Genomic DNA, 42,945 nt, shown 5'->3' with positions numbered 1-42,945 from the left:
ACTTGGTATTGAAGGTTATCAATGAAAATAATTCCATTCCGGTTATCGTAATGGATTCTGAAAACCATGCTCAGACTTTTCGTAATGTTGATGTGGAAGGGAAAGATTATGCAGATTCCCTTGCTTATGCTTCTGCCATCGGTCAGCGGCTCTTGAAACAAGGCAAGAATATTAAAATTGAACTAGATGATTCAACGCATGACTATATTCAGGTTTGCTATGATGAATCCCTCATGATACGACGTCTGTCAGCTTATCCTTATATTCAGTTGGGGGTAGTTATGCTCTTTGTGGTTATTGCCATCTTTGCTTTGCTTACTTCTAAAAGAGCGGAACAGAATAAGGTGTGGGTGGGGTTGTCTAAAGAAACTGCTCATCAGTTGGGTACTCCAATTTCCAGTCTGATGGCTTGGATTGAAATTCTGAAGATGAATTATCCGGATGACGAACTCATTCCTGAAATGAACAAGGATATCCAGCGTTTGCAACTGATAGCAGACCGTTTCTCAAAGATAGGTGCCCTGCCAGAACCTGTTCCTGCAAGTTTGAACGAAGTGATGAATCATGTTATAGACTACATGGATCGTCGAACATCGAAGAAAGTTAAAATGGTGAAGGAAATACCTGAACAGGATGTTATCGTTAAGATGAATGCTTCTCTCTTTGAATGGGTGGTAGAAAATCTGTCGAAGAATGCTGTTGATGCTATGGGAGCAAATGGTGGACAGATTACGCTCCATGTGGAAGAAACAGATGATAAAGCTATTATAGAAGTTTCAGATACAGGAAATGGTATAAGAAAAAAGGATTTGAAGAATGTATTCCGTCCCGGTTTTACTACCAAAAAGCGAGGCTGGGGCTTAGGTTTATCACTAGCTAAACGAATCGTAGAAGAATACCATCATGGTAAAATATGGGTAAAAAGTACAGAAATTGGGCATGGAACCACCTTCAGAATCGAGTTAAAGAAAGAATAATCAATTAATAATGAGTGATTTTAGTGATTTTTACATAAAAAATTATTTTATCTCAAAAATTATTTGTAACTTTGCAGCCCGAAATAATATAGTATATATTGAATATGTGTAACATAGATTCTTTTAAGATTGATTTGAAAGCTTTACCTCAAGGGATAACCGAAAAGGAATTTAAGCTTACCAATGAATATTTTGAGGCAATCGATGCTCCTGATGTTCAGAGAGGCGAGTTGTCAAGTAGTCTGTCTATCAATAGGACGGACGACTTCTTCGAACTCAATTTTCATACAGAGGGAGTGGTTCACATACCATGCGACATCTGTCTGGACGATATGGACCAAACCATTGAGACTGATGACAGACTTGTCGTAAAATTCGGAGAAGAGTACTCAGAGGATGATGAACTGGTGACTGTGGCCGAGAACGAAGGAATGCTCGATGTCGCTTGGTTTATCTATGAATTTATAGATCTCAATATTCCCATCAAGCATGTGCATGCACCTGGAAAATGCAACCCTGCTATGATTGAAAAGCTCAATGAGCATTCTGCCGCCCGAAGCGGTGAGGAAGAAGAGGAAACTGTAGATCCACGCTGGGAAGCTCTATTGAAATTGAAAAAATAAAAATTAAAATTTTAAACATTTAAAAAATTATGGCACATCCTAAAAGAAGACAGTCAAAGACACGTACACTTAAGAGAAGAACTCATGATAAGGCAGTAGCTCCTACATTGGCAGTTTGCCCTAACTGTGGTGCATACTATGTATACCACACTGTTTGCCCTACTTGCGGTTACTATCGTGGTAAGGTTGCAATCGTTAAGGAAGCAGCTGAATAATGGGTAAGATTAATGCTGTAATTACAGGTGTCGGTGGCTACGTGCCAGACTATATCCTCAACAATGAGGAGTTATCTCGCATGGTAGATACTACAGATGAGTGGATTACCACCCGTGTGGGTATCAAAGAGCGCCGCATCCTTACAGAGGAAGGTCTTGGAACCAGCTATCTGGCACGTAAAGCTGCCAAGCAGTTGATTCAGAAGACTGGCGTGGATCCAGATACAATCGATGCATTGATTGTAACAACCACGACACCTGACTATAAGTTCCCTTCTACAGCATCTATCGTCCTCGGCAAGCTGGGTTTGAAGAATGCTTTTGCATTTGACTTCTCTGCTGCTTGCTGTGGATTCTTGTATACCCTTGATGTTGCTGCAAGCATGATTCAGAGTGGTAGATACAAGAAGATTATTGTGATTGGTGCTGACAAGATGTCTTCACTGGTAGATTACACTGACCGTGCTACTTGCGTTCTCTTCGGAGATGGTGCAGGTGCGGTTTTGGTGGAGGCAACTGAAGAGGAGAACGTTGGAGTTCAGAACTCATACCTTCGTACAGATGGACAAGGTTTGCCTTTCCTTCACATGAAGGCTGGTGGTTCTGTTTGCCCTCCTTCACATTTTACAGTTGATCATCGCCTGCACTATCTTTATCAGGAAGGTCGTACTGTATTCCGTTACGCAGTAACAGATATGAGCAACGACGTGATGAAGATCATGGAAATGAACAATCTGAAGGCTGATGATGTGAACTGGGTAATTCCTCACGAGGCTAATCTCCGTATTATCGAGGCAGTAACCAAGCGTGCTGGAATTCCACTTGATAAGGTGGTTGTAAACATCGATCATTATGGAAATACTAGTGCAGCAACAATTCCATTGGCACTCTGGGATGCTGAAAGCCAATTGAAGAAGGGCGATAACGTCATCTTCACAGCATTTGGTGCAGGATTTGTACATGGCGCTTCTTTCTATAAGTGGGCGTATGATGGCGCTGCTTACGGAAAGTAATCTATAAAAATAGGATAGAATAATAATCTATATAAGGAAACGCATCTTTCTTATTTCTCTATAAATAAGTAAGGATGCGTTTCTTTAGCTTAAAAACAATAGAGGCTTAACTTCTTGATAGTAAAATTTTGCTAAATTCAATTTTTTATGCATAAAGCTGGTTTCGTTAATATAGTAGGTAACCCTAATGTGGGAAAAAGTACCTTGATGAATCAATTGGTGGGTGAACGTATTAGTATTGCAACTTTTAAGGCTCAGACAACCCGTCATCGTATCATGGGTATTGTGAATACTGATGATATGCAGATTGTATTTTCTGATACTCCTGGTGTTTTGAAACCTAATTACAAGATGCAGGAGATGATGCTTGCCTTCTCTGAGAGTGCATTGGCGGATGCTGATGTGCTGCTTTATGTGACTGATGTGATAGAAAACCCTGAAAAGAACATGGAATTCTTGGAAAAGGTTAAGAAAATGCAGATTCCTGTACTCTTGCTCATCAACAAGATTGATCAGAGTGATCCGAAGAAGTTGGGTGATATTGTTGAAAAATGGCACTCTTTGTTGCCTAATGCAGAGATTCTTCCTATCTCAGCGAAGAATAAATTCGGAACGGATATGCTCTTGAAGCGCATTAAGGAACTCTTGCCGGAATCTCCTGCTTTCTTTGATAAGGATCAGCTGACAGACAAGCCTGCCCGTTTCTTCGTTTCAGAGATTATCCGAGAAAAGATTTTGCTCTATTATGATAAGGAAATACCTTATTCTGTAGAGGTAAGAGTGGAGCGATTTAAGGAAGATGAAAAACGTATCCACATTAATGCGGTGATTTATGTTGAACGTGATTCCCAAAAGGGTATCATCATCGGGCACCAGGGTATCGCATTGAAAAAGGTGAATACCGAGAGTCGTAAGGCTTTGGAAAAGTTCTTCGACAAGAAAATCTTCTTGGAGACTTTCGTAAAAGTTGATAAGGATTGGCGCAGCTCTCAGCGAGAACTTGATGCCTTTGGATATAATCCGGAATAATTGATAGTTAAGAGCTAATAGTTTAAAGACGCCCTTAATAACTATAAACTATCAACTGTAAACTATCAACTAAAATAACTCCTCCCTGAATGTAATCGAGGGAGTGACTCTCGCCAAAAGAGCGAGGGCCGGAGCAAGGTCAGCTTCGGCAAATTATTAACTTGGATGCAGAGACCACATCCTTGAATACCTCCTAAAAGGAAGGAGGATAATGACTGTTTATGGCAAATTTAGTAGCTATTGTAGGACGCCCTAATGTGGGTAAGTCTACTTTATTTAATCGTTTGACTCAATCACGTCGCGCTATCGTTAGTGATACTGCCGGTACGACTCGTGACCGTCAGTATGGTAAGTGCAGTTGGAATGGTAGGGAATTTTCTGTTGTTGATACCGGTGGTTGGGTTGTAAAATCTGATGATATTTTTGAAGATGCTATCCGCAAGCAGGTGCTTGTTGCTACAGAAGAGGCTGACCTGGTTCTCTTTCTGGTAGACGTTAACACGGGCCTTACTGATTGGGATGAGGACGTGGCGCTTATTTTGCGTCGTGCCAAATTGCCTGTTATCCTTGTTGCTAACAAGGTTGATAACAGCGCAGAGTATTATCAGGCTGCTGAGTTCTACAAGTTAGGCTTGGGGGATCCCCAGTGTATCAGTGCAGCTACAGGTGGTGGTACTGGTGATTTGCTTGATATGATTCTGGACAAACTTCAGGACAATCCTGAGGAGGTAATCGAAGAAGATATTCCTCGTTTTGCGGTAGTTGGTCGTCCGAATGCTGGTAAGAGTAGCATTATCAATGCTTTTATTGGTGAGGATCGTAATATCGTGACAGAAATTGCTGGTACTACACGTGATAGTATCTATACCAGATACGATAAGTTTGGTTTCGATTTTTACCTGGTTGATACAGCCGGTATCCGTCGTAAGAACAAGGTAAGCGAAGACTTGGAATTCTATTCTGTGATGCGTTCTATCCGTGCCATCGAGAATAGTGATGTCTGCATCCTGATGCTTGATGCTACCCGTGGTATCGAAACCCAGGATATGAACATCTTCCAGTTGATTCAGAAGAACAACAAGAGTCTGGTGGTTGTAGTAAACAAATGGGATTTGGTTGAGGAGAAGAATCAGAAGGTAATTGATACTTTTGAAAATGCAATCCGTAAGCGTATGGCTCCATTCGTAGACTTTCCTATCATCTTTGCTTCAGCCTTGACTAAGCAGCGTATTTTCCGAGTATTGGAAACAGCCAAGGAAGTTTACCAGAACCGTAAGGCTCATATTGGAACTTCTAAGTTGAATGAGGTGATGTTGCCTATTATCGAGGCATATCCTCCACAGAGCATAAAGGGTAAGTATATCAAAATTAAGTATTGCACCCAGTTGCCTAATACAACGATTCCTTCGTTTGTGTTCTATGCAAACTTGCCTCAGTATGTCAAGGAGAACTATCGCCGTTTCCTGGAGAATAAGATTCGTGAGAACTGGTCATTACATGGCTGTCCTATCAACGTCTTCATTCGTCAGAAGTAAATAAATGAAGCGAAGAATGCAGAATCAAAGTGTATAAAAATGAAGAAACTTTTGATTTTTATGATATTCGTGATGGGATTGTTTTTTTCTTCCTGTAGGGAGGAAAAATCTGATCCTGGCTATCTTGCAGGTATTGCAGCCAAGGGATATTATGATTTGCTTTTAGAGGGCAAGTATAAGGAGTTTGTAGATGGTTACAATCAACCTTATCGGTTGCCAAATGGCTATCAGGATCAATTGCTGATGAATGCCAAAATGTTTGTTGAGCAGCAGCAAGATGAACATAAAGGTATGGTTAAGGTGAATGTTCTGAATGCAAAAGCTGATACAGCGCATCATGTTGCTGATGTTTTTTTGCAAGTGGTGTATGGTGACAGTACTAAAGAACAGATTGTGGTACCTATGGTAGAGGTAAAGGATGCCTGGAAAATGAGATAGTATTTATTTTGTAATAAAAAAGCCATCAGCCAGTTTCTGGGCTGATGGCTTTTTTTGAACGATACTGTTTTATTTGTTTTTAGCTTCTTCCAGCTCCACCTCCTTTACTTTGCGGAAGAGATCGGAAGCAAAGACTAAATCGTTGAGTTTCTCGTTTGTTGAGGTCATCACTTCATCTTTGTTGCCTTGCCATTCTTTATGACCTTGGTAGATAAAGCAGATGTTTTCACCAATGCCCATCACCGAATTCATGTCATGGGTGTTGATGATGGTAGTCATATTATAGTCTTTGGTGATGCCTGAAAGCAGTTCATCTATCACAAGTGAGGTCTTTGGATCCAAACCTGAGTTTGGCTCATCGCAGAACAAGTATTTTGGATTCATTACGATGGCACGTGCAATAGCTACTCGTTTCTGCATACCACCCGAGATTTCTCCAGGATATTTCTGCTGAGCCTCTATCAGATTGACGCGGTCAAGGCATTCCTGGGCCCGTTTTACGCGTTCCCTGTAATTCATAGTAGAGAACATATCAAGTGGGAACATGACATTCTCAAGTACATTCAAAGAGTCGAACAGGGCTGCGCTTTGGAAAATCATTCCCATCTCGCGGCGCATCAGAACTTTTTCTTTTTTCGACATCTGGGTGAAGTCACGGTCATCGTAGAGAACTTTGCCACTTGTAGGCTGAAGTAATCCTACGAGATTCTTCATGAGTACGGTCTTTCCGGAACCGCTCTGTCCGATTATCAAATTAGTCTTTCCTGTTTCAAAGGTGACGTTTATATTGTCTAATACAACCTTGTCGCCAAACGACTTGGTGAGATTTCTTACTTCTATCATAGTTTACGAGAGAATTTGAGTGAGGAAAACATCTGAAAACAGAATCAAAACACTAGAACAGACAACAGCATCGGTTGACGATTTTCCAACCTCAACAGATCCACCTTCTACGGTATAACCGAAATAAGAAGATACGCTGGAAATGATGAATGCAAAGAAAAGACTCTTGATAATGCTCATCCATACAAACCATTGGTTAAATGAATGTTGCAAGCCAAGTGTCAGATCATCTGGTGGTAGGATATGCCCAATATACGCTGTTCCGTAGGCGCCGATAATACCCATGCCAGAACTGAAGATAACCAGGAATGGCATGATGGTAACCAAACCGAGAATTTTAGGCAGAATGAGGTAACATGCAGAGTTCACTCCCATGATATCAAGGGCATCAATCTGTTGGGTGACACGCATTGTTCCCAACTCCGAAGCGATATTAGAACCCACTTTACCTGCGAGAATCAGACACATGATACTTGATGAGAACTCCAAAAGCATGATTTCTCGAGTGGTGTAACCTGAAACCCATCGTGGCATCCATGGACTCTGAATGTTCAATTTCATCTGGATGCAGATAACTGCTCCAATGAAGAAGGATATCAGTAAAACGATACCAATAGAGTCAATACCCAATTGCGACATCTCCTTGATGTATTGTTTCAAGAACATGCGCATGCGCTCAGGACGGGAAAAAGAACGTCCCATCAATATGAGATATTTACCGAAGGTGGTAAGCCATTTTTCTATTAACATGCTATTATAAAACTGAATTTTGCTGCAAAATTAACCAAAATCCTCTAAAAAACTGCAATATTATGAATAGTTTTTGATTTTATAAGCGATATTTCCTTTATTTTTAGTATTTTTGCAGCCAAATTAGCTAATTATGGACGAAATTAACAATAACGAACAGCAAAATCAGAATTCTCTGGTTTTGCGAACAGAGGGATTGGTGAAGCGCTATGGTAAACGAACGGTTGCCAATGGAGTTTCTATCAATGTGAAGCAAGGAGAAATTGTGGGATTACTGGGACCTAATGGTGCTGGTAAGACAACTTCTTTCTATATGACAACTGGACTTGTTGTGCCTAATGAGGGACATGTCTTTCTGGGAGATCAGGAAATTACTGATTTTCCTGTATACAAACGTGCCCGTGCGGGAATCGGATACCTGCCTCAGGAGGCCAGTGTTTTCCGCAAGATGAGTGTTGAGGACAATATACTTTCAGTTTTGGAAATGACAGGAAAACCACGTAGTTATCAGTTGCAGAAATTAGAGAGTCTTATTAGCGAGTTTCGTCTCAATAAGGTTCGTAAGAATAAGGGTGACCAGCTTTCTGGAGGTGAGCGCCGCCGTACAGAGATTGCCCGTTGCCTGGCTATAGACCCTAAGTTTATCATGCTCGATGAGCCATTTGCTGGTGTTGACCCTATTGCGGTAGAAGATATTCAGCATATTGTATGGCAGTTGAAGTATCGCAATATCGGTATTTTGATTACCGACCATAATGTACAGGAGACTCTGACCATTACAGACAGAGCCTATCTGCTGTTCGAAGGTAAGATTCTTTTTCAAGGCAAACCGGAGGAATTGGCAGAGAATAAGATTGTGCGCGAAAAGTATCTGAGTAACAGTTTTGTGCTCAGAAAGAAGGACTTTCAGCTCATAGATGAGCAAAAAAGAGCCAAAGAAGCAGCGACTGATGGTTAAAAAATCATTTTTTTCTCTTATATATTAGGTATATCCATTAAAAATGTGTAATTTTGCAAGCCAATTGCGGTTATACACGAAAACTGTAGAATTAAAGAAAATATTAACAATAATAAAATAACAAATATCAAGATGAAAATTTCATTTGAAAATCCTGACAAGATTAATGGTCTTTTGACCCTCGTTGTCGAAGAGGAAGATTACAAGAATGATGTCGAGAAGACATTGAAAGATTATCGTAAGAAGGCTAATGTTCCAGGTTTCCGTCCTGGTCAGGCTCCTATGGGTATGATTAAGCGTCAGTTCGGTCCATCTGTAAAAATGGAAGCTATCAACAAGCTCGTTGGTCAGCAGATTTACAAGTATGTACAGGACAACAATATCCAGATGCTCGGTGAGCCTCTCCCATCAGAGAAGCAGGAGCCAGCTGACTTGGAGAATGGTACTTCTTTCACATTTATGTTTGATATCGCTGTTGCTCCAGAGTTCAAGGTAACTCTCAATGGTCGCGACAAGGTTGATTATTATAACATCACAGTTGATGATAAGATTCTCGATCAGCAGATTGATATGTACGCTCAGCGTGCAGGTAGCTATGAGAAGGCTGAGAAGTACGAGGAGAATGACCTTTTGAAGGGTGACTTGCGTGAGCTTGATGAAAATGGCAATACCAAGGAAGGTGGTATCACTGTAGAGGGTGCTATCCTGATGCCTAGCTACATCAAGGTTGACGAGCAGAAGAATCTCTTCAACGATGCTAAGCTCGGTGATGTAATCACATTCAACCCTAAGAAGGCTTATCCAGAGAACGATACAGAGGTTTCTTCACTCCTGAAGATTGAGCGTGAAGCTGTTAAGAACTTGGAGTCAGAGTTCAGCTTCCAGATTACAGAAATCCAGCGTTTCAAGAAGCATGAAATCAACGAAGAGCTCTTTAAGCAGGTTCTCGGTGAGGATACTGACGTGAAGGACGAGGCTGCTTTCCGTGCTAAGATTGCAGAGGGCTTGAAGGCACAGCTCGTTAACGACTCAGATTATAAGTTCATTCTCGACGTTCGCGAGCATTGCGAGAAGAAGGTAGGTGAATTGCAGTTCCCAGATGCACTCTTGAAACGTATCATGTTGGCTAACAACAAGGATAAGGGCGAGGAGTTCGTAGAGAAGAACTATGCTGAGAGCATCAAGGAGTTGACATGGCATCTTATCAAGGAGCAGCTTATCAAGGCTCAGAATATCAAGGTTGATGACAATGACCTGATGGAGACAGCTAAGGAGGCAGCTCGTGCTCAGTTCGCTCAGTATGGTATGAACAACATTCCTGAGGAGTACATTGAGAACTATGCTAAGGAAATCCTCAAGAAGGGTGACGCTACAGATGCACTTGTAGATCGCTCTATCGATCGTAAGTTGGCTGCAGCTCTGAAAACAGCTGTAAAACTCAACGAAAAGGAGATTTCTGTAGAAGATTTCAACAAGATGATGCAGGAATAACATTTTTTTGAAAAAAAACTTCAAATAAATACGAGGTTATCGACTTTTTTTATTATCTTTGTTCCACCGAACGAGAAATAAGGGTCGATAACCTCTTTTTTCGTATGGTTTAAGACGTAAAATACTATATAGATATGAACGATTTTAGAAAATATGCAACCAAGCATCTTGGTATGAATGGTATGGTGCTTGATGATGTTATTAAGGCACAGGCTCAGTATATGAACCCTTACATCTTGGAGGAGCGTCAGCTGAACGTTACTCAGATGGATGTATTCTCTCGCTTAATGATGGACCGTATCATCTTCCTGGGTACACAGATTGATGACTACACCGCAAATACATTGCAGGCGCAATTGCTGTATCTGGATTCTGTAGATAGTGGCAAAGATATTTCTATCTATTTGAATAGTCCTGGTGGTAGCGTTACTGCCGGTTTGGGTATTTATGATACCATGCAGTTTATCTCTAGCGATGTAGCTACTATCTGTACAGGTATGGCTGCTTCTATGGCTGCCGTGCTGCTTGTTTCTGGTCAGGAGGGTAAGCGTTCTGCTTTGCCTCATAGCCGTGTCATGATTCACCAGCCATTAGGTGGCGTTCAGGGTCAGGCTTCTGATATTGAGATTGAGGCTCGCGAAATCTTGAAGATGAAGAAGGAATTGTATACTATCATTTCTGACCATTCTCATACTCCTTATGATAAGGTTTATGCTGATAGCGACCGTAATTATTGGATGACAGCTGAAGAAGCCAAGGAATATGGAATGATAGATAATGTGTTGGTTCGTAAATAACGAATTGTTTTAAGTAAATATGCGTATATATAATAAGGTGCGCAAGAAGAGATAATAATTATAATATGCCAAAGAAAGTATGTAGCTTCTGTGGAAGATCAGAAAATGAAGTCAGATTACTCATCACGGGTATCAATGGCTTCATTTGCGAAGATTGTGCTAAGCAGGCTTATGAAATTATACAGTCTACAGGGGTCTTAGCTCCTAAAGCTGGGGAGGGTAAGTTTGTTCTCAAAGAGGTGCCAAAGCCTGTAGAGATCAAAAAATACCTGGATGAATATATCATCGGTCAGGATCAGGCTAAGCGCAATTTGGCTGTCGCTGTATATAACCACTACAAGCGTTTGCAGCAGCCAAAGGATGAAGATGGTGTAGAAATCGAAAAGAGTAATATCATCATGGTTGGTAGTACCGGTACAGGTAAAACCTTGTTGGCGCGTACAATAGCTAAGATGTTGGATGTTCCTTTCACCATTGTTGATGCCACTGTATTTACTGAAGCAGGTTATGTGGGTGAAGACGTTGAAAGCATCTTGTCGCGTCTGTTGCAGGTTGCTGATTATGATGTGGCTGCAGCAGAAAGGGGCATTGTGTTCATTGATGAGATTGATAAGATAGCCCGCAAGAGCGATAATCCTTCTATCACGCGTGATGTGAGTGGCGAAGGTGTACAGCAGGGATTGTTGAAACTCTTGGAAGGTACCATGGTTAATGTTCCGCCTAAGGGTGGACGCAAGCATCCTGATCAGGATTATATCCATGTAGATACCAAGAATATCCTGTTTATCTGTGGTGGTGCTTTTGATGGTATTGAGCGTAAAATAGCTCAGCGTATGAATACGCACGTAGTAGGCTATAATTCGGTTCAGAATGTAGCTAAGATAGATAAGAAGGATTTGATGCAGTATATCCTTCCACAGGATTTGAAGTCTTTTGGCTTGATACCTGAAATTATCGGCCGTTTGCCTGTGCTTACTTATCTCAATCCGTTGGATAGGGAGGCTTTGCGCAAAATCTTGGTTGAACCTAAGAATTCAATTGTCAAGCAGTATCAGAAATTGTTTGAGATGGATGGCATCAAGTTGGAGTTTGATGAGGAAGCACTCGATTATATCGTAGATAAGGCGGTAGAGTATAAATTGGGTGCTCGCGGACTTCGTTCAATTGTTGAAGCTGTGATGATGGATGCTATGTTTGAGATTCCATCAGAGAAGGTTAAATCATTCACTGTTACGCTGGAGTATACCAAGCAACAGTTGGATAAATCTCATCTCGGACAGTTGGAAACAGCATAAATCAGTTGGGCTTTTCGCCCAATTGAATGCTATTTAATCGTATATATAGACATATATAATATAATAATAGGTGGATATGACAGAACAGGTTAATCTTACAGGACAGTTGAAGCATTATTTCGGCTTCGATTCGTTTAAGGGTGATCAAGAGGCAATCATCAGAAATTTGATGAGTGGCAATGATACTTTTGTGTTGATGCCTACAGGTGGCGGTAAGAGTTTGTGTTACCAGTTGCCTTCGCTCATTATGGAGGGCACAGCTATTGTGATTTCTCCTCTGATTGCTTTGATGAAGAACCAGGTAGATGTTATTAATGGTTTGAGTGAAAGTGATGGCGTGGCTCATTATCTCAATTCATCATTGAATAAGTCGGCTATTGAGAAGGTGAAGAATGATATTCTCAATGGTACGACCAAACTCCTGTATGTTGCACCTGAATCTTTGACGAAAGAAGATAATGTTGAGTTCCTTAAAACAGTAAAGATTTCGTTCTATGCCATTGATGAGGCTCACTGTATCTCTGAGTGGGGACACGATTTCAGACCAGAGTATCGTCGTATTCGCCCTATTATTAACGAAATAGGTGTTGCACCTGTGATAGCGCTTACAGCTACTGCAACAGATAAGGTACGTACTGATATCAAGAAAAACTTAGGCATCATGGATGCCAAAGAATTCAAGAGTTCTTTTAACCGCCCTAACTTGTATTATGAGGTGCGCCCGAAGAACAAGGATATCGATCGTCAGATCATCATGTTTATTCGTCAACACAAAGGAAAGAGTGGTATTATCTATTGTCTCTCCCGTAAGAAAGTAGAGGAATTGGCAGAGGTATTGAAAGCCAATGAAATCAAAGCAGCTCCTTATCATGCCGGTCTTGATTCGGCTACCCGTTCTCAAACCCAGGATGATTTTCTGATGGAGCGTATTGATGTCATTGTTGCTACTATCGCCTTCGGAATGGGTATCGATAAACCTGATGTCCGTTTTGTTATTCATTATGATATACCCAAGAGCTTGGAAGGTTATTATCAGGAAACGGGTAGAGCTGGCCGTGATGGCGGTGAGGGCATCTGTATCGCCTTCTATGCCCGTAAAGACCTCAGAAAACTGGAGAAGTTTATGGAGAACAAACCTGTAGCAGAACAGGATATCGGCAGACAGTTGTTGCAGGAAACGGCTGCCTATGCAGAATCGTCTGTCTGTCGCAGAAAAATGTTGCTTCATTATTTTGGTGAGGAATATCATGAAGAAAACTGCCATAACTGCGACAACTGCCTGCATCCTACAGAAAAATTCGAGGCTAAGGATGCGCTGCTCGTTGTTTTGGAGTCTGTTGCTGCGGTGAAGGAGAATTTCCGCCAGGAATATATCATCGATTTTGTTAAGGGACGTGCTACTGATGATATCGTTTCTCACAAGCATGATGAACTGGAGGAGTTTGGAGCAGGAGAAGATATGGATGCTAAAGTTTGGAATCCTGTTATCCGTCAGGCGTTGATAGCCGGTTATCTCAAGAAAGATGTAGAGAACTATGGCCTTTTGAAGTTGACAGCTGCGGGTAAGCGTTTCATTAAGAATCCTGAATCATTCATGATCGTTGCCGATAAGGAATTCTCTGATGATTTTGATGGAGCGCCTCTGAGCGAGCATAATACAGGTGCTTTGGATCAGACACTTTTCTCCATGTTGAAAGACTTGCGTAAGACAGTAGCAAAGAAGCATAAATTGCCGCCTTATGTTATTTTCCAGGATATTTCTCTGGAACAGATGGCAACGATGTATCCTGTAGATATGCAGGAATTGCAGAACATACAGGGAGTTGGAGCCGGTAAGGCAAAGAGGTATGGTAAGGAGTTCTGTAAATTGATCAATCAGTATTGTGAAGAGAATCTGATAGAGCGTCCTGAGGAATTACGTGTCAGGACAGTTGCCAAGAAATCAGTCTTGAAGGTAAGCATCATTCAGAGCATAGACCGCCAGATAGATCTTGATGATTTGGCAGAAGCAAAAGGTTTGGATTTCTCAGAATTGCTTGACGAAATAGAGGCAATCGTTTACAGCGGTACCAAGCTGAATATCGATTATTTCATAGAGAAAGTTGTGGATGATGACCATGTAGATGACATCTACGATTACTTCATGGAGAGCGATACTGATGATTTGAATGCGGCTCAAGATGAATTGGGTGAAGACTACAATGAAGACGAAATTCGACTCGTCAGAATCAAGTTTTTGTCCGAACAAGCCAACTAATCACGTTAAATAGCATTAATAAGGTAAGATTTTCGTGAAAAGCGAACTCTATCTGAGAAATTATTGCTAAATTTGCACGCAATAAATTTTTAAAGGTTACAATATGTCATCATTTGTTGCAGATAAAATTGTAATGGACGGTCTCACTTACGACGACGTCCTTCTTATCCCTGCGTATTCAGAGGTACTACCAAAACAGGTAGAGTTGAAAACCAAGTTCTCTCGTAACATCGAGTTGAACGTTCCATTCGTTACAGCAGCGATGGACACCGTTACCGAGGCTTCAATGGCGATAGCTATCGCTCGTGAAGGTGGTATCGGTGTAATTCACAAGAACATGACCATTGAGGAGCAAGCTCGTCAGGTTGCTATTGTGAAGCGTGCTGAGAATGGTATGATTTATGACCCTGTCACCATCCGTCGTGGCAGTACAGTGAAGGATGCTCTTGATATGATGCATGATTATCATATCGGTGGTATTCCTGTGGTAGATGATGAAAATCATCTTGTAGGTATTGTTACCAACCGTGATCTTCGTTTTGAGCGCCACATGGACAAGAAGATTGATGAGGTAATGACTAGCAAGAATTTGGTTACCACTCACATCCAGACCGACTTGGTTGCTGCTGCTGCCATCCTGCAGGAGAATAAGATTGAGAAACTCCCTGTAGTTGACAACGAGAATCACCTGGTAGGTTTGATTACTTACAAGGACATCACAAAGGCTAAGGACAAACCTATGGCTTGCAAGGATGCCAAGGGACGTCTTCGTGTGGCTGCCGGTGTGGGTGTTACTGTAGATACATTGGATCGTGCCAAGGCTTTGGTTGAGGCTGGTGCTGATGCTATCGTTATCGATACTGCTCATGGTCACTCTAAGGGTGTAGTTGAGAAACTCAAGCAAGTTAAGGCTGCCTTCCCACAGGTAGATGTTGTGGTAGGTAATGTGGCTACTGGTGAGGCTGCCAAGTATTTGGTAGAGAATGGTGCTGATGGTGTTAAGGTAGGTATCGGTCCTGGTTCTATCTGTACTACTCGTGTGGTTGCCGGTGTTGGCGTTCCACAGTTGAGTGCTGTTTATGATGTATATTCTGCTCTTAAGGGTACTGGTGTGCCTTTGATAGCTGATGGCGGTCTTCGTTACTCAGGTGATGTAGTGAAGGCTTTGGCTGCCGGTGGTAGCTGCGTCATGATCGGTTCTTTGGTTGCAGGTACTGAGGAGAGTCCTGGTGATACCATTATCTTCAATGGCCGTAAGTTTAAGAGCTATCGTGGTATGGGTTCTTTGGAGGCTATGGAACAGAAGAATGGTTCTAAGGACCGTTACTTCCAGGGTGATACCAAGGATGTCAAGAAATTGGTTCCAGAGGGTATTGCTGGTCGTGTGCCTTACAAGGGAACTGTCCAGGAGGTCATCTACCAGCTGATTGGTGGTTTGCGTTCTGGTATGGGATATTGCGGTGCTGCTACCATCGAGAACTTGCACAATGCCAAGTTCGCTCGTATCACAAATGCAGGTGTGTTGGAGAGTCATCCACATGATATCACTATCACTAGTGAGGCTCCTAACTATAGCCGTCCTGAATAATATAATTAGGAAATATGAAGTTTTATGCACTTATAGCGGCAATGCTCCTTTCGGGGAGCATTGCTTTTGCTCATACCGACCCAATTGTTATGATTATTGATGGTCAATCTGTCAAGAAGTCGGAATTTGAGTACTTTTATCAGAAAAATCATTTGGGAAATACGGTTGATTCTAAAAGTGTCAAGGTGTTTACCGATGGCTTTGTTGATTATAAGCTGAAAGTGCAAGCTGCTAAGGAGGCTCATCTCGATACTTTGCCTAATATCAGGCGTGTGTTGAAACGATATGATGATGTCGAGTCATGCGAGTTGATGCCCGATAAAGGCAGTGTTCATGTTGCACATATCCTCTTGAGATTGGGACAGAAAGCATCTTACCAGGAACAGGAGGTGGTGGAAAGAAGAATCGATTCTATTTATCAGGCTCTTTGTAAAGGTGCAGATTTTGCAGACCTGGCAAAAAAGTGTTCTGATGATAACGGGTCTGCGGTCAATGGGGGGACTTTGGCATGGTTTACAAAAGGTCAGACTGTGCAGGCTTTTGAAAAAGTAGCTTTCTCTCTGCGAAAGGGTGAGATTAGTAGACCGTTTATGTCTGAGTTTGGTTATCATATCGTCAAGTTGCTGGATAAACATGATGATGGTAATCAGAAAAAATATTTTGCTGATGCTAAGGTAGAAAATTGGCGGGGAACCTACCAGCAGCAGGAGGAAGTAGAAAACCTTTTGCTGAATGAAATCTGCCAGCGTAATATTTGGGATAAGGCTGCTGCTGATAAAAAAGGTCTGGCTGCCTTCTATGCCAAGAATAAGAAAAAATACAAATGGGAAATGAAGCGCCTGAAGAAGATGAAGGTTAATCTGCCCCGGAATGGCGAATACCCGGATGTGGTACTTGCTGACTATCAAGACTCGTTAGAGAAACAATGGGTCGCACAATTGAAGAAGAAATATAAGGTGGTGGTTTTCCATAGCATGTTGACCACTCTCAATATACATTAATATATTATAGAAACAATACATGAATACTGGATATAAAATGACAATGGCATTTATAGCCCTGCTGATGATAGTAGGAATAAGTGCTAGTGCAACAAGAGCAAGCCGTAGTGCTTTGGCTCATGAGGCTGATTCTGCAAATATCAAGCAACAAGCTGCTGCCGATTCTCAGAAAATCAATGAGGGTAGTGTGGTTGATGAGGTAATTTGGGTTGTCGGCGATGAGGCTATCCTGAAGTCAGACGTCGAGGTAACCCGTTTGCAGGCTGAGGCTGAAGGTATTAAATATACTGGTGACCCAGACTGTTCTATTCCTGAGCAGATTGCCGTTCAGAAACTGTTTCTCCATCAGGCAGCTATCGATAGTATCGAAGTATCTGAGTCAGAAGTCATGAATGGTATCGACGAACAGATCAACAGTTGGGTTTCCATGATTGGTTCTCGTGAAAAACTGGAGGAGTATCGCAAGCAAAGTATCACCCAGATGCGCCAGCAGATGCATGATGATTTCAAAAACCAACAGCTGATTCAGAAGATGAAGCAGGAACTGGTGAAGGATATCAAGGTGTCTCCAGCTCAGGTACGTAAATACTTTAAGGATTTACCTGCCGACAGTATCCCTTTTGTTCCTACAGAGGTAGAGGTTGAGATTCTTACCATGCAGCCACGTATTCCTCTTGAGGAGATTAACCGTGTGAAAAATCAGTTGCGTGAGTTTACTGACCGTGTGAATAAGGGTGAGACTTCTTTTGCTACTTTGGCTCGTCTTTATTCTGAGGATCCGGGTTCAGCCCGTATGGGTGGCGAGATGGATTATATCGGTAGAGGTATGTTGGATCCTGCGTTTGCAAATGTAGCATTCAATCTTACCGATCCTAAGAAAATCTCAAAGATTGTTGAGTCTGAGTTTGGTTATCATATCATCCAGTTGATTGATAAGCGTGGTGATAAGATTAAGTGTCGCCATATCCTGCTCAAGCCTCAGGTTTCTCAAGATGCTATTGATAAGTCTATTGGCCGTCTGGATTCTATCGGTAATGATATCCGTGCCGCTAAGTTTACCTTTGAGCAGGCTGTTGAAGCATTGTCTGATGATAAGGATACCCGCAACAACAAGGGTTTGATGGCCAATGTTACTCCTGACCAGTCAAGAACTTCCCGCTTCCAGATGAAGGATCTGCCTACCGAGGTTGCCCGTACGGTAGATACAATGAAGGTAGGTGAGGTTTCTGCACCTTTCACGATGGTGAATTCCAAGGGTAAAACCACTTGTGCTCTGGTAAAACTGGTAAGTCGTGTTGACGGACATAGAGCTACTATTACCGAAGATTTTCAGGTGATGAAGGATGTAGTGTTGGCTAAGGAGCGTGCCCAGACCTTGCACGATTGGGTAGTCAATAAAATCAAGCACACTTATGTTCGTATGAACGATCGCTATAAGGATTGTAAGTTTGAATATCAAGGTTGGATTAAATGATAAATAAAAGATTAAATAATCATATCAGAGGGCATAGAATCATATCGGTTATGGTTCTATGCCTGTTTGGGTTTTGTCTGATGCAAGCCATGCAGGCTCCAAAGAAGCATGCCAGAAAACGCCCTCATGGTGACCGCGTATATCTTTTGCATGCAGATGAATTGTACTATGATATGTTCGGTAATAATCCTGATGCCCAAATATTGAAAGGTAAGGTCTCTTTCTTGCATCAGGGCAGTCATCTTACCTGTGACAGCGCGTATTTCTATCAGGCTTCTAATTCCGTGAAAGCTTTCGGACATGTTCATTACCGGCAGGGAGACACCTTGTCACTCACTTGTGATAGAGCAGAGTATGATGGGCAGATGCAGATGATGAGAGCACGCAAGAATGTGGTCTTGCATCATCGTCGGCAGACTTTGCGTACTGATAGCTTGGATTTCGACCGCTTGTATAATATGGCAAACTTCTTTGACGGCGGAACGCTGATTGATGGTAAGGATAAGCTGGTTGCCGATTGGGGTGAGTATCATACCGAAACGCGTGAGGCTAAGTTTGTCTATAATGTCAAGTTGCGCAGCGGCAAGGATGTTGTTACCACCGATACTTTGTATTACGATGTCCGTAAGTCAAAGGCTCACATGGTAGGACCTTCTAAGATTGTTTCCGGTGCAAGTGTTGTCAAGACAGAAGACGGATATTATGATACCAAGACCGATAGAGCACAGCTTTACGGCCGTTCTACGGTTATGGATAAAGACAAGACGCTTACGGGTGATACGCTCTATTATGTAAAGGATGGGGAGAGTACCGGATATGGCAATGTGGTTTATGTAGACAAGAAAAATAAAAATTCCCTTACTTGCAATTATCTGCGTTACAACGAGAAAACCGGTAATGGCTTTGCCACCCGCAATCCTGTAGCAATCGACTATTCGCAGAAAGATACCCTTTGGGTTCATTCTGATACCATGCGTATCAATACCTTCCATATCAATACCGATTCGGTGTACCGTAAGGTGCATGCTTATCCTAAGGTCCGTGCCTATCGTCTGGATATGCAGGCCATCTGCGATTCCTTGGTTTTCAATTCTCAGGATTCTTGCATGACCATGTATAAGGATCCTATCGTCTGGAATGGAAACCGTCAGTTGCTGGGCGAGAAGATTCTGGTCTTCATGAACGACTCTACCGTTCGTTTTGCCCATGTCATCGGACAGGCACTGTCTGTAGAGCAGATGCCGGATAGTGTTCATTTCAATCAGATCAGCTCTTCTGAGATGAAATCTTACTTTGAAAAAGGTGAGATTAAACAAGGAGAGTCTATCGGTAATGTGCAGACCATCTATTATATGACGGATGATAAGGACAGTTCGCTCATTGGCTTGAATTATCTGGAGACCGATACCATGCGCATGTATATGGGACCGGGCAGGAAGATGGAGAAAATCTGGACCAATAAGTTTACGTCTACCATGTATCCTATGACGCAGATTCCGCCGGCAAAATATAAACTTAACAATTTTGCCTGGTTCGAGGACTTGCGTCCTAAAGATAAGAATGATATCTTTGTATGGCGTGGTAAATCCAAGGGCTCCGAACTCAAGAAAATTAAGCGTCATGAAGCTCCACTTCAGAAACTGACTGACTGATTATAATGAAGCATCATTTTCTTATATGATTAATATTTAGAGATGAGTGATATTATTCAACTTTTACCCGATTCTGTTGCCAATCAGATAGCAGCAGGTGAGGTTATACAGCGTCCGGCTTCAGTTATCAAGGAGCTGGTCGAAAATGCAGTCGATGCGGGTGCCAGGAATATCCATGTCACGGTTACCGATGCTGGCCGTACCAACATCCAGGTGATAGATGATGGAAAAGGTATGTCTGAAACCGATGCTCGTTTGGCTTTCGAACGTCATTCTACTTCCAAAATCCGTAAGGCTGATGATTTGTTTGCTCTTCGCACCATGGGCTTCCGTGGCGAAGCTTTGGCATCAATAGCTGCTGTGGCTCAGGTAGAACTGAAGTCACGACAGGCTACCGACGAGATAGGAACCCTGATACAGATTTCTGGTTCCCGATATGAGAAACAGGAGCCATGCTCCTGTGCTGTGGGAAGCATCTTCTCTGTCAGCAATATCTTTTATAATGTACCCGCGCGAAGAAAGTTCCTGAAGTCCAATTCTACAGAGTTGAACAATATTCTGACGGCTTTCGAGCGGATTGCATTGGTAAATCCTCAAATCACCTTTACTTTACATAGCAATGGTACCGAAGTATTCAATTTGCGTGCCGCTAATTTGCGTCAGCGCATTCTCGATGTCTTCGGCAAGCGTTTCAATCAGGAACTCCTGCCGGTAAATGTAGAAACCACTATGTGTAAGGTGTCTGGATTTGTGGGCAAACCGGAATCTGCCAGAAAGAAAGGTGTGCATCAGTTCTTCTTTGTCAACGGGAGATACATGAAACATCCTTATTTCAATAAGGCTGTGATGGCAGCTTATGACCGTCTGGTTCCTCAGGGTGAACAGGTGCCTTACTTTCTGTATTTTGATGTAGACCCGAAGGATATTGATGTGAATATCCATCCTACGAAGACTGAAATCAAATTCGAGAATGAGCAGGCTATCTGGCAAATCCTCTCGGCTTCGGTCAAGGAGTCCATCGGTATGTTCAATGATGTACCTACCATTGATTTCGATACCGAGGATAAACCGGACATCCCTGTTTACAATCCTGAGATGAGTACGGCTGCTGCGGCACCGAAGATCAGTTTGAATCCTGGTTATAATCCGTTCAAGTCTTCCTCTTCCACGGGAGCAGTCCCTATGGGAGCAGGCTTCTCTGTTCCTAAGTCGAAACCTCAGGTGGATGAAAAATGGGAACAGCTTTATGAAGGACTCAAAGATCAGGATGATGTGCAGGGGATGGAGCAGACCATGGTGTTTTCCGATGATTCTAGTCAGGATAATACGCCAGACAGTATCATTGCAGAGAAATCGCCAGCCCATTATCAGTATAAAGGTAAGTATATCATGACTGCGGTAAAATCGGGATTGATGATTATCGACCAGCATCGTGCCCATGTGCGTGTCTTGTTCGAACAGTATTTGCGCCAGTTGGCTGACCGGACCTTTCATTCACAGAAAGTCCTCTTTCCTGAGGTTGTGCAGTTCCCGATGTCAGAGAAGGTAATCTTTGAAAAGATCCTGCCTGAAATGGAATCGATGGGCTTTGAACTGGAAGATCTTGGAGGCGGAAGCTATGCCGTTAATTCAGTTCCTGGCGGACTTGAAGGATTGAATCCTCTTAAACTGGTACAGGACATGGTTTCTTCTGCAGTAGAAAAGGGCGTATCAGCCATTGATGAAATCAATCAGACTTTGGCTTTGAGTCTGGCTCGCCAGGCTGCAATACCTCAGGGGCAGATATTGAGTAATGAAGAGATGGAGGGGCTGGTGAATGATCTTTTTGCCTGCCAGAATGTCAATTATACGCCCGACGGAAAGTCGGTACTTTGTATCCTCCGTCAGCAGGAAATTGAGCATCTTTTAGGTTAAAAGCGAGGAAAAATCCCGTTTTTCTTAAAAAAGTTAACGAAAAATGCTATTTTTTTTAGAAAATGAAGGTTATTTCAAAAAATAGTATTATCTTTGCTCCGTCATTCAGAAGGTATATATATATATAAATTGATTTTTAAATTATAAAGTTATGAAAAAGTTATTAGCAGTGCTAGCATTGGCTAGCGTAACAATGGGCAGTATGGCTCAGGATGCAGCAACTACTGAGAAGTATAGCGTTGCAACAAATTCTTTCTGGAGCAATTGGTTTGTTCAGGCAAACGTTGCTGGTTCTGCATTCTGGGGCAACCAGGAAGAGGGCAATGGTTTCTCTAAGAGCCCACTCAAGGGTTTCAGAAACAATCTCGGTTTCTCTGTTGCTGTAGGTAAGTGGTTCACACCAGGTCTCGGTCTCCGTACCAAGTTCAATGGCGCTTGGGGCCGTACAGTAGTTTCTGAGAATAAGTCAACAAATGCAAATAAGTATTGGACTTTGAATGAGCAGGTTTTGTTCAATGTTAGCAATATGTTGTGTGGTTACAACGAGGCTCGTGTTTGGGATTGCATCCCTTACGCAGGTTTTGGTATTAACCGTAACATGAGCGCTAACTGCTATGCTCCTGTAGTTGGTGTTGGTATCTTGAACGAGTTCAAGATCAATAAGAAGTGGGCTGTCAACCTCGATGTAAACTATGCATTAGGTGCTAGCGACTATGATGGTTACACAGGTGTATTGGCAGGTGCTAAGCCTAGCACATCTCGCTCTATCGACAACGTGATTGCAAGACACGACCGTTCTTTGAATGTTGAGGTCGGTGTTACATACAACTTGGGTAAGGCTACTTGGAACAAGGTTCCAGATGTTGACGCTATCAACGCTCTTCATCAGTCAGAACTCGACGCTCTCAATGCTAAGTTGAACGATGCTAATGCAGAGAACGACCGTTTGAAGAATCTCTTGAACAATCAGAAGTCTGTAGAGGAAAAGGCAGTTAAGGAGTATGTTGCTACTCCAGTTTCTGTATTCTTCAACATCGGCAAGTCTAAGGTTGCTTCTAAGAAGGATCTCGTAAACGTACAGGCTCTCGCTCAGTATGCTAAGGACAACAACGCTAAGTTGGTAGTTAACGGTTATGCTGACAGCGCTACTGGTTCTGCAGCTGTTAACCAGAAGATTTCTAAGGCTCGTGCTGAGAAGGTAGCTGATGAGCTCGTTAAGTTGGGTGTTGCTAAGGAGAACATCGTAGTTAAGGCTAACGGTGGTGTTAAGGATTTGACTCCTGCTTCTTACAACCGTCGTGCAACTGTTCAGGTTGGTGAGTAATTATACAGTATATATAATATAAGGTATAAAAATAGAATAGGGCATTCTTCCTCGTGAAGAATGCCTTTTTTGTTTCTTTGAATTTCTTAAAAAGAACTTTTCTTTCTCAATAAGTACCTTTTGGGGTTGAAAGAGGTTTGGCTGTCCCATCGTAAGTACTTTCTCTTGGTTGGCTGTTTTTGGCAATTGAAATGCAAAAACTGACCGTTTCTACCCTGAAAATTGAGGAAAAACACCAGAAAATGCACTTTTTTGAAGAAAAAACGAAAAAAGTTGCTGAAAAATTTGGTGGAACCAAAAAATAGTCGTACCTTTGCAACCGCTTACGAAAAGTAAGGGCGCTTAGCTCAGCTGGTTTAGAGCATCTGCCTTACAAGCAGAGGGTCGGCGGTTCGAATCCGTCAGCGCCCACGGGGGTGTTCCCTGTGATTCACTTTTGTGGTTGCAGGGACTTTTTTTAGAGGGCGTTTAGCTCAGCTGGTTTAGAGCATCTGCCTTACAAGCAGAGGGTCGGCGGTTCGAATCCGTCAACGCCCACAATGGTGAAGGTCTTTCAACAAATGTTGAGAGACCTTTTTTTTATGCTTTTAAATTATTTTATCACTATTTTCTCTGTTTTCTCACGATAATTCATTAATTTTGCACCCTATATATATAATACGTATTGTTATGAATTTAGATTTATTGACTGCCATATCACCAATTGATGGTCGTTATAGGGGAAAAACAGAGCAGCTCGCTAACTACTTCTCAGAGTATGCTCTCATTCGTTATCGTGTACGCGTAGAGATTGAATACTTCATTACTCTATGCGAGTTACCTTTGCCACAGCTTGCTTCTTTCGACAAGTCGCTGTTCGAACGTCTGCGTGACATTTATCGTAATTTTGACGAAAATGAAGCACAGCGCGTAAAAGACATCGAGAAGATTACCAATCACGATGTAAAGGCTGTAGAGTATTTTATCAAGGAAGAATTCGATAAGATCGGAGGCCTGGATGCTTACAAGGAATTTATCCATTTCGGTTTGACATCTCAGGATATCAACAACACAAGTGTGCCTCTCTCTGTAAAGGAGGCTTTGGAAGAGTGCTTCTATCCACAGGTAGAAGAGCTGATTGCACAACTCCAGACTTATGCTGATGAGTGGAAGGATGTGCCTATGCTGGCTAAGACTCACGGACAGCCTGCTTCACCTACCCGCCTGGGCAAGGAAATCATGGTTTATGTTTACCGTCTTACCGAGCAGCTTAATTCGCTCAAGGCTTGCAAGATTACAGCTAAGTTCGGTGGTGCTACCGGTAACTACAATGCTCACCATGTAGCTTATCCACAGTATGACTGGAAAGCATTCGGTAACAAGTTTGTCAGCGAAAAACTCGGTTTGGAACGCGAGCAGTATACCACACAGATCAGTAACTATGACTACCTTGGCGCTATCTTTGACGCCATCCGTCGTATAAACACCATTATCATCGACTTAGACCGTGACTTCTGGATGTATATCTCTATGGATTACTTCAAGCAGAAGATCAAGGCAGGTGAGGTAGGCTCAAGTGCGATGCCTCACAAGGTGAATCCTATCGATTATGAGAACAGTGAAGGTAACCTGGGCATAGCCAATGCCATTCTTCAGTTCCTGGCACAGAAACTTCCGGTTAGCCGCTTGCAGCGCGACCTTACTGACAGTACCGTACTCCGTAACATCGGTGTGCCTCTCGGTCATAGCGTCATTGCTATCCAGAGTACATTGAAGGGCTTGCGTAAACTGATTCTTCACGAGGAGAAACTGCAGGAAGATTTGAATAATACATGGGCAGTTGTAGCTGAGGCTATCCAGACTATCCTTCGCCGTGAGGCATATCCACATCCTTACGAGGCATTGAAGGCGTTGACACGTACCAACCAGCACATGACTGAGGAAACTATTCATGAGTTTATCCAGGGATTGAATGTGAGTGATAGTGTTAAGGCAGAACTGATGGCAATCACACCAAGCAATTATACAGGTATCTAATATACACAAAGGAATTTTGTAGTTTTAGTACATATATATATAAGTAAAAATTAGATTTATTAACCCAGCCGTGAGGCTATTAAGTATTTTAAGAAAATGGATTCAGAATTTGAAAACAAACCTCAAGATCAGTCTTCTGAGAATGAGAGAACCCGTGAGGGCTACAACCCAGCAGGTGGTTATCAGAAGAGTTATCGACCAGTAGGTCGCACACAGCGTCCTCGTATCAATTCACATCGCGCATACAGCAGCGACAGAAGTAGCAGTAACAGCGAAGGCGGTTTCCGTCCTGAAGGTTTCGGCGCTGGCTTGCAGAGTACAGGCAGCAGCGAGCGTCCACAGCGCAGCAGCTATCAGAGCCGTGGTGGTTATGGTAACAGCAACCGTGGTGGCTACCAGCCACGTCAGCAGGGAGGCTATCAGTCTCGTCCTCAGCAGGGTGGCTATCGTCCTCGTTACAACAATAATGATGAACAGGGTGGTTATCAGCCTCGTCAGCAGGGTGGCTATCAGCCACGCCAGCAGGGCGGCTACCAGTCTCGTTCTCAGCAGGGTGGTTATGGCAACAACCGTGGTGGTTATGGTCGTCCACAGGGTGGCGGCTATGGCAACAACCGTGGTGGCGGCTATGGTCGTCCTCAGCAGGGTGGTTATGGCAACAACCGTGGCGGTTATGGCCGTCCACAGGGTGGTGGCTATGGCAACAACCGTGGTGGCGGTTTCCGTCAGCACACTCCTGGTTACGATCCAAATGCTAAGTATAGCATGAAGAAGCGTATCGAATATAAGGAGGAGAACATCGACCCAACAGAGCCATTGCGCTTGAACAAGTTCCTCGCCAATGCTGGTGTATGCTCTCGCCGTGAGGCTGATGAGTTCATCCAGGCTGGTCTGGTAACTGTCAATGGTGAGGTAGTTACCGAGTTGGGTACCAAGATCCTTCGTACCGATGAGGTGAAGTTCCACGACGCTCCTGTAACTTTGGAGAAGAAGGTATACGTATTGCTCAACAAGCCAAAGGATTATGTTACAACCAGCGATGATCCTCAGCAGCGCAAGACTGTGATGGACCTCGTAAAGGATGTTTGTCCTGAGCGTATCTATCCTGTAGGTCGTCTCGACCGTAATACAACAGGTGTACTTCTCTTGACCAACGATGGTGACCTGGCTTCTAAGCTTACTCACCCTAAGTTCCTGAAGAAGAAGGTTTATCACGTTCACCTCGATAAGAACCTGACAGCTCACGATATGGATCAGATCCGTGAGGGTATCACCTTGGAAGATGGTGAGATCAAGGCAGATGCTGTAGAGTATGCTGATGATCGCGACAAGGCACAGGTTGGCATCGAGATTCATAGTGGCAAGAACCGTATCGTGCGCCGTATCTTCGAGAGCCTCGGCTATCGTGTTACCAAGCTCGACCGCGTACAGTTCGCAGGTTTGACTAAGAAAAATCTCCGTCGCGGTGACTGGCGCTTCCTTACTGAGAAGGAGGTAGACATGCTCCGCATGGGTGCTTTTGAATAAGGATAATAAGATATAATAAGAAAGGAGACTATCTGTTTAGTCTCCTTTTTAACCTATTAATTAACAATGGAAAAAGTAAAAAGAACTAAAGTTGTAGACTTGCTCAAGAGTACAGCCTACGGCTCAATCGTGAATGTCAAGGGATGGGTTCGTACCCATCGTAGTAGCAAAGCAGTCGATTTTATCGCTCTTAACGATGGTTCTACTATTAATAATATTCAGATAGTAGTCGACCCATCAAAGGTCGATGAGAATCAGCTCCGTCAGATTACTACCGGTGCTTGTATCAGCGCCGTAGGTACGCTGGTAGAAAGCCAGGGTGCCGGACAGAGTGTTGAGATCCAGTGCGAGAGCATCGAAATTTACGGTCTCTGCGGCAGCGACTATCCTATGCAGAAGAAGGGACAGAGCTTCGAATACATGCGTCAGTATGCTCACCTCCGTCTCCGTACCAATACCTTTGGTGCCGTGATGCGTATCCGCCATAACATGGCAATGGCTATCCACACCTACTTCCATGAGCATGGATATTTCTATTTCAATACTCCGCTCATCACAGCCAGCGACTGTGAGGGTGCTGGACAGATGTTCCAGGTAACTACCAAGAATCTCTACAATCTGAAGAAGACCGAGGATGGCAAGATTGACTATTCTGATGATTTCTTCGGCAAGCAGACTTCATTGACCGTTTCCGGTCAGTTGGAGGGTGAGCTCGGTGCTACAGCACTCGGCGCCATCTACACCTTCGGTCCAACCTTCCGTGCAGAGAACAGTAATACTCCTCGCCACCTGGCTGAGTTCTGGATGGTAGAGCCAGAGGTTGCTTTCCTGGATATGGATGGTTTGATGGAGTTGGAGGAAGACTTCATCAAGTATTGTATCCGTTGGGCACTGGAGCATTGCAAGGACGATCTTGCTTTCTTGAACAAGATGATAGACAAGGGGCTGATTGCCCGTCTGGAAGGCGTATTGAATTCCGACTTCGTTCATCTTCCATATACCGAGGGTATCCGCATCCTTCAGGAGGCTATTGCCAACGGCAAGAAGTTTGAGTTCCCATGCGAGTGGGGTGATGACCTGGCTTCAGAGCATGAGCGTTTCCTCGTAGAGGAGCACTTCAAGCGCCCGGTTATCATGACCAACTATCCTAAGGCTATCAAGGCATTCTATATGAAGATAGACGAGGAGGAGAGTGGTTTCGGTGGCAAGAGCGGTCAGACCGTTCAGGGTACCGACGTACTGTTCCCACAGATTGGTGAGATTATCGGTGGTTCTGTCCGTGAGGAGAGCTATGACAAGCTGATGGGTGAGATTGAGGCTCGCAACATCCCTATGAAGGATATGAACTGGTATCTCGATACCCGTAAGTATGGTTCATGCCCACACGCAGGTTTCGGTCTCGGTTTTGAGCGTCTGATTCTCTTCGTAACCGGTATGCAGAATATCCGCGACGTGATTCCATTCCCACGTACACCAAAGAACGCAGAATTCTAGAATAAAAAAATGAAGCCTGTTTCGATGTCCTTCGAAACAGGCTTCATTGCTCTTCGCAAGTACTTGCGATGGTCAACGCAGCTACTTGCGTCTGCTTACGGATATATGGTGAAAGCCCCGACTGCAGAACAGCAGTCGGGGCTTAGGCTTAATATCTCTCTATACTCTGCTCATCTAGCAAAAAATCGAAGAGTCCAATCGTGACGACACCATCATCATCAATCTTTCTCTTAATATCATCTTTCACAACAATTACTTTTCTAAAATTGTCAGCGATATTTATAAGAGAACGACGCTCCTGTTTCTCTTTTTCCTTAGTTGGCATATTAAAAGCCGACTGAACATACACACGTTCGGCCCCATTATTTACTACAAAATCAACTTCTAGTTTACTACGTTTTCTTTTTCCATTCTCGTTCGTTGTCCAACATTCAACTAAACCGACATCAACCAAGTAACCTCGCATTCTTAGTTCATTATAAATGACATTTTCCATAATATGTGTTTCTTCTTGTTGTCTGAGATTCAATACTATATTTCTTAATCCCAAATCACAAAAATAATATTTAGTCTCTGTACCAATATACTTTCTACCTTTAACATCATACCTGAGAGCCTCTTCTATAAGAAAAGCATCCTGTATGTCTGAGATGTATTCATTAATTGTCTTATCAGTTATTTGTAATTGACTTACAGATTGAAAGGTATTACAAATCCTGGTCGGATTAGTAGAAGAGCCTATTCCTGATGCTAAAATACGCACAAGTTCACGTAACCCCTCTGGCACTTTAATTTTATTACGCTCTACAATATCCTTAATATATGTCACTTCATAAATATCCCTAAGATAGCTACGTTTGGCTCTTTCTGTATCTAAAGACAAAATCTGGGGAAGTCCTCCAAAAGTATAGTAGTCTTTCCACGCTTGCGAGCGTTCTCCGCCCACAGCACCATAATATTCAGAAAACGACAACGGCCAAATTCTTATTTCCTGTCCTCTTCCACGGAATTCGGTAACAACATCTTTGGACAGGAACTTCGAGTTAGAACCTGATACATAAACTTCAGTATTAGGAGTATGCATTAGGCTAAGCAATACTCCTATAAAATCATCAACAAGTTGAATTTCATCAAGAAAAATAAAATTTGTTTTGCCATCACTTTTTATACGAGAATCAAGATAATCAAGCAAAGCATCAGGATCACAAAGTTTGCGATTACGTCTATCATCAAGAGACACTTCTATCAGATGCCCTTCATCTACCCCATGCTGCAAAAGGTACTGATGAAAGATTTGGAACAGCAAAAAGGACTTTCCACATCTTCTTCCACCAGTTACTATTTTTACTAGTCCATTACCTTGACCAGCCACCAACATATCCAAATATTTCTGCCGAGTTATAATCATTGTATTCCGATTTTTTGTGCAGTTGCACAGATTTTCGGAACAAAGATAAGAAATACTGCTGAAAATCAGCTACTAAAGCATCAATAATTAAGAATAATTATCATTTGAAAGAAAAACGGGGCACCCCTGAGGATGCCCCGCCACCAATTAAAATAATTGATTGTCGCATTATAAACTTACCGTACTACTTAGCGATCATGATCGTTACACGGTTCTCTGCGTTTTCTGCAAAAGGCTGCACACGTGCACCCTTAGATTTTTCTGTAATGCGCTCAGAAGGTATATTATATTTCTTTGTCAGCATCCAAACCACAGCTGCTGCTCGCTTGCCAGCAATGCGGTCGTTGATGACGTCATTGCCTGTACCCTTGTCAGCATAGTATATGAAGATAGACGAGGAGGAGAGTGGTTTCGGTGGCAAGAGTGGTCAGACCGTTCAGGGTACCGATTGCCCACACGCAGGTTTCTATAAAAGTTTATAATTTGATTGTTATTACATAATCAAACATCATGCGAAGAATCATTCTTCACTCTTATCAAAATAACAGCCCTTGATGCTCAACTCCATTGGCTTTTCTGAAGCATTTGAGTATATGTTGATGAACTTTCTAAAAGAACCGTTCAAAAAGCCATTTCCATCATATACTACAATGATAGAATCATACTCGCCTGGCATCAAAGGCTGTGGATTGAATTTGACTTGTGTGCAACCACAATCGCTCTCAGCCTTGTATATGACAAGTGGAGACTTGCCTGCATTCTTGTACTTGAAAGCGTATCTTTTCGTTTCCTTTTCTCGATATTCTCCAAAATCATGTTCTTTCTCAAGAAAGGCTATTGAATTTATAGCACTTGTTGCATCATTGGCAGCCCCTTGTTTAGAAGGTTGACTGCAACATGTGGCAAGCGCAAGGATAGCTAGCAAGAGAATGGCAGAAATATATTTACCAAACATTTTCATATACATAGGCTTGTTCATACTTTATTTAGCAATCATGATAGAAACACGGTTCATGTTATTCTCAGCAAATGGCTGAACACGAGCACCCTTTGATTCCTCTGTGATGCGCTCAGCAGGAATGCCATAGCGCTTCTCCAACATCCAGACAACGGCAGCAGCACGCTTAGCAGCGATGCGGTCGTTGATGCGCTCGTTACCAGTACCCTTGTCAGCATAGCCGGTTACTACAACCTTTGCCTCTGGGTTCTTTCCAAGGTAGTCAACCACCTCACGGATCTTAGCCTCCTCAGCAGGAGCAATCTTGTAAGAATTGATGGTGAAGAAGATGTCACGGCGAATCTCCTCTACCTTCTTCTCTACAGGAGCTGGCTTAGGCTCTGGCTTAGGAGCTACATATTCCTGCTTAGGAGCTGGTGCCGGAGCAGGTTCCTCTACCGGCTTAGCCTTCTTGGTATAGCTCTTGCCCAGGTTGATGCGTACACCTGCCAGTGCATTGAAGTACCAGTCAGGGTTATCTGCCTTCTTAGAGTTGTACTTGTCTGAAATCATGTTGGCATTGCCTTCGAGCATGATGCTCACAGCCTTGCTTACCTTGAATTCCAGATCGATACCGGCTCTGCCGTATGGGCGAACCTTCTTTCCCTGCCAGAGATATTCCAGGTTGTAGTCGTTGAGGTTCTCAAGTGTGGCAGCGATGTCGTTTATCTCTTGGTTGCCGCCAGCCCAGTTGATACCACCGCCAGCGAAAGCACTTATATTAAACACACGGTTCGGGTTCCAGCCACAGAAAAGGTTGGAGAGGTTGAACATGAAATCTACACCAGGAGCTATATATTTAAACTTATATTTGGCGTTGTAAGGCTTTTCTCCCACTTTGGAGCGGAAACCTGCCCAGCCGCCCTTGCTCCAGAGTCCGTTCATCTGAGCACGGAGTCCGAAAACTGGAGAGAATTGATAGCCAATAGCTCCCTGAATATTAGGAGAGAGTAAGTCCTTGAACTTAGCCTCGCCCAGTGTATACTGTCCACCTCCCTGAATATCGAGGTAGAAGTGCTTCTTAAACTGATACTCATTGCCATCCTTGTCTGTATAGGTAGCCTGTGCCATGGAATTCATTCCTAAAGAAGCGAGAACGACTGTTGCCAATAAATATTTATATGATTTCATAATTCTCTAAAATTAGTTTTGAATTTTGGTACCACCCATGTTGTTTGAGTCAGTGATATTGTCAACAGTTGTCAAATACCATCTGTTGTCTTTGCGGATAGGTTTGAGATACAGAGAAATGCTGTTAGGTCTTGTATCGCCTGGCTTCTTTTCAAACAACAAGATATTAACTTTTACGATATTGTCTTTCTCCTCATTGAACACCAAACGGTCAACGGTGTATTTCACTCCCTGTGCATTGGCCAAGGCATTGCATTGACGCTTGACGAGTCCAGCAGGCAATGGTACAATATTGTTGCCATCTAGATAAGAAAGCATGGAAACAGCTGATTTGATGTCTTTTTGGTTGAGTTTGTCAATGAAGCTATTTACCAAGTACATAACTTCGGATGTGTCCTTGCCCGAAAAAGAATCAACAGGTTGAACGAGATATTGCTGCTCCAGCTGTTTCACGTTCTTTTCTTTTTGACCGCATGATGCGAACATCAAGGCAGCCAATCCGAAAATGAATAATACGATCTTTTTCATAATAATAAATGTTTATTAAGAATAAAAGGGGTGTCAATGAGTTGACACCCCCTCCTTATTTCAAAGATGATCTGTAAATTTTAGTGACGCTTTGCGCCAGAGTTTACAGTCTTGTTAACTGTGATGACAGCCCATACCTTCTGAGTGTAGTCAAGGTTTGTCTTAACACCAGAGGTCCGCAAGTTTGTGTTGCTGTACTTCACATTACCCCAAGCGTACTTCACTGCGATTGGTACGTAGATGTGGAAGATTTGTGCACCACCACCATTGTTTACATAGTTGATCTTACCATAGTTCACGTAATCACCAGCACCCTTAGTCCAGATACCGTTTGGTGATGTACCATGCTGCTCGCTGTCGAAGATCTCCTGGTTATTACCATTGTAAACCTTCAAGTAAGTTGCTGTAGTGATACCATGCTCCATCTTGTAGCTTGTCAAAGAAGGAACTTCGTCCACGATAGGCAACTCAGCGATTTTCTTAGCGTCGGTGAGAGCAGCTGCAGTACGTACAGAGATATCTTCCATAGCGTCTGAACGGATTTCCTCACGAATTACTGCCAAGTCTGTGATGTTGTAGAACTCATAAGGAACCTGTGCGTTGGTGTTATCAGCGTAATTGCCATTTACCAATACGCTGTAGTCACGCCAATCCTTGATGCTAACCAAGTCTGTCAACTTAACTGACTCCTCCGCATTCAAAGCATCGGTCCAAGTTACATTCTTAGGAGCTACGTTGATTGGACGGAGGAAGCGAACGTTGAACAAGTTGTTCTCAACCAATGGCTGGTAGCAAGGGTCATCAGAGAGAGTTACCTCAATATAAGCAGTGAATGTCTTATCAATGTTGTTTGTCAAGTAATCGTTCTTGATGTCATTGCCCTTTGCGTCACGACGACCCATGTTGTTGAGGAGGTCGGTAACAGCGTTGTCATTAACTCCCTCATCACCGAAGTAGTGGAGGATAGAGTACTTGTGGTCGTAAGCATTCTGACGAAGCTCTGCGACTATCTCAGGTATATTCAATGAAGCACCATCCTGCTTAATTGCAACAATCTTGTGGTTGTTGTCAGCAAGTGTCAAAGTCCAAACAGAACCAGAAGCACCCTTAACATCCCATGTACCATTTACAGCATCTACAGTAGAGTTTACACCCTTCTTAGGCAATACGAAGCCGAAGTCCAACTGTGTCTTTGCGGTGCCGTCTGCATTATAGAATTTATCGAACTTATCCTTGTTACCCTCAAGAGTTACAAGTACCTTCTTGTTTCTCCAGTACTCCAACAAGTCCTTGTCAAACTTGTTTGCTGTGAGAGCTATTTGACCATACTCTGCAGGAGTAGGAACGTTAGCGTGAACATCGAGGTCGTTCTCACCACCAGGAACGTATGTAGAGTTCAACTGGAACCAGTGGTGCAAGTCCTTGTTGGCAATCTTACCATACTCGAAGTGGAGCTTCGTAGGAGCGAAGTTCAACTTAACCCAGATAGAAGTACCGTTCAACTTGTGGACGAAGCGTACCCATGTATAGAGAGCCTTGGTATTCTCACCCTTAGAAGCGTAAGAAACGCCAGTTTCCTCCATCAACTTCTTGTAAGAAGCTGCATTCATCTTACCTGCATTAGCATCTGTTGTGAAGTTCCAAACCAATACGTTGGTCTGGTTATCCCAACCCTGACCGCCAGTAGCGTTGTCATGAGGTGTGTACCATACACGACCGTAAGAGTCAGCGTCGCTAACCTTCTTGGTCTTGTCTGCGTCAGAGTAACGTACTGCATACCACTTATCTGTAGCATTGTACAATGTACCACCATTTGCAACTGTAGGCATTACCGTGAAACCACCCTCATTCTCAAGATAGTATTCGTTCTCGAAAGTTTGCTTGGTCATACCGTCTGTACCCAACTTAGAGAGGATGAGGTTCTCAACCTGTGACCAAGTCATCTTGCCCTCATCACCACAGTTGAAGTACAAGTCGCCGAGGTTAACCTCAACCTTCATGTCAACAACTGGCTTCTCAACGATACGAACCTTGATGTAACCATAAAGTACGATGTTGCCTTCGCCATCAACCAAGTTTACACGAACCAATGGCTCACGCTCTACAGCTTCCTTAGTTGCAGTCTGGCCCTTGATGGTCTTACCGTCTGCATCAACAGAACGAGGAGCGAATACACCAGAAGTCTTGTCACCAATCTGCTCGAAGTGAGCGGTCTCACTAGTTGTCTCCTCACCGAGGTAATAGTCGATAGGGATGAACTCATAGTGCAAGCCGAGAGCCTCAAGCTCAGCATCGGTCATAGTCTGATCCTTATATGACTTGCCATACTTAGCGAATGTCTCGTAGTCGAAGTGAGTCTCTACGAATGGCTTCAAGTCGATGGTTTCATTATATACTACAGAGTGAGTAGCTGGCATTGTGATAACACCATGTGTCAGGGCATCTGCCTGCATCTTACCATATTCCTCTAAATTAGTACCATACAAAGTTGTATAAAGGTGGTTGTCACCAATAACACCTGCATGTGGGGCACCGTTGACGAATGTGTTCTGGTCAAGAACTGTCTCAGGAGTGTTATCTGCGAGAGCCTTGAGGATGTACTTAGCAGGAGTTACAACAGCATAGTCAGATGTGATAGTTGTATCCTTCATCTGAGCCTGAAGAGCAATGAATGGCAACTTAGAGCCGTATGCCTGATTGTCTTCAAGATCTTCCCAACCATTGTTACGAATTACAGGGTCTGTGATTGGATTGCCATTAGAATCCTTGCCCTTTGCCCATTCTGTGAACAAAGCATTGACTTTCTGGGTATTGATAGTAAATGGAACGCTCAAAATACCATCAACAACTGTATTCTTGCCATTGGCAACATATTTAGCCTCTTTTGGAGTAGCGATGGTCTCATCACCAGAACGTGTATATACCTCAGCAAGGTTTGTGAAGAAGCTGAATTGTGCACCTTCCAAGCTTGCTGTTGAAGGATTCATGTGATACTTAGCAATAGCACCGTTCTGCAAGTAAACTTTCTCGCCAGGTCTATCTGGAACTTTATCGTTTACAGTAGCCTTGATAGTCTTGAATCCTACAGCTGTAGATACTTTGTAATTAAACTCGGTCTTATCACCGAAGGTGTATGTTGCTGGCTCTGCCCAAGGAGCCTCGATACCCTCAAGACCTTCCCAATAGAAGTCTGGTTTGAGAACCAAAGACTTAAGCTGCTTTGCTATCATGACAGTGAGGACGTTTGCATCTGCTGCAACTTTGTCAACCTTCTTGCTGATAGCTTCCATTGCATCTTTCAGCTTGTTGATTTCTGTAACGTCACCTGCAGCAGCCTTAGCATTGTCGATTTCCCTTTGCAAATCAGCAATCTTAGCGGTGTAAGTCTCCAAGTCAACTTTCTTGCTTTCGAGTGAACCAATCTTCTCTGTCAACCTGTCAAGAGTCTCGCCCTGTGTCTCCAAGTTTGTTGTAGCTGCATCCACAGCACCTTGCAAAGTGTTCAAGGTAGTGCCGATTGTGTTGAGAGAACCATCAATAGCATCGATTCTTCCAGCAAGCTTTTCGAGTTCAGCCTTGTCTGCCTTACCTGCGATAATGTCGTTCAAGTCATCGATGGCTTTCTGTAACTTCTCTGCAGTTACCAACTTTGCTACCTCGGTCTGAAGAGAATTGAGATCCTGTTTAGTAGCGAAGTTTGCATGTGCTGTTGTTGCATCATTCTTGGCTTGATCCAACGCAGTCTGCAAAGTCTTTAATTGTTCCTGCAAGTCCTTGATTTGCGACGTATTCATGTTGATGTCATCATCGTAGTCCTTACAAGAAGTAAATGTGCTTACCGAGGCAATTGTCAATGCACCCATAAGCAGCGCGCTTAAATACATTCTTTTCATACGGTAATAATTTATAAAGTTATACGATTTTCCTAGCCTTTCGGCAGGAAGTTATTAATTAATTCTCTATATCGAATTAAGAGTTCCGTTTGATGAAAAGAGTCTGCACTTTTAGAAAAGTTCATTTTTCAGTTTCAAAGGTCCTCTTAGAAAAGTTATTTTTTATCGTTCTTAAATATCGTGGCTTTTATCACCACTCAGTTTTTATCGTTCTTAAATATTGTGGCTTTTTATCGCCACTCAGTTCTTATTGTTTTTATCATATCTCCAGCCGGGAGATTTTTCATGTTGCAAATATAGGCATAATTTTCGAAACCTGCAAGTTTTTGAGCATTTTTTTTCAAAAAAAGGCTAATTTTCTTATGTTTTTTATAAAATAGCCCCCATATTGGGCTTCTAATCCGTCCATTTTCCCTGTTTTTCTCCATTTTGCCGATATAAAACCTACACCTTATTATATATAGGGGAGATTGGCGGTCCTACACCTTATTATATATAGGAGCTTCATACAATTCGGAGGTTGGGTGCTAAAGAATAGGAAAGAGATAAAAAACAAAGCGGTATTTTTAGAAACTTTTCTCCACTGACAAAACGTGATTCTATGATCAGATTTGGCATTATTAAATATAAATATGTTAAAGAATCCACTTTAGAATGATTTTTCTTGCTAAAAAGTTTGTATTGTCAATGATTATTCGTATCTTTGCAGCAACAGAATCCGCCACGCTTCCCATTAGAACAGCGAACCAGGGCGGGTCTTTTGCTTTTTATGAGTACATTAAGATTATACACTAAGCAGGCTCTTTCTATTTCTGAACAAATAGAACTACTAAAAAGTAGAGGCTTAAATATTGCAGATTCATCCAAGACTGCAAAATTTCTTGGAGAGGTCAGTTATTTTCGTTTTGTTCAATACCTTCGTCCAATGGAGGCAGATAAAACTTCACATCAATTTAAGCCTAATAGTAGATTTGAAGATGCCGTAGCTCTCTACAACTTTGATATGGAGTTGAGAGACTTGATGTTCAAAGCTATCCAACGATTAGAGATAGCTTTGCGCACAAAAATTATACAAGAGTTCTCATTGGAACATGGACCATTTTGGTTCTTTGATACAAGCCTTGCTGATGACGAACATAAGTTTATTGAGAATATGAACTCCATAGACAGAGAGCTTCAACGTAGTAAAGAGGACTTTATCAAGGAGCATAGGCGCAACTATGACAAGCCAATTTTCCCACCAGCATGGAAAACTCTTGAACTGGCATCTTTCGGTACTCTTTCAAAACTCTATTACAATTTCTGTGACAAGAAGTTGAAGAAGCGCGTAGCTCGTCAGTTCAATCTTCCACAGCATGAGGTATTGGAAAGCTGGATGCGTAGCGTAACTGTCTTGAGAAACTGTTGCGCTCACCACTCACGCCTCTGGAACCGTTATCTTTCTACAGCTCCTCAAATGAGCGCTTCTTTACGTGGTGCATGGGTGAACATAGAAGGTGTAGATGCAAACAAAGTATATGCTATAGCCTGTTGTATTGCATATTGGCTTGATTCCATGGGATACGGATTGGACTTCAAGAACAAGCTCAAATCCTTACTCGCTTCTTATTCACAGGTAGATCCGACCGCTATGGGTTTTCCTGAAAATTGGATTTCCGAGCCCCTATGGAGATAACTTTACAGACTCAAAAACAAGTTAGTCTGTCGGCAGTGAACTTTTCACTATCGACTGCTTTTTAATTAACGGCCCTACACCTTATTATATATAGGAGCCATCTAGATACGAATGTATGAGTATCTACCAGGAATGTTGTTTTCTGCAGATTACCGAAAAAAATCCGTTTTTCTTTGGTATTATTCCCAAATAGTTGTATCTTTGCACAAAATTACAAGTAATACTGGAGATATGAAGCAAGATACTAAAAGATAAGCAATCCCCCATCCGGCTTGAGAAAGAAGGATGGGGGATTTCTGTATTTTATACTGCTATTCCATTACGCATTATATCATCATATAAGGGTGATGGTTTGCATTCTTCAATCAACACCGGTTCTATAGATGTATCTATATTAAGGGTGGCAAGCCATAATGAAGATGTAGTGTCCAGCCAGTCGCCATTAAGCTTAGGTATAACTACTGCTACATCAATATCACTATCTTTTCTTGCTTCATTTCTACTACAAGAACCATACAGATATACTTTCGCATTAGCAAGCAATGGAAGTATTGCTTCCTTGTAGCATTTTACTATCATTAAAGCATGTTCTCTATCCATTGTTTTAAAACTTTTGTTTTATTTATTAATGTTCTGCAATATTCTGGAGTCAATTTCTTCGCCAGCTCATCTTTGTAGGATGGGTATCTTGCCTCAATATTCATTGGCATTAATTCCGCAAGAAACTTTAGCTGTTCTGATGTCATTTTTGATACTAACCCGCAGCTTTGTGCCAATTTCAAGAGGTTATGGATGTATGGAACCTCGTCTGGTTTTATAGCACTCCAATACGACTTTATTGTTTTTTCTATAACCAAATGGCACATAAAACCAACATATAGCCATCTTCCACCGTTGTACATAACCTCAGCGGTTTCGATGTCATAGTCTGCAAGTTCTTTCCAATATTTAACTTTATCTATTGCCATACTGTTCTTGTTTTTGTGCAAAAATAAACCAAATAATTAAGATTACCAAATTTTTAGTGTTAAAAAGATTTTTTAGAATAAAAAATCCGTAGCACCGGATATGCTCTTTCCTCTGTTAGGCGTTCTGGCGGATCGCCTAACAGACTAGCGAATCGTATTATACCAATTATACCAAGCCAAATCATTCAGACTGAGTTTCACAAGTTTTGCCCCACACGCCCTGGGCTAGGAGCTTTTGGGCCTTCAGCCCGTTCTTGAACCACATGCGAAAGTTCAGATTCTGATAACTCAAGTGCCTCATTCTGACACCTCAAGTGCTTCATTCAGCTAACTGAGCTACTTCGTTCAGCCAATGCAGTCATATTATTCAGCCAACGCAGTCGAATCTTTGACCCAACGAAATCGAATCTTCCGCCCAACGAAGTCGAATCTTTAACCCAACGCAGTCATATCTATCGACTCAATGAAGCGTATAAACTTGTTAAATGACGTACATGATTTCATCTACTTACTTAAACTGGCTGGAGTCCCTACACCTTATCATATATACTGACATTGAGATGTGAATATCGGAAAAAGCTTTGGGTAATCCAGAGATTAATCGTAACTTTGTTGGCTGTTTACTAATTTGTTATACAACAAAGCACTTCATTCAACATAATATTCACATAAAAATGATACTAAGAATAGAAATTCCACAGGAACTTATTCGGCAAGATGCAGAAATCGTCATCAAAGTAAGCAACAGAAACAATGCACTGGGATATGTCATAGAGAATGGTAGCGAACATGATGCGCAGCAAATAGCCAAAGAAGACATGAACGGCGGTCCGACGCTGGGCGAATATGTCAGGGAACTCACCCAGCGACTCTACAAGTATGGCAAATACCGGTCTGCCGATATATATATGTGCACCTTGCGCAGTTTCATGAAATTCCGGAAAGAGAAAGACCTGCTGATTAGCCAACTCGACAGCCTCATCATGGAAGATTACGAGAGTTATCTGAGAAAGAACGGTCTCACGCTGAACACCATCTCTTTTTACATGAAGCGTCTACGAGCCATCTACAACAAAGCTCTGGAGCAATATGGATTAGAAGACCGCAAACCCTTCGCCCACTCTTTCACCAAGAACACCACGACTGCCAAAAGAGCACTTACAGCGGAAAACATCCATCAGATAGTCGCTGCAACAACCGTCACCGAGGAGGAAGCGCTGGCGAGAGATCTCTTCCTCTTCAGTTTCTATACTCGAGGCATGTCGTTCGTTGACATCGCCTTTCTTGAAAAAGGTAGCCTTAAGGACGGGCAGCTCATATACAAGAGAAAGAAAACGGGTAAAGAACTGAGAGTAGCATGGCGCCCCTGCATGCAAGAGATTGCAGACCGCCACCCTTCACTCGACGGCAAGCATCTGCTGGGTATCGTAAACCAGAACGTGGTTACCGATGTCAGGAAACAGTATCACTACCGCCAATGTAGGGTGAACAAGGCTTTGCAGAAGTTCACCCGGCGTATCGGCATACCGATGAAAGTAACGATGTACTGTGCCCGCCACTCCTGGGCTACCATCGCCAAGGAGAAGAACATCCCCATCAGCGTGATAAGTGACAGCATGGGGCACAACTCAGAGAAAATCACGCGCATCTATCTGAAAAGTATCAATGACGATGTGATAGACAGATACAACGATATGCTTATCGAAGCTATCAGTATATGAGAGGGAGGAAGAGTTATTCCTCCAACGATGCAGGAGAAATTACGTCACGACGTAGCAGTAGCTACGTCACGACGTAACAACAACTACGTCCCGACGCAGTGACAGCTACGTCGTGACGCAGTTTCAGAAGCATCCTGCCCATTATCAAGCAAGGCTCTTTTGAAGTTCGAAATAGCCTTTTTTGAAGTTCGAAATAGCCTTTTTTGAATCTAAAGTAAGGCTCACTTACATTTTTGGTGATAATAAAATCGAGAAAAGGGGCTATATTGAACGTAAAACCCTTGTTTTGTTCAGTCGATGCATCAAGCGTCCCAATGAGCAGGAAAACCAAAAGTAAGCAAGAAACACCTGAATATCAGTTAATTATGCCGGTTTTAGCATACCTAGGGTGTGGCAATAGGTGGCAATAAGGTGATAATAGAAATAGGGCCTATTGCCACCATTAAGCCATTGTATACCAGCAAGTTAGTATGCGCGTGGCAAATGTGGCAATAAAATCGAGAAAAACTTTTTCTCATGCAGATATTTAGGGTTACCTTTCCATTCCATAGCATATCTCCCGGCTGGAGATATTCATAGACAACAAGAACTGAGTGGCGATAAAAAGCCACAATATTTAAGAACGATAAAAACTGAGTGGTGATAAAAGCCACGATATTTAAGAACGATAAAAAATAACTTTTCTAAGAGGACCTTTGAAACTGAAAAATGAACTTTTCTAAGAGTGCAGACTCTTTTCATCAAACGGAACTCTTAATTCGATATAGAGAATTAATTAATAACTTCCTGCCGAAAGGCTAGGAAAATCGTATAACTTTATAAATTATTACCGTATGAAAAGAAAGTATTTTAGCGCGCTGCTTATGGGTGCATTGACAATTGCCTCGGTAAGCACATTTACTTCTTGTAAGGACTACGATGATGACATTAGTAATTTGCAACAGCAGATTGATTCTAATGCAAAAGCAATTGAGACCATTCAGAATTTGATTAAGGGTGGTGGTCTTGTTACCGGAGTAACAGAAACTAGTGATGGTATTACTGTAAAGCTCAGTGATGGAAAATCAGTCACTATTTCAAATGGTAAGGATGGCGCTCCTGGTACTGCATGGACTATCGGTGCCGATGGTTACTGGTATGAGAATGGTAAAAAGACAGACAACTTGGCTCGTGGTCCTCAGGGCGAGAAAGGCGAGAAGGGCGATCAAGGCGTCAAGGGCGACAAGGGCGATCAAGGCGTCAAGGGTGACAAGGGCGATCAAGGCGTCAAGGGTGACAAGGGTGATGCAGGCACAAGCGCATCCGCAGCATCTTATGAGTACTATGTTCCTGATGCAGAATCTGGTTACTTCGATATCTACAAGGATGGCAAGAAGGTAAGACGCAGTGACGTTCAGTTTGTTTCAGAAACTCCAAACTCTATCACCGCTACTTTGGATAAGCAAAACTTGATCCTCACAGGTGTTAAGGGTATTTCTGGTGAAAAGGTCGTTATTTCGCTTACTGGTGATTTGACAGGCTTGGTATTCATGCCAAATCTCTACTTGGATGGTATTGAGACTTTGACTTATGACTACTTGCATGGTGATTACTTGACACATAAAACAGGACTTGGAGGTGAAAGCCGCTTGCTTACTGCTGGCCCTGGTTCTCCAGCTAAGACTGTCACAGGTCTCGATAACTATTTGCCTGATAGATTGGCTAATCGTCCAGTTCCTGCGGTTACAACAGAATTTAATTATGGTCCTGCTTGGGGTGTTAAGTATCACATGAATCCATCAAATGCTGATATGGCATACGAGGATATTGTGGGTTTCAATCTTCTTGAGCCAACAATCTTGAATTATCATACTCGTGCTACTGCTTCAGATCTTGGCGATATTACTTCTCCAGAGACGAACGATGCAGGTAAGGCTCTCTTCAATACTTCTAATGGTATTGTTACAGCAGGTTTGAAGATTCAGCATCCTGAAAAGTTGGAACCATTCCCAACTGTTAAAGATAAGAATGAGACAGCTAATACCGTTGCTTTGCAGGCTAAGACTGCTGCAAGTACAGTAGCTGAAGGCAAGGTTACTTCTGATTATGCTCTGATTCAACCACAGAAGGCTTACCTCGAGGCTTTGTACTGGAGATTGAAACCTCATTATGCTGGATTAGGTCTGCCTAATACCCGTATGGGTGACGAAAAGGGTATTCCTACTGCTAATACATTCGGTACAACTGCTGCTGATGCTACTGCTCAGGTTCACGTTTACGACTCACCTCAGGAGGCTTTAGCAGATCCAGCTGGTGCAGCTCTCGAACTTTACTATAACAGCGCAGAGGGTATTGATATTGCAAGCTACCTCGGACTCCATATGTTGGTAGAGGATGTTAAGCAGTTTACTCCTGGTACTCCTAATAAACTTGG

The 42,945-nt window shown here is 42.6% G+C and carries 34 protein-coding genes and 2 tRNA genes (2 of these 36 running past the window's edge); 26 read left to right on the top strand and 10 right to left on the bottom strand.

The features are described from left to right. From KUA46_RS09930 to KUA46_RS09900, 7 genes are all read left to right on the top strand, one after another. A protein-coding gene (locus KUA46_RS09930) for a sensor histidine kinase (RefSeq protein ID WP_153139935.1) crosses the window boundary here: on the top strand, positions 1-977 show its 3' portion. The gene continues 190 nt to the left of window position 1, outside the view; 977 of the gene's 1,167 nt are visible here — the last part of the coding sequence; its start codon lies off the left edge, out of view; its stop codon occupies positions 975-977. Positions 978-1,081: 104 nt separating this feature from the next. Further along, positions 1,082-1,600 (top strand): YceD family protein, encoded by a 519-nt coding sequence (locus KUA46_RS09925; protein WP_119229608.1) that lies wholly within the window; start codon positions 1,082-1,084, stop codon positions 1,598-1,600. 29 nt (positions 1,601-1,629) lie between these two features. Further along, positions 1,630-1,815: a 50S ribosomal protein L32 gene (gene rpmF, locus KUA46_RS09920; protein ID WP_006848356.1), complete on the top strand. Its 186-nt coding sequence runs from the start codon at positions 1,630-1,632 to the stop codon at positions 1,813-1,815. Beyond that, on the top strand, positions 1,815-2,828 hold the full coding sequence (locus KUA46_RS09915) for a beta-ketoacyl-ACP synthase III (protein ID WP_006848355.1): 1,014 nt from the start codon (positions 1,815-1,817) through the stop codon (positions 2,826-2,828). Before rpmF ends, KUA46_RS09915 begins: the two co-directional genes overlap by 1 nt. A 147-nt stretch (positions 2,829-2,975) precedes the next feature. Beyond that, positions 2,976-3,857, top strand: coding sequence for a GTPase Era (gene era / locus KUA46_RS09910; RefSeq protein WP_006848354.1), 882 nt, complete (start codon positions 2,976-2,978; stop codon positions 3,855-3,857). Between the two features lie 221 nt (positions 3,858-4,078). After that, positions 4,079-5,392, top strand: a complete 1,314-nt coding sequence (gene der / locus KUA46_RS09905; RefSeq protein WP_022121316.1) for a ribosome biogenesis GTPase Der — start codon at positions 4,079-4,081, stop codon at positions 5,390-5,392. Between the two features lie 39 nt (positions 5,393-5,431). Continuing rightward, positions 5,432-5,830 carry a hypothetical protein gene (locus KUA46_RS09900; protein ID WP_153091321.1) on the top strand — a complete coding sequence of 133 codons (399 nt, stop codon included), beginning with the start codon at positions 5,432-5,434 and terminating at the stop codon, positions 5,828-5,830. Positions 5,831-5,899: 69 nt separating this feature from the next. On the opposite strand, the gene KUA46_RS09895 is transcribed toward KUA46_RS09900, so the two are convergent. Further along, positions 5,900-6,673 carry an ABC transporter ATP-binding protein gene (locus KUA46_RS09895; RefSeq protein ID WP_153091323.1) on the bottom strand — a complete coding sequence of 258 codons (774 nt, stop codon included), beginning with the start codon at positions 6,671-6,673 and terminating at the stop codon, positions 5,900-5,902. Between the two features lie 3 nt (positions 6,674-6,676). Further along, positions 6,677-7,423 (bottom strand): MlaE family ABC transporter permease, encoded by a 747-nt coding sequence (locus KUA46_RS09890; RefSeq protein ID WP_006848350.1) that lies wholly within the window; start codon positions 7,421-7,423, stop codon positions 6,677-6,679. A 133-nt stretch (positions 7,424-7,556) separates the two neighbouring features. Here KUA46_RS09890 and lptB point away from each other — a divergent pair, with 133 nt between their 5' ends. From lptB to asnS, 16 genes are all read left to right on the top strand, one after another. Beyond that, positions 7,557-8,381 carry an LPS export ABC transporter ATP-binding protein gene (gene lptB, locus KUA46_RS09885; protein ID WP_022121319.1) on the top strand — a complete coding sequence of 275 codons (825 nt, stop codon included), beginning with the start codon at positions 7,557-7,559 and terminating at the stop codon, positions 8,379-8,381. Positions 8,382-8,513: 132 nt separating this feature from the next. Continuing rightward, positions 8,514-9,872 carry a trigger factor gene (gene tig / locus KUA46_RS09880; RefSeq protein ID WP_153091325.1) on the top strand — a complete coding sequence of 453 codons (1,359 nt, stop codon included), beginning with the start codon at positions 8,514-8,516 and terminating at the stop codon, positions 9,870-9,872. A 134-nt stretch (positions 9,873-10,006) separates the two neighbouring features. Then, on the top strand, positions 10,007-10,669 hold the full coding sequence (gene clpP, locus KUA46_RS09875) for an ATP-dependent Clp endopeptidase proteolytic subunit ClpP (RefSeq protein WP_006848346.1): 663 nt from the start codon (positions 10,007-10,009) through the stop codon (positions 10,667-10,669). Positions 10,670-10,734: 65 nt separating this feature from the next. After that, on the top strand, positions 10,735-11,964 hold the full coding sequence (gene clpX / locus KUA46_RS09870) for an ATP-dependent Clp protease ATP-binding subunit ClpX (RefSeq protein ID WP_153091327.1): 1,230 nt from the start codon (positions 10,735-10,737) through the stop codon (positions 11,962-11,964). 76 nt (positions 11,965-12,040) lie between these two features. Beyond that, complete coding sequence (gene recQ, locus KUA46_RS09865) at positions 12,041-14,221, top strand: DNA helicase RecQ (RefSeq protein ID WP_218487585.1); 2,181 nt, start codon at positions 12,041-12,043, stop codon at positions 14,219-14,221. Positions 14,222-14,324: 103 nt separating this feature from the next. After that, a complete protein-coding gene (gene guaB / locus KUA46_RS09860; RefSeq protein WP_153091329.1) occupies positions 14,325-15,809 on the top strand; it encodes an IMP dehydrogenase in 1,485 nt (494 codons plus the stop codon). Between the two features lie 14 nt (positions 15,810-15,823). Further along, a complete protein-coding gene (locus KUA46_RS09855) occupies positions 15,824-16,810 on the top strand; it encodes a peptidylprolyl isomerase (protein ID WP_153091331.1) in 987 nt (328 codons plus the stop codon). Between the two features lie 19 nt (positions 16,811-16,829). Next, on the top strand, positions 16,830-18,284 hold the full coding sequence (locus tag KUA46_RS09850) for a peptidylprolyl isomerase (protein WP_217326013.1): 1,455 nt from the start codon (positions 16,830-16,832) through the stop codon (positions 18,282-18,284). Further along, positions 18,281-19,936: an OstA-like protein gene (locus KUA46_RS09845; protein ID WP_217326014.1), complete on the top strand. Its 1,656-nt coding sequence runs from the start codon at positions 18,281-18,283 to the stop codon at positions 19,934-19,936. The genes KUA46_RS09850 and KUA46_RS09845 overlap by 4 nt, the downstream gene beginning before the upstream one ends. Positions 19,937-19,978: 42 nt before the next feature. Then, positions 19,979-21,850, top strand: coding sequence for a DNA mismatch repair endonuclease MutL (gene mutL / locus KUA46_RS09840; RefSeq protein WP_119229605.1), 1,872 nt, complete (start codon positions 19,979-19,981; stop codon positions 21,848-21,850). Positions 21,851-22,001: 151 nt separating this feature from the next. Then, complete coding sequence (locus tag KUA46_RS09835) at positions 22,002-23,174, top strand: OmpA family protein (RefSeq protein ID WP_217326015.1); 1,173 nt, start codon at positions 22,002-22,004, stop codon at positions 23,172-23,174. 336 nt (positions 23,175-23,510) lie between these two features. Next, positions 23,511-23,585: transfer RNA gene (locus KUA46_RS09830), tRNA-Val, on the top strand. A 51-nt stretch (positions 23,586-23,636) separates the two neighbouring features. After that, positions 23,637-23,711 (top strand) — tRNA-Val (locus KUA46_RS09825). Between the two features lie 132 nt (positions 23,712-23,843). Beyond that, positions 23,844-25,190 (top strand): adenylosuccinate lyase, encoded by a 1,347-nt coding sequence (gene purB / locus KUA46_RS09820; RefSeq protein ID WP_022121328.1) that lies wholly within the window; start codon positions 23,844-23,846, stop codon positions 25,188-25,190. Between the two features lie 96 nt (positions 25,191-25,286). After that, positions 25,287-26,717, top strand: a complete 1,431-nt coding sequence (locus KUA46_RS09815) for a pseudouridine synthase (RefSeq protein ID WP_022121329.1) — start codon at positions 25,287-25,289, stop codon at positions 26,715-26,717. Positions 26,718-26,783: 66 nt separating this feature from the next. After that, a complete protein-coding gene (gene asnS, locus KUA46_RS09810) occupies positions 26,784-28,211 on the top strand; it encodes an asparagine--tRNA ligase (protein ID WP_117587394.1) in 1,428 nt (475 codons plus the stop codon). Between the two features lie 148 nt (positions 28,212-28,359). Here the strand turns inward: asnS and KUA46_RS09805 are convergent, their stop codons facing one another. From KUA46_RS09805 to KUA46_RS09780, 6 genes are all read right to left on the bottom strand, one after another. Then, complete coding sequence (locus KUA46_RS09805; protein WP_218487586.1) at positions 28,360-29,619, bottom strand: ATP-binding protein; 1,260 nt, start codon at positions 29,617-29,619, stop codon at positions 28,360-28,362. A gap of 184 nt (positions 29,620-29,803) precedes the next feature. After that, on the bottom strand, positions 29,804-30,040 hold the full coding sequence (locus tag KUA46_RS09800) for a hypothetical protein (RefSeq protein WP_256625077.1): 237 nt from the start codon (positions 30,038-30,040) through the stop codon (positions 29,804-29,806). A 99-nt stretch (positions 30,041-30,139) separates the two neighbouring features. Continuing rightward, a complete protein-coding gene (locus tag KUA46_RS09795; protein WP_218487587.1) occupies positions 30,140-30,598 on the bottom strand; it encodes a DUF1573 domain-containing protein in 459 nt (152 codons plus the stop codon). Between the two features lie 3 nt (positions 30,599-30,601). Continuing rightward, on the bottom strand, positions 30,602-31,747 hold the full coding sequence (locus KUA46_RS09790; RefSeq protein WP_218487588.1) for an OmpA family protein: 1,146 nt from the start codon (positions 31,745-31,747) through the stop codon (positions 30,602-30,604). A gap of 12 nt (positions 31,748-31,759) precedes the next feature. After that, positions 31,760-32,275 carry a hypothetical protein gene (locus tag KUA46_RS09785; RefSeq protein ID WP_218487589.1) on the bottom strand — a complete coding sequence of 172 codons (516 nt, stop codon included), beginning with the start codon at positions 32,273-32,275 and terminating at the stop codon, positions 31,760-31,762. A gap of 80 nt (positions 32,276-32,355) precedes the next feature. After that, entirely contained in the window at positions 32,356-36,168 is a 3,813-nt protein-coding gene (locus KUA46_RS09780) for a coiled-coil domain-containing protein (RefSeq protein ID WP_218487590.1), read from the bottom strand. Between the two features lie 925 nt (positions 36,169-37,093). On the opposite strand from KUA46_RS09780, the gene KUA46_RS09775 reads away from it, so the two are divergent. Next, positions 37,094-37,843, top strand: a complete 750-nt coding sequence (locus KUA46_RS09775; protein WP_244263576.1) for an Abi family protein — start codon at positions 37,094-37,096, stop codon at positions 37,841-37,843. Between the two features lie 303 nt (positions 37,844-38,146). Here KUA46_RS09775 and KUA46_RS09770 read toward each other — a convergent pair whose 3' ends face one another. After that, complete coding sequence (locus KUA46_RS09770; RefSeq protein WP_118066456.1) at positions 38,147-38,443, bottom strand: nucleotidyltransferase domain-containing protein; 297 nt, start codon at positions 38,441-38,443, stop codon at positions 38,147-38,149. Further along, on the bottom strand, positions 38,422-38,811 hold the full coding sequence (locus tag KUA46_RS09765; RefSeq protein ID WP_118066454.1) for a HEPN domain-containing protein: 390 nt from the start codon (positions 38,809-38,811) through the stop codon (positions 38,422-38,424). The genes KUA46_RS09770 and KUA46_RS09765 overlap by 22 nt, the downstream gene beginning before the upstream one ends. Positions 38,812-39,485: 674 nt before the next feature. Between KUA46_RS09765 and KUA46_RS09760 the strand changes: the two genes are divergently transcribed. Further along, positions 39,486-40,532, top strand: coding sequence for a tyrosine-type recombinase/integrase (locus KUA46_RS09760; RefSeq protein WP_218487591.1), 1,047 nt, complete (start codon positions 39,486-39,488; stop codon positions 40,530-40,532). 833 nt (positions 40,533-41,365) lie between these two features. Then, positions 41,366-42,945, top strand: the start of a protein-coding gene (locus tag KUA46_RS09755; RefSeq protein WP_218487592.1) for a PL29 family lyase N-terminal domain-containing protein. The gene runs 1,975 nt beyond the window's last position; the window shows 1,580 of its 3,555 coding nt (coding positions 1-1,580); it begins with the start codon at positions 41,366-41,368; the stop codon falls past the right edge of the window.

It is taken from the genome of Segatella copri, from assembly GCF_019249765.2.
Classification (GTDB): domain Bacteria; phylum Bacteroidota; class Bacteroidia; order Bacteroidales; family Bacteroidaceae; genus Prevotella; species Prevotella copri_K.
This window is presented reverse-complemented; position numbering and strand designations above follow the sequence as displayed.

Bases quoted from the DNA above. Each gene is read 5' to 3' on its own strand.
- KUA46_RS09925 (WP_119229608.1), top strand. From the start codon at position 1,082: ATGTGTAACATAGATTCTTTTAAGATTGATTTGAAAGCTTTACCTCAA.
- rpmF (WP_006848356.1), top strand. From the start codon at position 1,630: ATGGCACATCCTAAAAGAAGACAGTCAAAGACACGTACACTTAAGAGA.
- KUA46_RS09915 (WP_006848355.1), top strand. From the start codon at position 1,815: ATGGGTAAGATTAATGCTGTAATTACAGGTGTCGGTGGCTACGTGCCA.
- era (WP_006848354.1), top strand. From the start codon at position 2,976: ATGCATAAAGCTGGTTTCGTTAATATAGTAGGTAACCCTAATGTGGGA.
- der (WP_022121316.1), top strand. From the start codon at position 4,079: ATGGCAAATTTAGTAGCTATTGTAGGACGCCCTAATGTGGGTAAGTCT.
- KUA46_RS09900 (WP_153091321.1), top strand. From the start codon at position 5,432: ATGAAGAAACTTTTGATTTTTATGATATTCGTGATGGGATTGTTTTTT.
- KUA46_RS09895 (WP_153091323.1), bottom strand. From the start codon at position 6,673: ATGATAGAAGTAAGAAATCTCACCAAGTCGTTTGGCGACAAGGTTGTA.
- KUA46_RS09890 (WP_006848350.1), bottom strand. From the start codon at position 7,423: ATGTTAATAGAAAAATGGCTTACCACCTTCGGTAAATATCTCATATTG.
- lptB (WP_022121319.1), top strand. From the start codon at position 7,557: ATGGACGAAATTAACAATAACGAACAGCAAAATCAGAATTCTCTGGTT.
- tig (WP_153091325.1), top strand. From the start codon at position 8,514: ATGAAAATTTCATTTGAAAATCCTGACAAGATTAATGGTCTTTTGACC.
- clpP (WP_006848346.1), top strand. From the start codon at position 10,007: ATGAACGATTTTAGAAAATATGCAACCAAGCATCTTGGTATGAATGGT.
- clpX (WP_153091327.1), top strand. From the start codon at position 10,735: ATGCCAAAGAAAGTATGTAGCTTCTGTGGAAGATCAGAAAATGAAGTC.
- recQ (WP_218487585.1), top strand. From the start codon at position 12,041: ATGACAGAACAGGTTAATCTTACAGGACAGTTGAAGCATTATTTCGGC.
- guaB (WP_153091329.1), top strand. From the start codon at position 14,325: ATGTCATCATTTGTTGCAGATAAAATTGTAATGGACGGTCTCACTTAC.
- KUA46_RS09855 (WP_153091331.1), top strand. From the start codon at position 15,824: ATGAAGTTTTATGCACTTATAGCGGCAATGCTCCTTTCGGGGAGCATT.
- KUA46_RS09850 (WP_217326013.1), top strand. From the start codon at position 16,830: ATGAATACTGGATATAAAATGACAATGGCATTTATAGCCCTGCTGATG.
- KUA46_RS09845 (WP_217326014.1), top strand. From the start codon at position 18,281: ATGATAAATAAAAGATTAAATAATCATATCAGAGGGCATAGAATCATA.
- mutL (WP_119229605.1), top strand. From the start codon at position 19,979: ATGAGTGATATTATTCAACTTTTACCCGATTCTGTTGCCAATCAGATA.
- KUA46_RS09835 (WP_217326015.1), top strand. From the start codon at position 22,002: ATGAAAAAGTTATTAGCAGTGCTAGCATTGGCTAGCGTAACAATGGGC.
- purB (WP_022121328.1), top strand. From the start codon at position 23,844: ATGAATTTAGATTTATTGACTGCCATATCACCAATTGATGGTCGTTAT.
- KUA46_RS09815 (WP_022121329.1), top strand. From the start codon at position 25,287: ATGGATTCAGAATTTGAAAACAAACCTCAAGATCAGTCTTCTGAGAAT.
- asnS (WP_117587394.1), top strand. From the start codon at position 26,784: ATGGAAAAAGTAAAAAGAACTAAAGTTGTAGACTTGCTCAAGAGTACA.
- KUA46_RS09805 (WP_218487586.1), bottom strand. From the start codon at position 29,619: ATGATTATAACTCGGCAGAAATATTTGGATATGTTGGTGGCTGGTCAA.
- KUA46_RS09795 (WP_218487587.1), bottom strand. From the start codon at position 30,598: ATGAACAAGCCTATGTATATGAAAATGTTTGGTAAATATATTTCTGCC.
- KUA46_RS09790 (WP_218487588.1), bottom strand. From the start codon at position 31,747: ATGAAATCATATAAATATTTATTGGCAACAGTCGTTCTCGCTTCTTTA.
- KUA46_RS09785 (WP_218487589.1), bottom strand. From the start codon at position 32,275: ATGAAAAAGATCGTATTATTCATTTTCGGATTGGCTGCCTTGATGTTC.
- KUA46_RS09780 (WP_218487590.1), bottom strand. From the start codon at position 36,168: ATGAAAAGAATGTATTTAAGCGCGCTGCTTATGGGTGCATTGACAATT.
- KUA46_RS09775 (WP_244263576.1), top strand. From the start codon at position 37,094: ATGGAGGCAGATAAAACTTCACATCAATTTAAGCCTAATAGTAGATTT.
- KUA46_RS09770 (WP_118066456.1), bottom strand. From the start codon at position 38,443: ATGGATAGAGAACATGCTTTAATGATAGTAAAATGCTACAAGGAAGCA.
- KUA46_RS09765 (WP_118066454.1), bottom strand. From the start codon at position 38,811: ATGGCAATAGATAAAGTTAAATATTGGAAAGAACTTGCAGACTATGAC.
- KUA46_RS09760 (WP_218487591.1), top strand. From the start codon at position 39,486: ATGATACTAAGAATAGAAATTCCACAGGAACTTATTCGGCAAGATGCA.